Annotated in this window: 62 protein-coding genes (1 of these 62 running past the window's edge); 48 read left to right on the plus strand and 14 right to left on the minus strand. The window is 54.1% G+C overall.

What is annotated here, in order from left to right:
• Positions 1 to 148: 148 nt before the first annotated feature.
• Entirely contained in the window at positions 149 to 2,698 is a 2,550-nt protein-coding gene (mrcA, locus tag F3J37_RS23900) for a peptidoglycan glycosyltransferase/peptidoglycan DD-transpeptidase MrcA (RefSeq protein WP_034819629.1), read from the minus strand.
• A 242-nt stretch (positions 2,699 to 2,940) separates the two neighbouring features.
• On the opposite strand from mrcA, the gene pilM reads away from it, so the two are divergent.
• From pilM to trpS, 12 genes are all read left to right on the plus strand, one after another.
• Entirely contained in the window at positions 2,941 to 3,750 is an 810-nt protein-coding gene (gene pilM, locus F3J37_RS23905) for a pilus assembly protein PilM (protein ID WP_166936242.1), read from the plus strand.
• Complete coding sequence (locus F3J37_RS23910; RefSeq protein ID WP_240154167.1) at positions 3,747 to 4,292, plus strand: PilN domain-containing protein; 546 nt, start codon at positions 3,747 to 3,749, stop codon at positions 4,290 to 4,292. Before pilM ends, F3J37_RS23910 begins: the two co-directional genes overlap by 4 nt.
• Complete coding sequence (locus tag F3J37_RS23915; RefSeq protein WP_166936244.1) at positions 4,285 to 4,779, plus strand: HofO family protein; 495 nt, start codon at positions 4,285 to 4,287, stop codon at positions 4,777 to 4,779. Before F3J37_RS23910 ends, F3J37_RS23915 begins: the two co-directional genes overlap by 8 nt.
• Positions 4,769 to 5,149, plus strand: a complete 381-nt coding sequence (locus F3J37_RS23920) for a HofP DNA utilization family protein (protein ID WP_166936246.1) — start codon at positions 4,769 to 4,771, stop codon at positions 5,147 to 5,149. The genes F3J37_RS23915 and F3J37_RS23920 overlap by 11 nt, the downstream gene beginning before the upstream one ends.
• On the plus strand, positions 5,091 to 6,350 hold the full coding sequence (gene hofQ / locus F3J37_RS23925; RefSeq protein ID WP_166936248.1) for a DNA uptake porin HofQ: 1,260 nt from the start codon (positions 5,091 to 5,093) through the stop codon (positions 6,348 to 6,350). Before F3J37_RS23920 ends, hofQ begins: the two co-directional genes overlap by 59 nt.
• A gap of 482 nt (positions 6,351 to 6,832) precedes the next feature.
• Complete coding sequence (aroK, locus tag F3J37_RS23930; RefSeq protein WP_034820046.1) at positions 6,833 to 7,354, plus strand: shikimate kinase AroK; 522 nt, start codon at positions 6,833 to 6,835, stop codon at positions 7,352 to 7,354.
• A 39-nt stretch (positions 7,355 to 7,393) separates the two neighbouring features.
• Positions 7,394 to 8,482 carry a 3-dehydroquinate synthase gene (aroB, locus tag F3J37_RS23935; RefSeq protein ID WP_166936249.1) on the plus strand — a complete coding sequence of 363 codons (1,089 nt, stop codon included), beginning with the start codon at positions 7,394 to 7,396 and terminating at the stop codon, positions 8,480 to 8,482.
• A 173-nt stretch (positions 8,483 to 8,655) separates the two neighbouring features.
• On the plus strand, positions 8,656 to 9,696 hold the full coding sequence (locus F3J37_RS23940) for an SPOR domain-containing protein (protein WP_166936251.1): 1,041 nt from the start codon (positions 8,656 to 8,658) through the stop codon (positions 9,694 to 9,696).
• A 96-nt stretch (positions 9,697 to 9,792) separates the two neighbouring features.
• Positions 9,793 to 10,605 carry an adenine-specific DNA-methyltransferase gene (gene dam / locus F3J37_RS23945; RefSeq protein WP_034819614.1) on the plus strand — a complete coding sequence of 271 codons (813 nt, stop codon included), beginning with the start codon at positions 9,793 to 9,795 and terminating at the stop codon, positions 10,603 to 10,605.
• Positions 10,606 to 10,670: 65 nt separating this feature from the next.
• A complete protein-coding gene (rpe, locus tag F3J37_RS23950; protein WP_034819612.1) occupies positions 10,671 to 11,354 on the plus strand; it encodes a ribulose-phosphate 3-epimerase in 684 nt (227 codons plus the stop codon).
• Positions 11,338 to 12,015, plus strand: a complete 678-nt coding sequence (locus tag F3J37_RS23955) for a phosphoglycolate phosphatase (RefSeq protein ID WP_166936253.1) — start codon at positions 11,338 to 11,340, stop codon at positions 12,013 to 12,015. The genes rpe and F3J37_RS23955 overlap by 17 nt, the downstream gene beginning before the upstream one ends.
• Before the next feature lie 15 nt (positions 12,016 to 12,030).
• On the plus strand, positions 12,031 to 13,035 hold the full coding sequence (trpS, locus tag F3J37_RS23960; protein ID WP_034819607.1) for a tryptophan--tRNA ligase: 1,005 nt from the start codon (positions 12,031 to 12,033) through the stop codon (positions 13,033 to 13,035).
• Between the two features lie 58 nt (positions 13,036 to 13,093).
• Here trpS and cysG read toward each other — a convergent pair whose 3' ends face one another.
• From cysG to nirB, 4 genes are read right to left on the minus strand one after another with little or no spacing between them, the layout of a single operon-like run.
• Positions 13,094 to 14,458, minus strand: a complete 1,365-nt coding sequence (gene cysG / locus F3J37_RS23965; RefSeq protein ID WP_166936255.1) for a siroheme synthase CysG — start codon at positions 14,456 to 14,458, stop codon at positions 13,094 to 13,096.
• Positions 14,459 to 14,501: 43 nt separating this feature from the next.
• A complete protein-coding gene (nirC, locus tag F3J37_RS23970) occupies positions 14,502 to 15,305 on the minus strand; it encodes a nitrite transporter NirC (protein ID WP_034819600.1) in 804 nt (267 codons plus the stop codon).
• Between the two features lie 30 nt (positions 15,306 to 15,335).
• Entirely contained in the window at positions 15,336 to 15,662 is a 327-nt protein-coding gene (gene nirD / locus F3J37_RS23975; RefSeq protein WP_166936257.1) for a nitrite reductase small subunit NirD, read from the minus strand.
• On the minus strand, positions 15,659 to 18,199 hold the full coding sequence (nirB, locus tag F3J37_RS23980; RefSeq protein WP_166936259.1) for a nitrite reductase large subunit NirB: 2,541 nt from the start codon (positions 18,197 to 18,199) through the stop codon (positions 15,659 to 15,661). The genes nirD and nirB overlap by 4 nt, the downstream gene beginning before the upstream one ends.
• Before the next feature lie 297 nt (positions 18,200 to 18,496).
• On the opposite strand from nirB, the gene F3J37_RS23985 reads away from it, so the two are divergent.
• Positions 18,497 to 19,780: a cytosine deaminase gene (locus tag F3J37_RS23985; RefSeq protein ID WP_166936261.1), complete on the plus strand. Its 1,284-nt coding sequence runs from the start codon at positions 18,497 to 18,499 to the stop codon at positions 19,778 to 19,780.
• A 92-nt stretch (positions 19,781 to 19,872) separates the two neighbouring features.
• Here F3J37_RS23985 and tsgA read toward each other — a convergent pair whose 3' ends face one another.
• Entirely contained in the window at positions 19,873 to 21,051 is a 1,179-nt protein-coding gene (tsgA, locus tag F3J37_RS23990; RefSeq protein WP_166936263.1) for an MFS transporter TsgA, read from the minus strand.
• A gap of 262 nt (positions 21,052 to 21,313) precedes the next feature.
• On the opposite strand from tsgA, the gene ppiA reads away from it, so the two are divergent.
• From ppiA to argD, 5 genes are all read left to right on the plus strand, one after another.
• The gene (gene ppiA / locus F3J37_RS23995) at positions 21,314 to 21,886 is read left to right on the plus strand and encodes a peptidylprolyl isomerase A (protein ID WP_166936265.1); all 573 of its coding nucleotides are present in this window, start codon (positions 21,314 to 21,316) and stop codon (positions 21,884 to 21,886) included.
• A gap of 98 nt (positions 21,887 to 21,984) precedes the next feature.
• The gene (locus F3J37_RS24000; RefSeq protein WP_072016960.1) at positions 21,985 to 22,149 is read left to right on the plus strand and encodes a YhfG family protein; all 165 of its coding nucleotides are present in this window, start codon (positions 21,985 to 21,987) and stop codon (positions 22,147 to 22,149) included.
• Positions 22,139 to 22,732 (plus strand): putative adenosine monophosphate-protein transferase Fic, encoded by a 594-nt coding sequence (locus tag F3J37_RS24005; protein ID WP_166936267.1) that lies wholly within the window; start codon positions 22,139 to 22,141, stop codon positions 22,730 to 22,732. Before F3J37_RS24000 ends, F3J37_RS24005 begins: the two co-directional genes overlap by 11 nt.
• Before the next feature lie 41 nt (positions 22,733 to 22,773).
• Complete coding sequence (locus F3J37_RS24010; RefSeq protein WP_166936269.1) at positions 22,774 to 23,349, plus strand: aminodeoxychorismate synthase component II; 576 nt, start codon at positions 22,774 to 22,776, stop codon at positions 23,347 to 23,349.
• An 87-nt stretch (positions 23,350 to 23,436) separates the two neighbouring features.
• Positions 23,437 to 24,657: a bifunctional acetylornithine/succinyldiaminopimelate transaminase gene (gene argD, locus F3J37_RS24015; RefSeq protein WP_166936271.1), complete on the plus strand. Its 1,221-nt coding sequence runs from the start codon at positions 23,437 to 23,439 to the stop codon at positions 24,655 to 24,657.
• Here the strand turns inward: argD and F3J37_RS24020 are convergent, their stop codons facing one another.
• Both F3J37_RS24020 and crp read right to left on the minus strand, forming a co-directional pair.
• A complete protein-coding gene (locus tag F3J37_RS24020; protein ID WP_166936273.1) occupies positions 24,658 to 26,733 on the minus strand; it encodes a YccS/YhfK family putative transporter in 2,076 nt (691 codons plus the stop codon).
• A gap of 58 nt (positions 26,734 to 26,791) precedes the next feature.
• Complete coding sequence (gene crp, locus F3J37_RS24025) at positions 26,792 to 27,424, minus strand: cAMP-activated global transcriptional regulator CRP (RefSeq protein ID WP_000242758.1); 633 nt, start codon at positions 27,422 to 27,424, stop codon at positions 26,792 to 26,794.
• Positions 27,425 to 27,727: 303 nt separating this feature from the next.
• On the opposite strand from crp, the gene F3J37_RS24030 reads away from it, so the two are divergent.
• On the plus strand, positions 27,728 to 28,132 hold the full coding sequence (locus F3J37_RS24030) for an OsmC family protein (protein WP_034819576.1): 405 nt from the start codon (positions 27,728 to 27,730) through the stop codon (positions 28,130 to 28,132).
• Positions 28,133 to 28,175: 43 nt separating this feature from the next.
• Here F3J37_RS24030 and F3J37_RS24035 read toward each other — a convergent pair whose 3' ends face one another.
• From F3J37_RS24035 to F3J37_RS24045, 3 genes are all read right to left on the minus strand, one after another.
• Positions 28,176 to 29,045, minus strand: coding sequence for a phosphoribulokinase (locus F3J37_RS24035; protein ID WP_034819573.1), 870 nt, complete (start codon positions 29,043 to 29,045; stop codon positions 28,176 to 28,178).
• Positions 29,046 to 29,106: 61 nt separating this feature from the next.
• Positions 29,107 to 29,325, minus strand: coding sequence for a YheU family protein (locus F3J37_RS24040; protein WP_034820041.1), 219 nt, complete (start codon positions 29,323 to 29,325; stop codon positions 29,107 to 29,109).
• A 2-nt stretch (positions 29,326 to 29,327) separates the two neighbouring features.
• A complete protein-coding gene (locus F3J37_RS24045; protein ID WP_034819571.1) occupies positions 29,328 to 30,344 on the minus strand; it encodes a hydrolase in 1,017 nt (338 codons plus the stop codon).
• Between the two features lie 60 nt (positions 30,345 to 30,404).
• On the opposite strand from F3J37_RS24045, the gene F3J37_RS24050 reads away from it, so the two are divergent.
• Entirely contained in the window at positions 30,405 to 31,007 is a 603-nt protein-coding gene (locus F3J37_RS24050; protein WP_034819569.1) for a LysE family translocator, read from the plus strand.
• A gap of 1 nt (position 31,008) precedes the next feature.
• On the opposite strand, the gene F3J37_RS24055 is transcribed toward F3J37_RS24050, so the two are convergent.
• Positions 31,009 to 31,989 (minus strand): LacI family DNA-binding transcriptional regulator, encoded by a 981-nt coding sequence (locus F3J37_RS24055; protein ID WP_058960604.1) that lies wholly within the window; start codon positions 31,987 to 31,989, stop codon positions 31,009 to 31,011.
• A gap of 233 nt (positions 31,990 to 32,222) precedes the next feature.
• On the opposite strand from F3J37_RS24055, the gene tauA reads away from it, so the two are divergent.
• Genes tauA through tauD form a run of 4 tightly spaced genes read left to right on the plus strand, consistent with a single transcriptional unit; the run spans position 32,223 to position 35,641 of the window.
• Positions 32,223 to 33,203, plus strand: coding sequence for a taurine ABC transporter substrate-binding protein (gene tauA / locus F3J37_RS24060; protein ID WP_166936275.1), 981 nt, complete (start codon positions 32,223 to 32,225; stop codon positions 33,201 to 33,203).
• Between the two features lie 10 nt (positions 33,204 to 33,213).
• Entirely contained in the window at positions 33,214 to 33,981 is a 768-nt protein-coding gene (gene tauB, locus F3J37_RS24065; RefSeq protein WP_166936277.1) for a taurine ABC transporter ATP-binding subunit, read from the plus strand.
• Positions 33,978 to 34,805: a taurine ABC transporter permease TauC gene (gene tauC, locus F3J37_RS24070; protein WP_034830793.1), complete on the plus strand. Its 828-nt coding sequence runs from the start codon at positions 33,978 to 33,980 to the stop codon at positions 34,803 to 34,805. Before tauB ends, tauC begins: the two co-directional genes overlap by 4 nt.
• Entirely contained in the window at positions 34,802 to 35,641 is an 840-nt protein-coding gene (gene tauD, locus F3J37_RS24075; protein WP_166936279.1) for a taurine dioxygenase, read from the plus strand. The genes tauC and tauD overlap by 4 nt, the downstream gene beginning before the upstream one ends.
• A gap of 150 nt (positions 35,642 to 35,791) precedes the next feature.
• Here the strand turns inward: tauD and F3J37_RS24080 are convergent, their stop codons facing one another.
• Entirely contained in the window at positions 35,792 to 37,696 is a 1,905-nt protein-coding gene (locus F3J37_RS24080) for an ABC transporter ATP-binding protein (protein WP_166936281.1), read from the minus strand.
• A gap of 115 nt (positions 37,697 to 37,811) precedes the next feature.
• On the opposite strand from F3J37_RS24080, the gene kefG reads away from it, so the two are divergent.
• From kefG to slyD, 4 genes are all read left to right on the plus strand, one after another.
• Positions 37,812 to 38,363 (plus strand): glutathione-regulated potassium-efflux system ancillary protein KefG, encoded by a 552-nt coding sequence (kefG, locus tag F3J37_RS24085; protein WP_166936283.1) that lies wholly within the window; start codon positions 37,812 to 37,814, stop codon positions 38,361 to 38,363.
• Positions 38,363 to 40,165: a glutathione-regulated potassium-efflux system protein KefB gene (kefB, locus tag F3J37_RS24090; RefSeq protein ID WP_166936284.1), complete on the plus strand. Its 1,803-nt coding sequence runs from the start codon at positions 38,363 to 38,365 to the stop codon at positions 40,163 to 40,165. Before kefG ends, kefB begins: the two co-directional genes overlap by 1 nt.
• A gap of 46 nt (positions 40,166 to 40,211) precedes the next feature.
• The gene (locus tag F3J37_RS24095) at positions 40,212 to 40,406 is read left to right on the plus strand and encodes a YheV family putative zinc ribbon protein (RefSeq protein ID WP_034830784.1); all 195 of its coding nucleotides are present in this window, start codon (positions 40,212 to 40,214) and stop codon (positions 40,404 to 40,406) included.
• Positions 40,407 to 40,599: 193 nt separating this feature from the next.
• The gene (gene slyD, locus F3J37_RS24100) at positions 40,600 to 41,154 is read left to right on the plus strand and encodes a peptidylprolyl isomerase (protein WP_034830781.1); all 555 of its coding nucleotides are present in this window, start codon (positions 40,600 to 40,602) and stop codon (positions 41,152 to 41,154) included.
• Between the two features lie 46 nt (positions 41,155 to 41,200).
• On the opposite strand, the gene F3J37_RS24105 is transcribed toward slyD, so the two are convergent.
• A complete protein-coding gene (locus F3J37_RS24105; protein WP_034830802.1) occupies positions 41,201 to 41,419 on the minus strand; it encodes a SlyX family protein in 219 nt (72 codons plus the stop codon).
• A 279-nt stretch (positions 41,420 to 41,698) separates the two neighbouring features.
• Between F3J37_RS24105 and fkpA the strand changes: the two genes are divergently transcribed.
• The 20 genes from fkpA to rplP form a co-directional block, all read left to right on the plus strand.
• Positions 41,699 to 42,529: an FKBP-type peptidyl-prolyl cis-trans isomerase gene (gene fkpA / locus F3J37_RS24110; protein WP_045833796.1), complete on the plus strand. Its 831-nt coding sequence runs from the start codon at positions 41,699 to 41,701 to the stop codon at positions 42,527 to 42,529.
• Between the two features lie 267 nt (positions 42,530 to 42,796).
• A complete protein-coding gene (locus F3J37_RS24115; protein ID WP_034830776.1) occupies positions 42,797 to 43,519 on the plus strand; it encodes a helix-turn-helix transcriptional regulator in 723 nt (240 codons plus the stop codon).
• Positions 43,519 to 43,905 (plus strand): sulfurtransferase complex subunit TusD, encoded by a 387-nt coding sequence (gene tusD / locus F3J37_RS24120; RefSeq protein ID WP_166936286.1) that lies wholly within the window; start codon positions 43,519 to 43,521, stop codon positions 43,903 to 43,905. Before F3J37_RS24115 ends, tusD begins: the two co-directional genes overlap by 1 nt.
• Positions 43,905 to 44,264: a sulfurtransferase complex subunit TusC gene (gene tusC, locus F3J37_RS24125; protein ID WP_034830771.1), complete on the plus strand. Its 360-nt coding sequence runs from the start codon at positions 43,905 to 43,907 to the stop codon at positions 44,262 to 44,264. Before tusD ends, tusC begins: the two co-directional genes overlap by 1 nt.
• Before the next feature lie 9 nt (positions 44,265 to 44,273).
• Positions 44,274 to 44,561: a sulfurtransferase complex subunit TusB gene (gene tusB, locus F3J37_RS24130; protein ID WP_166936288.1), complete on the plus strand. Its 288-nt coding sequence runs from the start codon at positions 44,274 to 44,276 to the stop codon at positions 44,559 to 44,561.
• Positions 44,562 to 44,687: 126 nt separating this feature from the next.
• Positions 44,688 to 45,062 carry a 30S ribosomal protein S12 gene (rpsL, locus tag F3J37_RS24135; protein WP_006120575.1) on the plus strand — a complete coding sequence of 125 codons (375 nt, stop codon included), beginning with the start codon at positions 44,688 to 44,690 and terminating at the stop codon, positions 45,060 to 45,062.
• A 96-nt stretch (positions 45,063 to 45,158) separates the two neighbouring features.
• Positions 45,159 to 45,629: a 30S ribosomal protein S7 gene (gene rpsG / locus F3J37_RS24140; RefSeq protein WP_007886246.1), complete on the plus strand. Its 471-nt coding sequence runs from the start codon at positions 45,159 to 45,161 to the stop codon at positions 45,627 to 45,629.
• Positions 45,630 to 45,722: 93 nt separating this feature from the next.
• Positions 45,723 to 47,837 carry an elongation factor G gene (gene fusA / locus F3J37_RS24145; RefSeq protein WP_097119691.1) on the plus strand — a complete coding sequence of 705 codons (2,115 nt, stop codon included), beginning with the start codon at positions 45,723 to 45,725 and terminating at the stop codon, positions 47,835 to 47,837.
• Between the two features lie 69 nt (positions 47,838 to 47,906).
• Positions 47,907 to 49,091 carry an elongation factor Tu gene (tuf, locus tag F3J37_RS24150; protein ID WP_166936290.1) on the plus strand — a complete coding sequence of 395 codons (1,185 nt, stop codon included), beginning with the start codon at positions 47,907 to 47,909 and terminating at the stop codon, positions 49,089 to 49,091.
• Positions 49,092 to 49,267: 176 nt separating this feature from the next.
• Positions 49,268 to 49,462, plus strand: a complete 195-nt coding sequence (gene bfd / locus F3J37_RS24155) for a bacterioferritin-associated ferredoxin (protein WP_034830760.1) — start codon at positions 49,268 to 49,270, stop codon at positions 49,460 to 49,462.
• Between the two features lie 104 nt (positions 49,463 to 49,566).
• Complete coding sequence (gene bfr, locus F3J37_RS24160) at positions 49,567 to 50,049, plus strand: bacterioferritin (RefSeq protein ID WP_034830757.1); 483 nt, start codon at positions 49,567 to 49,569, stop codon at positions 50,047 to 50,049.
• A 323-nt stretch (positions 50,050 to 50,372) separates the two neighbouring features.
• Positions 50,373 to 50,684, plus strand: a complete 312-nt coding sequence (gene rpsJ / locus F3J37_RS24165; RefSeq protein ID WP_006120582.1) for a 30S ribosomal protein S10 — start codon at positions 50,373 to 50,375, stop codon at positions 50,682 to 50,684.
• A 32-nt stretch (positions 50,685 to 50,716) separates the two neighbouring features.
• A complete protein-coding gene (gene rplC / locus F3J37_RS24170) occupies positions 50,717 to 51,343 on the plus strand; it encodes a 50S ribosomal protein L3 (protein WP_038644330.1) in 627 nt (208 codons plus the stop codon).
• A gap of 10 nt (positions 51,344 to 51,353) precedes the next feature.
• Positions 51,354 to 51,959, plus strand: a complete 606-nt coding sequence (gene rplD, locus F3J37_RS24175; RefSeq protein WP_034830751.1) for a 50S ribosomal protein L4 — start codon at positions 51,354 to 51,356, stop codon at positions 51,957 to 51,959.
• Complete coding sequence (gene rplW, locus F3J37_RS24180; protein WP_034830749.1) at positions 51,956 to 52,258, plus strand: 50S ribosomal protein L23; 303 nt, start codon at positions 51,956 to 51,958, stop codon at positions 52,256 to 52,258. The genes rplD and rplW overlap by 4 nt, the downstream gene beginning before the upstream one ends.
• A gap of 17 nt (positions 52,259 to 52,275) precedes the next feature.
• Positions 52,276 to 53,097, plus strand: a complete 822-nt coding sequence (gene rplB, locus F3J37_RS24185) for a 50S ribosomal protein L2 (RefSeq protein ID WP_034830746.1) — start codon at positions 52,276 to 52,278, stop codon at positions 53,095 to 53,097.
• Positions 53,098 to 53,113: 16 nt separating this feature from the next.
• A complete protein-coding gene (gene rpsS, locus F3J37_RS24190) occupies positions 53,114 to 53,392 on the plus strand; it encodes a 30S ribosomal protein S19 (protein ID WP_001138115.1) in 279 nt (92 codons plus the stop codon).
• Between the two features lie 13 nt (positions 53,393 to 53,405).
• Positions 53,406 to 53,738, plus strand: a complete 333-nt coding sequence (gene rplV / locus F3J37_RS24195) for a 50S ribosomal protein L22 (RefSeq protein ID WP_007891659.1) — start codon at positions 53,406 to 53,408, stop codon at positions 53,736 to 53,738.
• Between the two features lie 17 nt (positions 53,739 to 53,755).
• The gene (rpsC, locus tag F3J37_RS24200) at positions 53,756 to 54,454 is read left to right on the plus strand and encodes a 30S ribosomal protein S3 (RefSeq protein ID WP_034830744.1); all 699 of its coding nucleotides are present in this window, start codon (positions 53,756 to 53,758) and stop codon (positions 54,452 to 54,454) included.
• A 12-nt stretch (positions 54,455 to 54,466) separates the two neighbouring features.
• Positions 54,467 to 54,590: the 5' end (the start) of a 50S ribosomal protein L16 gene (rplP, locus tag F3J37_RS24205; protein WP_002438716.1), read on the plus strand. Its footprint extends 287 nt past the window's final position; the window shows 124 of its 411 coding nt (coding positions 1-124); the start codon lies at positions 54,467 to 54,469; its stop codon lies beyond the right edge, outside the window.

Below are 54,590 nucleotides of genomic sequence, written 5' to 3' on the forward strand. Positions count from 1 at the left end.
AATGGCGATGGCTCCAGGGCTGGTGCTGCCGGAAAGAAGAGTGCGGCATTACCCAAGGGCGGTAAAAAAGAGGCCACAACGTTATCCGTTGCGGCCTCCATTAAGATCTTAACTGACAAGCATTAGGCGAATACGCCGGCTTTTTTTATCAGAACAGTTCGTGGCTTTGGCCGTTGTCCATGAGTGTGGTGCCCACATCATGCACTGAATACTCCGTTGGCTGAGTGCCATTGATGAAGTACTCCTGACGGGTATTGCCGCCACCGTTGGCCAGCTTGCCCGTGCCGCGATCGATCGTCACAGTGACAACGCCATCTGGCGGTGTCAGCGGCTGTACCGGCACGCCATCCAGCGCAGATTTCATGTACTCATCCCAGGCAGGCTGAGCACTCTTCGCGCCGCCTTCATAGCCAGAAATCTGGTCAGGAATCGCGCCTGACATGGTCGAGCGGCCCAGCGCGCGTGAATCATCGAAACCAATCCACACTGAGGTTACGACACCAGGGCCGTAACCAGAGAACCACGCATCTTTCGAGCTGTTGGTGGTACCGGTTTTTCCGCCGATATCGTTACGCTTCAGGTCACGACCTGCACGCCAGCCTGTTCCCATCCAACCTGGCTCACCGAACACGTTGGAGTTCAGTGCGCTTTTGATCAGGAACGACAGCGGTGTATTAATCACATGCGGTGCGTATTGCTGGTCACCTGCGGGTTGCGGCTGAGCAGGCACTTGCTCCAGCTCCGGCTGCGGCACTGCCTGATTCTGCGATTGATCGGAGGTCGCGACGTTTTCCACGCTCTCTTCGCTCAATGCCAGCGATTTTTTGGTATCACCGTAGATCACCGGCAGATTGCACTGTGGGCAGGCAATCTTCGGTTTCTCTTCGAACACCACGCCGCCTTGTTCATTCTCAATTTTGGTAATGAAGTAAGGATCGACAAGGAAGCCGCCGTTAGCCATCACGGCATAACCGCGCACCACCTGCATTGGGGTAAACGAAGCCGCACCCAGTGCCAGCGATTCGGTATGGATGATGTTCTGTGCCGGGAAGCCGAAGCGCTGCAGATACTCTGCGGCGTAATCCACACCCATCGCACGCATCGCACGTACCATCACCACGTTTTTCGACTCACCCAGGCCCTGACGCAAGCGGATAGGCCCCGCATAGGTCGGCGGTGAGTTTTTGGGGCGCCAGTCGGCTCCGGCACCCGCATCCCAACGTGAAATAGGCACATCATTCAGAATGGAAGCCAGCGTCAGTCCACGGTCCATCGCGGCGGTATACAAGAACGGTTTAATGTTTGAACCGACCTGACGCAGTGCCTGTGTCGCCCGGTTGAACATACTCTGGTTGAAGTCGAAACCACCGACCAGCGCGCGTACCGCACCGTCTTCTGGATTGAGCGAGACGAGGGCCGAGTTGACCAGCGGCACCTGACCTAACCACCAATCGTTATCGACTTTACGCACCCAAATCTGCTGGCCTGCCTGCAGTACCTGCGTCACGCTGCGGGGCGTCGGGCCTTGTAGCGTGTCGGATTTGTAAGGACGCGCCCAGCGAACGCCCGCCATACTCAGAGAGACGCTGCTGCCGTCTTTCATCATCGCGGTGGCTTCATCGGCCGTGGCAGTGGTCACCACGGCGGCATTCAGTGGACCGTAGGTGGGCAGATCTTTCAGCGCGTTTTGAATGCGGCTCTTATCCCAGCTTGCTTCGCCCACTTTCCACAGCACGTTAGTCGGGCCGCGATAACCATGACGCATGTCATACGCCATCACGTTATTGCGCACCGCTTGCTGTGCGGCCTCCTGCAGATGGCGCGTGACGGTGGTGTAAACCTTGTAGCCATCATCGTAGGCGGCGTCACCGTAGCGTTTCACCATCTCCTGGCGCACCATTTCGCTCAGATAAGGTGCGGAGAAGGCAATTTCGGGACCATGATAGGTTGCGACCAGCGGCGTGTTGCGCGCGGCATCATATTGCTGCTGCGTGATGTAATTCTGGTCAAGCATACGCGCCAGTACCACATTACGACGCGCCAGCGCGCGCGCATGAGAGTAAAGCGGGTTAAAGGTTGACGGTGCTTTCGGCAGACCGGCAATCATCGCCATCTCACTCAGTGAAAGCTGATCAACCGGCTTACCGAAATAGACCTGTGCAGCCGCTCCGACACCATAGGCGCGGTAACCCAGATAAATTTTGTTGAGGTAGAGCTCGAGGATTTCATCCTTGCTCAGCAGTTGTTCAATGCGAATCGCCAGGAACGCTTCCTTGATCTTACGCATCAGCGTGCGTTCAGGGCTAAGGAAGAAGTTACGCGCCAGTTGTTGCGTAATGGTACTGGCACCCTGCGAAGCATGGCCGGACACCAGCGCGACGCTGGCAGCACGAAAAATGCCCACCGGGTCGACACCATGGTGCTCATAGAAACGGCTGTCTTCGGTTGCAATGAACGCTTTGATCAGCTCAGGCGGCATCTGTTGCAAGGTGAGCGGCACGCGGCGCTTCTCACCGTACTGGGCGATCAGTTCGCCATCCGCGCTGTAAACCTGCATTGGGGTTTGCAAACGCACGTCTTTCAGCGTGTTCACATCAGGCAGCTGCGGCTCTATGTATTTGTACAAACCATAAACCGTGCCTGCTCCCAGCAGAATGCAACACACTGTAAGAATCAATAAATACTTTACGAACTTCACCTGAGAATTCCCATCTGTTGTCGTTTGGGCAGTTTATAAACAATCGCGCGGTAGTATAAAGGCAAGCCTGACGCTTTGATATACCCGTCATACTTCGAGCGGCAGCCACGTCGGCTGCGCGAGCTCACCCTAGACGCTGACTTCGGTAAGCGCCTGAGTAATAGCTCGTTTTCCGCCTTGCCGCCACTCGAAAGATTGAGGGTCTCTCTTTTTTTACCTTAAAAGATAAGGAGATCGCGCATATGGCTTTTCAGCGCTGGCAAATTGGATTGGACATCCAAAACGGGCAACTCTGCGCCCTGGGCATTGAACGCCGACGTCATGGCTGGCAGTTACGCCATTGGTGGCAGCAACCGCTGCCGCACGATACGTTACGCAACGGCGTGTTGCAAACTACCCCACTGTTACAGGAGATGTTGACGCGCTGGCAGCGCCATCTGCCGAAACGCTATTCACTGCGAGTTGGCTTGCCTCCGCAACTGGTGTTGCAGCGAACATTGCCGCTACCAGAAACCTCGCTCAGTGAGCCGGCAATGAGCCGTTATGTGGCATCCTCGGCACCACGCTTGTTTCCGGTTGAACCCGCCACGCTGTCGATTGACTACCGCTCGGCACGCAATGCAACGCAGCTGTGCATTACGGCGGCTCGGCGTGAAGTGATTGCGCAGTGGCTGGCGCCGTTAAAGGAGGCTGGCCTGCGACCCGATGTCTTTGAACTGAGCAGCCTGGCGTTGACCCAAATCGCCATGCGCATGCCGCTGCATCGTGACCAACTTTTAATCCATCCGCTTAGCGATCACTGGCTATGGACGTTAGCCGGTGAGCCGGGCACATCAGGCGCGGCCACAGAGCCTCTAACGCTGGCGAAACTGCGTGAAACCTTCCCTCAGGCATCCTCCATCTTTTGCACCTCGACCTTCAGCTTGACTGAATCCAGCGTGACGCACTGCCGACCGCTTTCATTACTGCACTATCGACAACCGCCACTGCCCGCGCAGGAAGGTGAGTTTGCCATCGCGCTCGGTCTGGCGCTGCGCCCGGAGGATGCATGATGCTGGCCGTCAATTTATTACCCTGGCGCGTCCGGTTGCAGCAGCGCCGCCGCCAGCAAAGCTTTTCCCTGCTGGGATGCGTCCTGCTGACGACTGTAATGATGGTGCTGTCGTTATGGTGGCGCGGAAGCCAGACACAGGGCCAGATGCACAGGACGTTGGCGGATATCAGCCAACAGCATGAAGCGTTGCAACGCCAGTTGACGCGACAGCAACTGCTGCTGCAGCAACGCGATGAGCTATTAGAGGCGCAGCGGATACGGCAGCGTAAAAAGGATGAGCATCAGCGCTGGCAACAGTTCTGGCTGCGCTTGCCAATGTTGATGCAGGGCACGCTTTGGCTCAAACGCGTGGAACGGCGCCAAAGTATCCTGCTATTCGAAGGACAGGCGCAGAGCATGATGGCGATCCAGGATTTTCGTCATCAATTGATGCGGCAGCCGCTGTTTGCCGCGGTTAAACCGGCCAGCGTGCAGCGCCAAACCGCTGGGCACTATCGATTTGTCTTGCGCGCGCGGATGCAGGAGAACATTGGTGAATGATGCATTGCAGCGCTGGCTCGCTTTAGCCCTGATGTGGCGGATTGCCTGTCTGTTAGGCATGTCTCTGCTGCTGATGCTTATGGCGTGGTGGATTTTGCTTCGCCCGCAGCAACAGGTTCATGCTGCCCAATTTCGCCAGCAGGCGGTGATGTCACAACAGGTGATGCAGCGTCAGCAGCTATTGGCTGCACGACCTGCCATCAACGTGCTGGAACAGGAAATCGCACGGTTACAGCAACCCATGAGTGGCGTCACTGAGCAAGTTACGCTCGAAGCTTTGATCACCGCGCGCGGCGATCAACTGGAAAGCTGGCTACCGGATAATCAGCCGCAGCAGTTACAGTTGCGGCTCGGCTGGACGCAATTTGTTCCGCTGTTTTCTGAGCTGTCATTGACTCGCCTGCCTGTACCGCAGCGCTTTGAACTCAAAGAAGAGCAGGGAGCGCTGAACACACAGCTGTGGCTGGAGGATGGAGATGCGCCATAGTGCATGGCTGTTAGTGCTGTGGAGCGGCTTTACGCTGGCACGCGATCCCTTTCAGCCGCTGGCCGAGGTGCAATGTCAGATGCAGGCAGCTGAACCTGATGGCTGGCGGTTGCAGGGCATTATCGGTACTCCCACGCGCTATGTTGCCTGGCTAAGCTCACCAGAAGGAAAAAATCATCGGCTTGGCCCTTCGGCTCGGTTACCGCGCTCAAGCTGGCAGGTGGCAGCATTAACCGCGAATAGCATGACCTTGCATGTCGCGCAAAGCTGCCCGCCGCAGCAAATCACCTGGTCTATAAAAGGAGGATATTATGAAATGGATGGCCCTGCTGTTGTGCCTGAGTTTGAGCCTGCCCCTGCAGGCAAATGAAGAACGCTTAAGCCTGGTGTTTGATGATGCCCCCGTTGAACGTATTTTGCAGGCGCTGGCAGATTATCAACAAACCAACCTGCTGATTGCACCTGGCGTTGAAGGGCGCTTATCACTGCGCCTGGAAAATGTAGGATGGGAACGCGCACTGGCGCTGGTGACCCGGCTGGCAAAACTCACGGTGGTGCAGGAAGAGGGCGTGCTGCTGGTTTATCCCGAAAGCTGGCAACAGATGCAGACACAACAGGCGAAAACAGAACATGAGGAGCGGCAACAGCAACTTCCTCTCGAACAGCAGTCCGTCACGCTGCATTACGCCAATGCCAGCGATGTCTATCGTAGTCTGCAAGCGGAGCGTTCACTCCTCACTTCACGCGGCAGTGTCACGGTCGATAGCCGTACCAACAGCTTGTTGCTGCGTGACACCGCCGCCGCGATCCGTGACGCCACGCGTTGGTTGCGTGCACTGGATATGCCACTCGAACAGGTCGAGTTGTCTGCCCACATCATCACCATCAATGAAGAACATCTGCGTGAGCTGGGGGTGAACTGGCACACCGCGCCTGTTCAAAGTGTGACGACGGCATTGCATCATCCACAACTGGCGATCCCATTGGCGGTGAATAATCCTGCTTTGCGTGCGGGCGTTACGCTGGGGCAGGTCAGTGGCGGATTGCTAAATCTGGAACTCAGCGCGCTTGAGCAGGAGAACCAAATTGAAATCATCGCCAGTCCGCGGCTTTTTACCTCTCATCAGCAAACCGCTTCCATTAAACAGGGAACCGAAATTCCTTACGAGGTGAAGTCGGGCAGCAGTGGTGCAACGGCGATTGAATTTAAAGAGGCAGTGTTAGGGATGGAAGTGACGCCCATGGTGCTGGGGAATGGACGGATTCAGTTAAAACTGCGCTTAAGCCAGAACATGCCGGGGCGCAGCCTGAACGTGGGTGAAAGCAGCGTGCTGAGTATTGATAAGCAGGAAATTGAAACGCAGGTGACGCTGCGTGATGGCGAAACGTTGGCGCTGGGCGGAATTTTTCAACAACAGCGCATGCAGACCGAACAGCGGGTACCTTGGTTGGGTGAGTTGCCCTTATTGGGAACGCTGTTCCGTCAGCAAACCAAAGAACATAAAAAGAAGGAGTTGGTGATCTTCATTACCCCCAGACTGGTCAGGGAAGCAGCGCTTACAGCCGGATAAAGCGGAAAATTCACTCTGATTTGCCATCTGCGTTGACGCAGGGCAGGAATTAGCTTACAAGGTTTAGCGATTTTTAAAACGGTGTAGCGGAACGCGGCAGGATAACCTTCCGATGGGCGTCAGTCACAAGCGATACTGGCGTCAGAATATATTTTCCTTAAATAAATTGAGTTAAAGCGCGGTGGTGAAAACGTTCATTTCTAAGCTTATTTCTGTAAGTTTCAGGGATGAAAAGACACAGCCAACGCGCATGCTGCTTGAAGTGTGAAGGAAAACAGGAGGGGCGTTACCGTCTCGCGAACCACAGACCGGTCCTGTTACAAGGTCGCCGGGGGCAATTTATTCGGTTGCCAAACGGCCATGAGTGTTGAGATAATTTTCCGTCTGACTCTTGTTAATGCTCATGAGGTCTCAGTTCCTGTCCCGCCAGCACTATGCTGAACGCGGGGTATCATCAACGAATTCTTAGTAATACCGATAAAATGGCAGAGAAACGCAATATCTTTCTGGTTGGGCCGATGGGTGCCGGCAAAAGCACTATTGGTCGTCAGTTAGCTCAGCAACTCAATATGGAATTTTTCGATTCCGATCAGGAAATTGAGCGACGTACCGGAGCGGATGTAGGCTGGGTATTTGATGTGGAAGGCGAAGACGGTTTCCGCGATCGCGAAGAGAAGATCATTAATGAACTCACCGAGAAACAAGGCATTGTCCTGGCGACCGGTGGTGGTTCTGTCAAATCCCGTGAAACCCGCAATCGTCTCTCCGCCCGCGGCGTGGTCGTTTATCTTGAAACGACTATCGAGAAGCAACTTGCTCGTACACAGCGTGATAAAAAACGTCCGTTGTTACAGGTTGAAGAGCCACCGCGCGAAGTACTGGAAGCTTTAGCTGGCGAACGTAATCCACTTTATGAAGAGATCGCTGACGTCACTATTCGCACTGACGATCAAAGTGCAAAAGTTGTCGCCAATCAGATCATCAACATGCTGGAAAAAAATTAATCCAGCGCCCTGACGGCTCAGTAATAGGTATCGGTCATCATGGAGAAGATCACTGTCTCACTCGGGGATCGTAGTTACCCCATCACCATCGCTGCCGGACTGTTTAACGATCCGGCTTCTTTTTGGCCGCTAAAAGCAGGCGATAACGCCATGCTGGTGACCAATGAGACGCTTGCCCCGATCTACCTCGACAAGCTGTCAGCACTGCTTTCACAGGCGGGCGTGAAGGTGGATCAGGTGATTTTACCTGATGGTGAAAAGTACAAGACGCTCGCTGTGATGGACGATGTCTTCACCGCGCTGCTGCAGAAACCGCATGGACGTGATACCACGTTAATTGCGCTCGGCGGCGGTGTGATTGGTGATCTCACTGGGTTTGCTGCTGCGAGCTATCAACGCGGTGTGCGCTTTATCCAGGTACCGACAACGCTGCTGTCTCAGGTCGACTCTTCGGTCGGCGGTAAAACAGCCGTCAACCATCCGCTGGGCAAAAACATGATTGGTGCCTTCTACCAGCCAGCCTCAGTGGTGGTCGATACCGATTGCCTGGCTACGCTGCCGGCGCGCGAATTGGCGTCTGGTCTGGCAGAAGTGATCAAATACGGCATTATCCTCGACGGGGAATTCTTCCAGTGGCTCGAGCAGAATCTTGATGCGCTGCTGGCATTGGATCAGCAAGCCCTGGCCTACTGCATCCGTCGCTGCTGTGAACTCAAAGCTGAAGTGGTTGCCGCCGATGAGCGTGAAAACGGTCAACGCGCACTGCTCAATCTGGGCCATACTTTTGGTCATGCGATTGAAGCGCACATGGGCTATGGCAACTGGTTACACGGTGAAGCGATTGCGGCGGGAATGGTCATGGCTGCCCGTACCGCCGAACGTCTGGGTCAGTTCACGTCGACGGATACCGATCGTATTATTGCGCTATTTTTGCGAGCGGGTTTACCGGTGCACGGCCCGGAAAGCATGCAAGCAGAAGCGTATCTTCCGCACATGATGCGCGATAAGAAAGTGCTGGCGGGTGAAATGCGTTTGGTGCTGCCTCTCGCAATTGGCCGCTCTGAAGTGCGCGCAGGTGTGGCTCATGATATGGTGCTGGCTGCGATTAACGATTGTCTAAAATACTGAAGATATCCTAAGTAAGTCGAACTGCAGCAAGGTGAGCATTGCATACATTCCAGGCGCTGATGTGAGTGAGCATCTGGATAATAAAGTGCAACCAACGCCGTTTCAGCTTGAGTATGACGGGTAGAGTGGTGATGCGGTGCGTGGGAAGCGTGCTGTTTTACGGAGGAGGCTAGATGGATGAGTTCAAACCGGAAGACGAGTTAAAACCTGATGCCAGTGACCGCCGTCCTACGCGGCCACGCAAAACGTCTTCTGCGCCGAAAGTGAAGGTACCTGTTTCTCGTCAGCATATGATGATGGGGATCGGCATCCTGGTTCTGCTGTTGGTAGTACTGGGCATCGGTTCGGCATTGACCGGTCCAGATGAAAAGAAACCAGCGACCACTGCTAATAATGGCAATGCGGCGCCGACGGCAACCGGCGGTGAAAAGAACATCGACCTTTCCGGCGCGACGTCCATGAGCGGCCAGCAAAACGCCACGCCTTCAGCGGAAGGAAACGCACCACAGACGTCAGCTGCATCATCCTCGCCAGCAAGCAGCGATTCCAACTCGATTTCTATGCCAGCGGTGTCTTCAACACCGACACAGGCTGCGCCTGTCGATACGCCAGCCAATCAGCAACGTGTGACGCTGCCGGGCGATCTCAACAGTGCGTTGAGCAACCAGCAAGGTCAGGTTGATAACGCCGCACAGGGTGCGCAAGGCAACAGTTCACTGCCCACTGCGCCTGCTACGGTGAGCGGTAACGGTAAAGCGATAACGCCTCCGGCGATGCGCTCTGAAACACCTGCGCGTGCTAATAGCAACGGTTCACGTGAAACGCACAGCAACACCGCGCATAAAGCGCCGGCCACGTCGAAACCAGTCGCCGGAGCAAAAGAGAATAAAACACATACCACCGCCGCACACAATGCACCTGTGAGTGCCAGCAGCGGTGCCAGTAAGTCACTGCCAACCGGTGGCAGCTACACGCTGCAGTTGAGCGGTGCGTCGAAAGAAGAGAGCCTGAATGCCTGGGCGAAGAAACAAAATCTGAGCGGTTATCATGTGTATAAAACCACGCGTAACGGTCAGCCCTGGTATGTGTTGGTCAGCGGTGCTTACGCTACGCCAGCCGATGCCAAGCGCGCAGTGGCATCACTGCCTGCTGAAGTTCGTGCGGCAAATCCGTGGGTAAAACCGTTGAGTCAGGTGAAGAAAGAAAGTCAGTAATTGATGTGGGGCTGCGATCATGCGGCCCCGTTTAAAGCGCAAAGCTGCTGTCGGTTCCACCACAGCCCATAATTAAGATGTAATAACCACGACAGCATGAAGAAAAATCGCGCTTTCCTTAAATGGGCCGGAGGGAAATACCCGCTGCTTGACGATATCCGTCGTCATTTGCCACAAGGTGACTGTTTAGTCGAACCTTTTGTGGGTGCCGGTTCCGTGTTCCTCAACACCGATTATGATCGCTATCACCTGGCGGACATCAACGGTGACCTGATCAATCTCTATAACATCGTAAAAAACCGCACGGTTGAGTTTATTGAAGACGCGCGGCAGCTGTTCACGCCTGAAGGTAATATCGCAGAGACCTATTACGCGCAACGTCTGGCCTTTAACGCCAGCAAAGATGAATATCAGCGTGCATTACTGTTTCTCTATCTCAATCGGCATGGCTATAACGGTTTGTGCCGTTACAATCTACGCGGTGAGTTCAATGTGCCTTTTGGTCGTTATCGCAAACCTTACTTCCCGGAAGCGGAGCTGTTGTGGTTTGCCGAACGGGCGCAAAAAGCGACCTTTGTATGTGAATCGTACGATGTTACTCTGAACAACGCCCCTGCTGGCTCAGTGGTTTATTGCGATCCGCCGTATGCGCCCTTGTCGGCGACGGCGAACTTTACCGCGTACCACACCAATAGCTTTAGCCTGCGCGAGCAGCAGCATCTGGCCGAGCTGGCAAATAAGCTGGCACATGAAAACAGCATACCGGTGCTGATTTCCAACCACGACACGCTGCTCACGCGTGAGTGGTATCAGAATGCGGTTTTACACGTAGTCAAAGCCCGGCGTTCCATCAGCCGAAGCATAAGTGGTCGCACTCAGGTTGACGAACTGCTGGCGCTTTTCCGCTAGCCTGTTTCGTCCGCGACCAACGCATTACGCCAGCTCTGGCTGGCGCACAAAATTGGGAGAATCGGATGAAACAATTTTTGCTGGCCCCTTCAATTCTTGCTGCTGACTTTGCTCGCCTGGGCGAAGATACCGCCAAAGCGCTGGCAGCAGGCGGGGATGTGGTGCATTTCGACGTGATGGATAACCACTATGTGCCTAATCTGACCATGGGGCCAATGGTGCTTAAAGCGCTGCGCGACTATGGCATTACGGCACCGATTGATGTGCATCTGATGGTGAAGCCGGTGGATGCACTGATTCCAGAGTTCGCTAAAGCGGGCGCGACTTACATTACCTTCCATCCTGAAGCCAGTGAGCACGTTGACCGCACACTGCAACTGATCAAAGAGCACGGCTGTAAAGCGGGTCTGGTGTTCAATCCGGCGACGCCGCTCGATTACCTCGACTACGTGATGGATAAACTCGACATCATTCTGCTGATGTCAGTGAACCCTGGCTTCGGCGGTCAATCCTTCATTCCCGGCACGCTGGACAAATTGCGTCAGGCGCGTCGTCTCATTGATCAAAGCGGTTACGATATCCGTCTGGAAGTGGACGGTGGTGTGAAGATCGATAACATCGGTCAGATCGCGGCGGCAGGTGCGGATATGTTTGTGGCCGGTTCAGCCATCTTTGGTCACCCCGATTACAAAAAAGTGATCGACGAAATGCGCGGCGAACTGGAGAAAGTTAATGGCTCATTTCACTGATATCCGCGCGCTGGCGTTTGATCTTGATGGCACGCTGGTCGATAGCGCACCGGGTCTGTCACAGGCCATTGATCATGCTTTAGGCGACTTGCAGTTGCCGCCGCCCGGCCTTGCGCTGGCCTCCACCTGGATTGGCAATGGCGCAGATGTGATGATGACACGCGCGCTGACCTGGGCACTAGGCCGTGAACCGCACGCCGAGGAGCAGCGCGACGCGCGCTCGTTGTTCGATAAGTACTACGCCGAAACGGTGGAAGCGGGCAGCACGCTGTTTCCGCAGGTGAAAGAGACGCTGGCGGCGCTGCACGCCAAAGGCTTGCCGATGGCCATCGTCACCAACAAGCCAACGCCGTTTGTCGCGCCTTTGCTGCAATCGCTGGGCATTGCCGATTTCTTCACGCTGATTATTGGCGGTGATGATGTGGTGGTGAAAAAGCCCCATCCGGCAGCGATCTTCCTTGTTTTGGGTCACTTTGGCGTACTGCAAAAAGAATTACTGTTTGTTGGTGATTCTCGTAATGATATTCACGCAGCTCAGGCTGCGGGTGTGCCGAATGTCGGTATAACGTTTGGCTACAACTATGGCGAGCCGATTGCCGCCAGCCAACCCGATCTCACTCTCGATACTTTTAGCGAACTTTTGCCCGCTCTCGGGCTGTAATTATCAGGATATAACATGAGCAAACCCATCGTTTTCAGCGGCGCCCAGCCTTCCGGTGAACTGACCATTGGCAACTATATGGGTGCGCTGCGTCAGTGGGTGCAGATGCAGGATGATTTCCACTGCATTTACTGCATCGTCGATCTGCACGCCATCACCGTTCGTCAGGATCCCGCTGCGCTGCGCAAAGCCACGCTGGATACTCTGGCGCTGTACCTTGCCTGCGGTATCGATCCGGCAAAAAGCACCATCTTTGTTCAGTCACATGTGCCAGAGCACGCGCAGCTGAGCTGGGTGCTGAACTGCTACGCCTACTTTGGTGAGTTGAGCCGCATGACGCAGTTCAAGGATAAGTCCGCACGTTATTCTGAAAACATCACCGCGGGTTTGTTCGATTACCCGGTGCTGATGGCGGCCGATATTCTGCTGTATCAGACCAACCAGGTACCGGTGGGCGAAGATCAGAAGCAGCATCTGGAACTGAGCCGCGATATCGCCGGCCGTTTCAACGCGCTGTATGGCGATGTGTTCAAAATCCCTGAGCCGTTTATTCCAAAATCAGGCGCACGCGTGATGTCGCTGCTGGAGCCGACCAAGAAGATGTCGAAGTCGGATGACAACCGTAACAACGTGATTGGCCTGCTGGAAGACACCAAAGCGGTAGTGAAAAAGATCAAGCGCGCGGTCACCGATTCCGCCGAGCCGCCAGTGGTGCGTTACGACGTGAAAGAAAAAGCCGGTGTTTCTAACCTGCTGGATATTCTTTCTGGTGTCACCGGTAAGTCGATTCCGCAGCTGGAGCAGGAATTCGAAGGCAAGATGTATGGCCACCTGAAAGGCGAAGTGGCGGAAGCGGTTTCCGGCATGCTGACTGAGCTGCAGGAGCGCTATCATCGTTTCCGTAACGACGAAGCTTTCCTGAATCAGGTGATGCGTGATGGCGCAACCAAGGCCCGTGCGCAGGCGCAGGAAACGCTGAAGAAAGTTTATGAAGCGGTGGGTTTTGTGGCTCAGCCTTAATCAGCTAGCTGCCTGACCTATGAACGGCGAGTTGTGATGACTCGCCGTTTTTTTGTGTTTAAAACCAGCGTAACTGGCGGCGCAGGCTGACCACGCGCCCGACGATAATCAGCGCCGGGCTGGCAAACTGCTGCGCCAGCGTGCTGAGTTCGGCTAACGTCGCGGTTTCCACCTGTTGTTCTGGCGTGGTGCCGTTCTGCACGATGGCGACCGGCATCGCCGCATCCATGCCATGCTGCAACAGCTGGCGCTGGATCTCGGGTGCCTGATTCAGCCCCATATAGAACACCAGTGTTTGCTGCTCTGCCGCCAGCTTACTCCACTCAATTTCGCCCTGTTGTTGCAGATGACCGGTGACAAAGCGCACGCTCTGCGCATGGTCGCGATGCGTTAGCGGAATGCCGCTGTAGGCGGCACAACCGGAGGCGGCGGTAATACCTGGCACCACGCTGAACGGAATGTTGTGCTGAGCCAGTACTTCAAGTTCCTCACCACCGCGACCGAAAATAAAGGGATCGCCACCTTTCAGCCGTACCACGCGCTTGCCGCTCTTAGCCTGCTCTAACAGTAACTGGTTGATTTGCGACTGCGGCACGCAGTGATGCCCGGCCTGTTTACCGACGAAGATGCGTTCAGCATCGCGGCGCACCAGGTTGAGAATGGGTTCGGACACCAGGCGGTCATACACCACCACATCGGCCTGCTGGATGCATTGTAAGCCTTTCAGCGTCAACAAACCGGCATCGCCTGGACCCGCGCCCACCAGCACCACTTCACCCTGATAGGAGAGCGGCGCATCGAACAGCGTATCAACGATATGATCGGCGCGTGGCTGGTCGCGATTAGCCAACGTTTGCGCCAAACGATCGCTGGCAAAGAAGCGCTCCCAAAATGTCCGGCGCTGTCCCATGCTGGCGAAAGTGTTCTTCACCCGACTGCGCAGTGTGCCAGCGAGTGAAGCCAGTTGGCCTAAATGCTGTGGCAGCATCGCTTCCAGCTTCTCACGCAGCAGACGAGCCAGAACCGGAGCGCGGCCACCGGATGACACCGCAATCATCAGCGGGGAGCGATCGACAATCGACGGCATGATAGCGCTGGCTTCCTGCGGCGCATCCACCAGATTGCAGAAGATGCGGCGTGCTTCGGCGGCATCGCCCACTTGCTGATTCACAGCGTCATCGTCGGTGGCGGCAATGACCAGCCAGCAGCCCTCCAGCCACTGCTCTTCAAAGGTGCCGGGCAATAGGTGCAACTTTCCCTGTTCAGCCCACTGCTGAAACGCAGGAGAGAATTGCACTGCGCCAACGTGCAGGTCGGCACCGGCATCCAGCAGCAGGCGCGCTTTGCGCTCGGCTACATCGCCGCCGCCGACCAATAAACAACGCTTGCCTCGCAGACGGCAAAACAGCGGAAAATAGTCCATCGCTCATCCTCAAAAAAGCCCGCAATGTGCGGGCTTAGAAACGTTAAACCGATTTGAGCGCAGTGGCTTGTGGCGCCACTTGCGGCCGCTGAGCCTGTGGCGTGGCGTACCAGTATCCAAGGCCCATCAATACCATGCCAGAGAACATGTTACCCAGCGTCACCCACAGCAGGTTATGACCGATGCCGCTCAAGGTCAGGTCGGCATTATGCTGACCAAACCACGACAGTGCAAAGACCGTCATATTCGCGACAGAGTGTTCATAGCCGGAGGCGATAAAGGCCAGCAGGCACCACCAGATGGCAATGAATTTTGCCGTGCCTTCGGTGCGCACTGCCATCCAGATCGCCAGACACACCAGCCAGTTACACAGGGCACCCTTGAAGAACAGCGCCATGGCGGGCTGCGTGGTTTTCGCCAGCGCGGCACTGTGAATCAGTGCGCCTGCATTGGGCAGCATCGCACCGGCTGCGTAGTAGTAGAGCAGGGCGACAAACACCGAGCCAATCAGATTACCCAGCCAGGTTTGCGGCAGTACGCACCACATCTGGCCCTGGCTGATGGTTCCGGCTTTGACGCCCACGGTGAGGAACATCGTATGGCCGGTAAACAGCTCCGACCCGGCAATGATCACCAGCGTCAGAGCGATACCAAAGGTTGCGCCCATGATCAGCGGCCGCCACGCAGGATCGGCCAGGTTGCCGAGAGTAAAAATCAGGATGATAGCGAGGCCGACGTAAGCGCCTGCCATCGCCGAGCTGATCCAGAAGGCCAGCGGGCTGTGCTGCGCCGTACGCACAATGCGCGCCGCGTTGGCGGCGCAGGTATTCAGGGTGTCAGTAAACATAGTGACGTCTCATAAAGTAAAAGAATTCTGTCAGGCGCACACTTCGACCTGGCCCGCAGTAACGCGCACCGGATAGCTCGCCACGGAACGGGTGGCATCTTCCAGGCAGACGCCGTCGCTTAAACGGAAGCGCTGTTTTTTCAGTGGGCTGGCGACCCACAGCGTGTGCTGATGTTCGGCAATCAGGCCGCGTGACAGCACGCTGGCTGCGGAGAAAGGATCGATGTTACTCAGCGCATAGAGTTGCTCATCATCATGCGGACGGAAGATGGCAATCTGCTGGCCTTTTACCAACGCGCAGACGCCGGTGGCAGGCAGGATTTGTTCGAGTTCACACACGGAATGCCACTGGCTCATGCGTCGATCTCCTCAATCTGGGTGATGGCGATGCGCTCGGCAGGACTTGCCGGACGGTGCTGATCGCGCTGGGCTACGTGCTGCACCAGCGGATCGCGCTGATCGCTGTTGATGAAGGTGCTGAAGTGGATGTGCTGCCGGGGATCGTTCACCGTTGCAGCCCATTCGCACTCGACTTCAGCCCGGAGGCGCGCCAGTTCAGCTTCAAGCTGCGCGTTGAGGCTGAGTTTGTCATCGACAATCACGCTGCGCAGATAGTTGATACCGCCCTCCATACTTTCCAGCCACAGCGAGGTACGCTGCAATCGGTCACCGGTGCGGATATAGAACATCATGAAGCGGTCGAGGTACATGAGCAGAGTGTCGCGATCCAGATCCGCCGCCAGCAGATCGGCGTGACGTGGCTTCATGCCGCCGTTGCCGCATACGTACAGATTCCAGCCTTTTTCCGTCGCGATGATGCCGACATCTTTGCCCTGCGCCTCCGCACATTCGCGCGTGCAGCCCGAGACGCCAAACTTCATTTTGTGCGGTGTACGAATGCCTTTGTAGCGGTTCTCGAGCTCGATACCGAAGCCGAGGCTATCGCCGACGCCATAGCGACACCAGGTGCTGCCCACGCAGGTTTTTGCCATGCGCAACGCTTTGGCATACGCCTGTCCGGTCTCAAATCCGGCATCAATCAGCTGCGACCAGATGGCGGGCAGATCGTCGCGCTGAGCACCGAACAGGCCGATACGCTGCGAGCCAGTGATCTTGGTGTAAAGGTTGTACTGGCGCGCCACTGCACCGATCGCCATCAACCCTTCTGGCGTGATTTCACCGCCGGGCGAGCGTGGGATCACCGAGTAGGTGCCATCTTTCTGAATATTGCCGAGGAACAGATCGTTGCTGTCTTGTAGCGGCGCGAGTTGTGGTTTGAGCACATAATCGTTCCAGCACGAGGCCAGCAGCGAACCCACGGTGGGTTTGCACACTTCACAGCCATAACCCTGACCGTATTTCGCCAGTAAGGCATCGAAGGAAGTGATCTCTTCGACACGAATCAGGTGATACAGCTCCTGGCGTGAATAGGGGAAGTGTTCGCACAGGTGATTGTTGACTTCGATGCCCTGACGGCTTAGTTCCGCGTTGAGCACCTGAGTGAGCAGCGGAATGCAGCCGCCGCAGCCGGTGCCAGCACGGGTTTCGCTTTTCAGCATCGCCACGGTGTGGCAACCGGCTCGCACCGCTTTGACGATATCGCCTTTGCTGACATCAAAGCAGGAGCAGATTTGCGCGCTGTCCGGCAGGGAATCGACTCCCAATACCGGCTTCTCGCCACTGCCTGCTGGCAAAATCAAACCTTCAGGATTATCGGGCAGCGCGATGTTATTCAGCGCCAGCTGTAGCAGATTGCCGTAATCGCTGGTGTCACCGACCAATACCGCGCCGAGCAGCGTGCGATTGTCTTCACTGACGATCAGGCGTTTGTAAATGTGTTTCTGTTCGTCGAGCCACATATAGCTGCGCGCGCCCGGCGTGCGGCCATGCGCATCGCCGATACCACCGACATCCACGCCCAGCAACTTAAGTTTGGCGCTCATATCGGCACCGGAAAAGGCACTGTCGCGTCCCAGCAACGCATCGCTGGCGACCTGTGCCATTTTGTAGCCCGGCGCGACTAAGCCGAACAGCCGGTTCTGCCAGGCTGCGCATTCGCCGACGGCATAAATTGCCGGATCGCGCGTCTGGCAGCGGTCGTTGATGGCGATGCCGCCACGCTGGCCGATTTCCAGCCCACACTGTTTTGCCAGCTTGTCTTGCGGACGAATGCCAGTGGAGAACACGATGAAATCGACATCCAACGCGCTGCCATCGGCGAATTCCAGCGTCTTACCGCCTTTAGCGTGATGCACAATCTGCTGGGTGTTTTTGCCGGTATGCACACGCACACCCATTTGTTCGATCTTACGACGCAGTTGCTCGCCACCTTGCGCATCCAGCTGTTCCGCCATTAATCCGGGCGCGAACTCAATGACATGGGTTTCGATGCCGAGGTTTTTCAGTGCGCCTGCCGCTTCGAGACCTAGCAGACCGCCGCCAATCACGGCACCGCGTTGGCTGCGGCGGGCACAGGCTTCTATGGCGTTGAGATCTTCGATGGTGCGATAGACAAAGCAGTCACTGCCTTCGGCACCTCTTATCGGCGGTATCCACGGATAAGAGCCGGTGGCAAAAATCAGCGTGTCGTAATGCACCGCGCGACCGGTATTGGAGTGAATCAGTTTTTCATCGCGGTTGATGGTAATCGCCCGCTCACCGATCAGCAGGTTGACCTGATGTTTTTCGTAATAGCCGGGGCGAACCAGTGACAGCTCTTCAGCGGTGTGATGGGAGAAGTAGGCGGAAAGGTGGACGCGGTCATAGGCGACGCGCGGTTCTTCACAAAAGACGGTAATGGCAAATTGGCCGGGTTCGGCTTTGTCGATCAGTTCTTCTATAAAGCGGTGGCCGACCATGCCGTTGCCAATAATCACGACACTGTGCTTGCTCATGCTTGCCTCAAAAATTGCGGTATCTGCGCTTACGATAGCGCGCAATATCAGGCGCTTATTGATGCACATCAAGCGCACGGCCATATACCTATTTAGAGGTATGTAATTGATTTTGAACGAAAATGATAAGTGGCTTATTTGATTGGATATTGTGCAGCATCGGTTGCCATCAGTGTCGCTGCTACAAACTGAGCTGAGGGCTTTTTTGCATGGTCATTTTGGCAGACTAAAAACCTATGGCACAGACGGAAAGATTTTCATGCTAGCTTAACCTGTGGCTTAAAACGGGAGGAAGGCATGGCGAATCGCACACTAAAGTGGATCAACAACCTGCGTCTGGCCGGCCAGCAGGGTCTGTGGCAGATGGAAATCAACGGCGGCAAAATAACGGCATTACGCCCCCAGCCACCGCAAATCACGCAGCAGGATGATGCGCTGGATGCCGAAGGAGGGCTGGCAAGTGCCCCATTTATCGAACCGCATATCCATCTCGACACCACGCAAACCGCCGGGCAGCCTGCCTGGAATCAGTCCGGCACGCTGTTTGAAGGTATTGAACGCTGGGCGGAGCGCAAGGCGCTGCTCAGCCATGACGATGTTAAACAGCGCGCACAGCAGACGCTGAAGTGGCAAATTGCCAACGGTATTCAGCATGTGCGTACCCATGTTGATGTTTCCGATCCTACTCTCACCGCGCTGAAAGCGATGCTGGAAGTAAAGACGGAAATGGCGCCATGGATCGATATTCAAATCGTGGCGTTTCCGCAGGAGGGGATTCTCTCCTATCCAAATGGTGAAGCGCTGCTGGAAGAGGCATTGCGTCTCGGCGCCGATGTGGTGGGCGCCATCCCGCACTTCGAGTTCACACGCGAGTATGGCGTTGAATCACTGCATAAAACCTTCGCGCTCGCCAACCGTTATGACCGCATGGTGGATGTGCACTGTGATGAGATCGATGATGAGCAATCGCGCTTTGTCGAAACCGTGGCGGCACTGGCACATCGTGATGGCAATGGCGAACGTGTTACCGCCAGCCACACCACGGCGATGCACTCCTACAACAACGCCTACACCTCGCGCTTATTCCGCTTGCTCAAGCTTTCAAAGATTAATTTTGTCGCTAACCCACTGGTGAACATTCACCTGCAGGGGCGTTTTGACAGCTATCCCAAACGCCGTGGTATCACACGGGTGAAGGAGTTGCTGGAAGCCGATATTAACGTCTGCTATGGCCATGATGATGTGTTTGATCCCTGGTATCCGCTCGGCACGGCCAGCATGCTGCAGGTGCTGCATATGGGATTACATGTCTGTCAGTTGATGGGCTACGAGCAGATCGACAATGGCCTGAGCCTGATCACCACTAACAGCGCGAAGACGATGCAATTGAAGGATTACGGTCTGGCGGTAGGTGACCATGCCAGTCTGATTATTCTGCCGGCTGAAAGTGGCTTTGATGCGGTGCGCAGACAAGTGCCTGTGCGCTATTCGATACGGCAGGGAAGCGTGGTGGCGGCAACGCAGCCCGCGAGCAGTGAAATCTATTTGGGTGAGGCGGAAGCGGTGACATTCCGACGATAGTCGCTGCATAAAAAAAGAGTGCGCATCACTGCGCACTCTATTGCTACTGCACCAGGCAACAGAGGTGAACGTTCACCCCTGCACGTCACCGATTAGTGCGTAATATGGCCGTGCTGGCGATGTTTGGTCACAAAGCCCAGCAGCACGCACATCACAAACACCACGGCATACAAGCCATTAGCGGTAGAGAGTGCTGCATGTGCGCCGCCTTTCGCCACAATTGGGCCGGTAACCACAAAGGTCAGCATGGTGCCGACGGTGCCGCAGGTGAGGATAAAGTTCACCAGCTTCGGCGAAGAGACTTTGGTTTGCAGCGAGCCCAGCGTAATGATGGTGGTGTAGATAGCGCTGGAGCTGAAGCCGAGAATCATGATGATCCAGTGCAGCATGCTGGCGTCGTTGGTGGTGACAAACCAGTACATTAACCCGGTCGCCAGAGCCGCCAATACCATCAGGATGCGCTGCAGATCGAAGAAGCGCAGCAGGAAGCTGAACACCCACATACCGACCATGTACGCGGTCCAGAAGTTACCCACTAATTGGCCGGCTGCCGAAATATCCATACCCATCGATTTGGTCGCATACTCTGGCACCCAGGAGATAAAGCCCAGCTGACCGAGGATATAGCACAGCGCCGCGATCGACAGGAACAACACGCCGATGCCCCATTTCTCTTTCTCGCCGCCTTGCACGGCTGCTTCGCTTTTCAACTCCGGGAATTCCACCATCAGCGTCAGGACGAAGATCGCGATATAAATCACACCGATGCAGGCGTATACCCAGTACCACGGCAGCATGCGAGCCAGTAACACACCAGCGATGATCGGGAAAATGGTACCGGCCATGCTGAAGAACGAGTCGGTAAACAGCAGGCGCGAACCACGCTGGCGACCATCGTACAGATGGGTAATCAGGAAGGTACCGATCGACATGGTGATACCGCTGACCACACCGAGCACAAACATGCACAGCGAGAAGACGGTCAGGTTATGGCTGGTCATCAGGCCTGCCACCGCGAGGATCATCAGCACAAAGCCAAAAATCAGCTGGCGTTTCAACGGCACAATCACCATCAGCCAGGCGTTAAGGAATACCGCGACCAGGATACCGGCATTCAGGAAGGTGAAAGTGTTGCTCATTTCTGAGATGGGCAACTGGAAGTATTGGGCAATATTATCCAGTACCATACCGGTAACGATCACCAGTGCGCCGGTGAGCGCGTAGGAGAAAAAGCTGATCCAGGTAAGGCCAATGCGATTACGGTTTGTCATGTTCTGAACCTGTGATGCGCCGGGATTGGCAAAAAGTGTCATGAATTGTAAATGCAACTGTGATCTTAATAAACAACGAGTGTAACGAGCGCGAAATATTTCATTAATAGTGTGATTTTCGTCACGCAAATGATTGCGCACCTCAAAAAGTATGACAATCGCAACATCAGCGTAAATATCGGTAAAACGCTGGCTCTTGTATAACTTGCTCTTTACAATCGATCTCGTTTTTGAGCTTGCACTCCATGGTAAGGAATCTTTCATGTTTAAACGTACTTTGACAGCGGCAGTCGCCCTGTTAGCCCTCTCTTCTGTATCCGCTTCCGCTCTGGCAGCCAAAGGGGATACCCATGTGCTGCTCACCACCTCTGCGGGCAATATCGAACTCGAACTGAACAACCAGAAAGCCCCGGTTTCGGTGAAAAACTTTGTCGACTACGTCAACAACGGTTTCTACAACAACACTATCTTCCACCGTGTGATCCCGGGTTTTATGATCCAGGGCGGCGGTTTCACCACGGATATGCAGCAGAAGCAGACCGTGGCACCGATCAAGAACGAAGCCGACAACGGTTTGCGTAACCTGCGTGGCACCATCTCTATGGCGCGTACTGCAGATAAAGATAGTGCGACCAGCCAGTTCTTCCTCAACGTCGCGGATAACGCCTTCCTCGATCACGGTCAACGTGACTTTGGTTATGCGGTATTTGGTAAAGTTGTGAAAGGCCAGGATGTGATCGATAAGATTGCTCAGGTGCCAACCAAAGATGTCGGCCCGTACCAAAATGTGCCGTCAAAACCGATTGTTATCCTGTCTGCGAAAGTCCTGCCTTAATGAATTAACGCGCTGGCACTCGTCGGCGCGTTCTGCTGCTCTCCGGCAAAGCTAAAATTAGCTCTTATACTTAGGGCAAATTGCTTGTCGGAGGCGCAATGACCAGCCAACTCACCGAAAAACAGAAAGCCACCCTGTGGCAACAGCGCCGCATGGCCAGTTATCAGGCCAGTTGCCGTCTTGCCGGCTACGTACTCAGCGATATCAGCGCTGAGCAGCATGAAGAGCGACTTGAGTCACTAAGGAGGCAATATGGCGGATAACAGTCTGGCCGTGCGCGACCCTTATGTCTGGCACAACGACACGGTGTTGAAAAATCGTCTCGATATTCATGATGAAGCGCAGTTGCGTAAAGCGGAGTTGGCCTTTAGCGCTGCACGCCTGGCGACACTGGAACTCGGTCCGCGCAGCACCGGTATGCCCTGGTTATGCCACATTCATCGCACGCTGTTTCAGGATCTCTACAGTTGGGCGGGGGAGTTACGCAGCATCGATATCTGGCGTGATGAGACACCCTATTGCCATTGCGAATACATCGAGAAAGAGGGTAATGCGCTGATGAGCGCGCTGGAAGATGAACAACAACTGACAAACCTGACGCAGGATGAGTTTGTCGCGCGGCTGGCACATTATTATTGTGAGATCTTCGTATTGCACCCGTTCCGCGCGGGCAATGGCCGCACGCAGCGCATTTTCTTCGAACAGCTGGCGCTGCATGCCGGCTATCTGTTGACGTGGGATAAGCTGGAACGAGAAACGTGGCGTACCGCGCTGTTTGCTGGCGTGTCGGGCGATCTGGCACAGCTGACGACACAGTTTGCGAAAGTGGTGAGCCCTGCACGCTAAAATGCGTAGAATAGCGGCGGTTTGACTGGCCTGAGGGCACTATGCTGCTGTTAATTGATAACTACGACTCCTTCACCTGGAATCTCTACCAGTACTTCTGTGAGCTGGGCGCAAAAGTGCGCGTGGTGCGTAACGATGCCATCACGCTGGCGCAGATGGATGCGATGCCACTGACGCATCTGGTGATTTCACCTGGTCCCTGCACGCCGGATCAGTCCGGTGTTTCTCTGGATGCCATCCGCCATTTTGCCGGACGCTTGCCGATTCTCGGTGTTTGCCTCGGCCATCAGGCGATTGCGCAAGCCTATGGCGCGCAGGTGGTGCGGGCTCGTCAGGTGATGCACGGCAAAACCTCTGTTATCCAGCACACCCATCAAGGCGTATTTCGCGACCTTAATAATCCGCTCACCGTCACGCGCTATCATTCACTGATTGTGGCGCGCGATACGCTGCCCGCTGAATTCGAAGTCACGGCCTGGAGCCTGCGTGATGGCGAGCCCGATGAGATCATGGGCTTCCGCCACCGCACTTTGCCGCTGGAAGGGGTGCAGTTCCATCCTGAGAGCATCCTCAGCGAGCAGGGCCATCAGCTATTGGCTAATTTCCTCAACGCGTAACTTATGTTTGCCTTCGTATGATTTTTTATGCATATTTTGTGATTATAATTTCACTTCAGCTCAATAAATAACCCAATGAGGTCGGCAATGGCAGCGGAAAAACTAGCGGTAACCCGGGAAACGTTCGATAACGTGATTTTGCCTGTTTATGCACCAGCGCAGTTCGTGCCGGTAAAGGGCAAGGGCAGCCGAGTCTGGGATCAGCAGGGCAAAGAGTATATCGACTTCTCCGGCGGTATCGCGGTGACTGCTTTAGGCCATTGCCACCCGGCGCTGGTGGAAACGCTGAAAACGCAGGGCGAAACCCTGTGGCACACCAGCAACGTGTTCACCAACGAACCGGCGCTGCGTCTGGCGAGCAAACTGATTGCAGCGACCTTTGCCGATCGCGTTTTCTTTGGCAACTCCGGCGCGGAAGCTAACGAAGCTGCTTTTAAGCTGGCGCGTTATTACGCCTGCAAAAAACACAGCCCGTTCAAAAGCAAAATCATCGCGTTCCACAATGCGTTCCATGGTCGTACCTTGTTTACCGTTTCTGTTGGCGGCCAGCCGAAATACTCCGACGGCTTTGGTCCAAAGCCGGCAGATATCGTCCATGTGCCGTTTAACGATCTGGATGCGGTGAAAGCAGTGATGGATGACCACACCTGCGCGATTGTCGTTGAACCGATTCAGGGTGAAGGCGGCGTGGTGGCTGCGACGCAGGAATTTATGCAGGGTCTGCGTGCGCTGTGCGATGAGCATAAAGCGCTGCTGGTGCTGGATGAAGTGCAGAGCGGCATGGGTCGTAGCGGTAAGCTGTTCAGCTACGAACATTACGGCATCAAGCCAGACATCATCACCACCGCGAAAGCGCTGGGCGGCGGATTCCCGGTGAGTGCGATGCTGACCACCAATGAAATCGCCTCAGTGATGGCCCCCGGCGTGCACGGCACCACCTATGGCGGCAACCCGCTGGCCTGTGCGATTGCTGAAACCGCGCTGGATATTATCAACACCCCAGAAGTGCTGGGTGGCGTAGAAGCCCGTCGTCAGCAGTTCGTTGAAGCACTGCAGGCGATCGACAGCAAATATGATCTTTTCAGTGAGATTCGCGGCAAAGGTTTACTGATTGGCGCGGCGCTGAAACCGCAGCACGCCAGCAAGGCGCGCGATATCCTCAATGCCTCGGCAGCAGAAGGGTTGATGGTTCTGACCGCGGGCACTGATGTGATTCGTTTTGTGCCGTCACTGGTTATCGAGCCGACTGACATCGAAGAAGGCATGGCGCGTTTCGCCAAAGCCATTGAGAAGGTGCTGGCGGCGTAATCAGCCTTTCGGGCGTAAAACTTTCAGCCAGCGGCCGTGATGCGGTCGCTGGCTCCAGGCCAGTGAAGAGATGGTGTGCATCACATTCAGGTGTTGCAGGATGCGCTTCACATGCTGCTCGACAATCGTTACCGGCCCTTCATTCATATTCTCCGGCGCTTCCAGAATATTGCTGTCATTGCCTGGCCCGTCATACGCCAGTCGCTGCTGACAGCGCTGCAGCGCAATTTCACAGGATTGCAGATAGCGTTCCGCCAGCTTTGGCGTCAGCATGGTGTGCTCACGCGCCAGGATCGTCATCGCGTTAATATGCTCCACAATGAACTGGCTGTGGGTGACCCACATGCGCATATCTTTCAGGTACTGCGCGTTGAAGCCCGGTTCGCTCGATGCCTGATTCAGTGAGTTGAACAGTGCATTGTGCGCCTGATTGACCCTCATGCGCTGGTAAGCCAGCTTTTCAGGAGATTGCTCCGGCCCCAGCAACATCCGCAAGGCTTCCTGATAAGCCTCCAGCGCATCATGCGCGTTGCTGCGCAGTAATCCGCTCTGCCACTGTGGCCACAGCCAGATCATACCGGCAAAGGCGATCAGGCAGCCCATCAGGGTATCCATCATGCGCGGCAACAGGAACTGCGCCCCATTCAGCGACAACAGCTGGAGCGAATACACCGCCGTCACGGTGAAGCCAATCATCGACCAGCCGTAATACTTGCGCGTGACCAGATAGCTGGCGAGGGTGATGGCCAGCATAAACAGCAGGGTGATCGATTCGGGCACTTCGAGCCGTAGCGATCCTGCGGCGATCAGCAATCCGGCAAAGGTGCCCAGTGCACGGTGCTGGATACGCACTCGTGTGGCGCTGTAGCCATTCTGGCTGACAAACATGATGGTCATCAGAATCCAATAAGGCTTGGGAATATTAAAGAACAGCGCCAGCGCACTGCCGAACATCAGCATCACCGAAATACGAGCTGCGGTGCGCAATGCAGCGGACTTGAGCGACAGATAGCTGCGCAGCGCCGGGAACAACGGCAAACGGCGCTGGCGATCGGCCATCAGGTCACGGGTGTATAACGGTTTCTGGGTGCGCAGCACACGCGCAATTCGGCTGAAATGGTAATAGCAGAAGTTGCCCACCGGATTGTCGGGATGCTGGCGCGCAATTTTTTCCAGCGCGCCGAGCTGCTTTTCCATGTGGAAGCGATCGGGCAATTGATGATAGAGAATGGCATCGGCCAACAGGCGCAGACGCGCAGAGATGGTTTTGGCATTCCAGCGGATCACCGCTTCGGCGTGACTCTGCTCGACCAGCTTTTGCACTTCTTCCGGCTGGTGCAGGCTCACCGAGATGTGCTCCTGCAAATCAAGCGCCACCTGGAAAGCCCGCGTCAGGCGCTTGTGGCTGTTATCGCGGCTGGCAGAGAGCATGTGCATCTGCTGATAGCAGGTGGTGATCAGGTCAACGGCTTTTTGCTGACGCGCCAGCAGCGGCGGCAGCGCTTTCTCGGGATCGGTAAGCTGCGTCAACAGTGTGTATTTTGCATCGCAATAATCCGCCAGTTCCCGATACAGCAGACTGAGCGTTTCGCGCATCGGCTGCTCTTTCCACAGCCAAAACCAGAACCAGTTAAACAGGCCATACCATAGCGTGCCGCCGATATACAGCAGCGGCGGCACCCACATGGGCATGCGTCCTACTAGGCTGAGGCTAAAGATGGCGGCAATCAGTGTGGCGGGCAACAAGCGACCGTGCAGCGGGCTGATTTCGCCGGTCACGCCTATCAGCAGCGGCAGCACAAACAGGATCAGCGGTAACGGAATGGCGTCACTGGTGAGAAATTGGATCAGAAAACTGGCGGTAGCAAACAGTGAGCCGCCAACAATCAGGCGTTTAAAGAAGCGCTTATGCGGTGTATCAAGACCCGCCATGTTGCAGCAGGCAGGGACTAATGAGAACAGCAGGCCTTTTTGCAGATCGCCAAACAGCCAGCCTAGTGCCACAGGCAGGCACAGCACCAGCGTTTGCCGCAGTGCGTAGTTGACCTCAGGATGATAGATGATTCGGCGCCACATCAGCTCATCGCAAACAAAAACGGCGCGATGTTGCCATCACGCCGTGGGTGATAAGAAATTAGCGGGTGCCGTAGACGACGATGGTTTTACCGTGTGCGGAGATCAGGTTCTGATCTTCCAGCATTTTCAGGATACGACCCACGGTTTCGCGTGAGCAACCCACGATCTGACCAATCTCCTGACGGGTGATTTTGATTTGCATCCCGTCGGGGTGCGTCATCGCATCGGGTTGTTTCGCCAGATTAAGCAGTGTTTGCGCGATACGGCCCGTCACATCGAGGAAGGCAAGGTTGCCCACTTTCTCGGAAGTGACTTGCAGACGACGCGCCATTTGCGACGAAAGTCGCATTAAAATATCCGGGTTTACCTGAATCAGCTGACGGAATTTTTTGTAGGAAATTTCAGCCACTTCGCAGGCAGTCTTAGCACGTACCCAGGCACTACGTTCCTGGCCTTCTTCAAACAGGCCGAGTTCGCCGATGAAGTCTCCCTGATTGAGGTAGGAGAGAATCATCTCTTTGCCTTCTTCATCTTTGATCAGAACCGCAACGGAACCTTTCACGATGTAGTACAGCGTTTCCGCTTTCTCACCCTGATGGATGAGCGTGCTTTTGGACGGATATTTGTGAATATGGCAATGGGACAGGAACCATTCGAGTGTAGGGTCTGTTTGCGGTTTGCCGAGAACCATTCGCTATTATCCTCTGTTGTAATCGTGCCCAAAACACAGGGGGCAGTTTTCCCTGTCAGGCGGTGTAATCGTCGAGCGTTTCCAGTAAAGGAAAATTATTTCCGGGTGATTCTTAAGCTACGCTTTTGATTCTTCCCGCCTTCGTCTGTGATGACGAAAATATTTTCAGCACTGTTTGTAGCACAGCTTTTGCAAGCTGTCTTCTGTTGTCTCGCTTCAGCAACAGGCGGAAGAGTCTGGATTGCTGTTTATCAAGTGAAAGCGTACTCTGGCGGCAAAACCGCCACTTCAGGAGAAAGAATAATGCAGGCACGAGTGAAATGGGTGGAAGGGCTGACCTTTCTCGGAGAATCCTCATCAGGCCATCAGGTATTAATGGACGGTAACTCGGGTGATAAAGCGCCAAGCCCGATGGAGATGGTTTTGATGGCAGCAGGCGGCTGTAGCGCGATTGACGTGGTATCGATCCTGCAAAAAGGCCGAAATGATGTGGCTGACTGCGAGGTGAAACTTACGTCCGAGCGCCGTGAAGAAGCGCCACGTATTTTTACGCAAATCAACCTGCATTTTATCGTTAGCGGCACAGCGCTAAGCGATAAAGCGGTGGCGCGGGCCGTCGATCTGTCGGCGGAGAAGTATTGCTCGGTGGCGATCATGCTCGGCAATAGTGTGAAAATGACGCACAGTTACGAAGTGATTGAGCGATAACATAAGTGGGCGGCCAAACGGCCGCCGCTACAGAATTTCTGGATTATTCAATCCGTTTACCTTCAATCAGCCGCTGCACCAGTGGCGTCATGATTAACTCCATTGCCAGCCCCATTTTGCCGCCCGGCACCACCAGTGTGTTCATATGCGAAATGAACGAGCCCTGGATCATCGCCAGCAGGTAAGGGTAAGCAATGCCTTCCAGTCCACGGAAGTGAATCACCACAAAGCTTTCATCGAGTGACGGAATTTCACGTGCGGCAAATGGGTTGGACGTATCCACCGTAGGTACACGCTGGAAGTTGATGTGGGTGCGCGAGAACTGCGGCGTGATGAAGTTGATATAATCCTCCATTGAACGCACCACTGAATCCATCACCGCTTCACGGGAATGGCCGCGCTCGCTGGTGTCGCGCACCAGCTTTTGAATCCACTCCAGATTGACAATCGGCACCACGCCGACCAGCAAATCGACATGCTCGGCGACGTTGTGCTGCTGTGTAACCACGCCACCGTGTAATCCTTCATAGAACAGCACGTCAGTGTTTTCCGGCAGCGGCTGCCAGGGCGTAAAGGTGCCCGGCACCTGATTCCACGGCACCGCTTCGTCGTAGGTGTGCAGATATTTGCGCGATTCACCTAGCCCGGTTTTTCCGTAATGCTTAAACGTCTGTTCCAGCAGCCCGAAGTCATTGGCTTCCGGACCGAAGTAGCTAATATGACGGCCCAGATCGCGTGCCTTACGGATCGCCATATCCATTTCTGGACGGGTATAACGGTGAAAACTGTCACCTTCCACTTCCGCAGCATGCAGATTCAGCTGCTGGAAAATCTTACGGAAGGCGAGGCTGGTGGTCGTGGTACCGGCACCGCTGGAACCGGTCACGGCAATGATTGGATGCCTGGCTGACATAACAGAACTCCCTGTGAAGTCGGGCGATGAGCATTGTTACCACGAATTACTGCGCGGTGCATTAACCGCGAAATTCGCCTTTCGGCATAATGTTGACGGATTCATGCAGTTCCGACCACACCAGCACAACGTCTCCGCGCTCCAGCTGGCGGCGCACGTCGGCGACTTTCTGTTCCAGGCTGCGCTCCTGCTCACCATAGTCGGTGCCTTCGCGCAGCACGAAAGTTTCAATCAGGTTTTCCAGTGTTGCGACTTCAAGTTCTTGCCAGGGAATAATCACGATCACACATCCAGATAGGTTGAAAGCCAGTCAGGCACACGCTGTTCCAGCCACATTTTCGGCTTCATTAACGTACCGCCAACAAAGCCGACGTGCCCGCCTTGTTGTGTCAGCTGATATTCAATGGAAGGCGACAGTTGCGCCGGCTGCGGGATTACCGCATCGGTCATAAAGGGATCGTCTTTGGCATGGATGATCAGCAGCGGCTTGCGCACGCCCGTGAGCAGCGGCATAGCGCTGGCACGTTGATAATAGTCGTTGGCATCCAGAAAACCGTGCGCCCGTGCGGTAATCGCATCATCAAACTCACGAATGCGGCGAAATGCGCGCAGCTGGCTCAGTTCCACCGGTAGTGTGCCGGGCCAGGCCAGCAGTTTACGCGTAGCGTTCTGTTTCAGCTTGGTCAGTAAATAGTGCTGATAGAAACGAGAAAAGCCAGCATCGAGCTTTTCACTGCAGGGTTCGAGCGCAAAGGGTGCCGAGATGGCGACGGCGGCATCCACAGGCACATCATTTCCCTGCATGCCCAATAAGTAGGCCAGCATATTGCCACCGAGTGAAACGCCCACTGCTGCAGTCGGCACCGTGCCCCATTCGCGCTGCAACCAGTGCAGGAAAAAGGTCGCATCTTCGGTTTCACCGGAATGATAGATGCGCTCCAGACGATTCGGCTCGCCGCTGCATCCACGAAAGTGCATCACCACCGCCAGCCAGCCACGCGCCTGACACGCCTGCATCAGGCCATGCGCATACGGGCTACGGAAACTGCCTTCCAGACCATGGAACATCACCATGCGCGGTTTGTGACGCGCCTGTGCTGGATCTTCGCTCCACGCGAGATCGACAAAATCACCGTCCGGCAGGTCAAGTCGCTGCCAGTGCGGACGCAGGGTTACGCGCCGACGCAGTATGCGCGGCAGCAGGGTTTGCAGATGCGCGTTACTGAATCCGCGCAGCGGTGTAAATCGCTCGCCGTTCAGGCGATCAAAATAGCTTGGGTAAAGGCTTGTCTGATGCATAACTCGCTGATAGCTTCGATGGGTTGTCCGCTTTACTGGGTGAGGAGCACCCGAATATACATGGAACTGAGTCTTTTTTTATCAATGTTGGGTTTTCTTTGGGTCGCTGCCATCACGCCAGGGCCCAATAATATGTTACTTACCGCCTCAGGTGCTAATTTTGGCTTCCTGCGCACCATCCCGCTGCTCATTGGTATCATGATTGGTATGCAAGTCATGTTGCTGATGGTGGCATTTGGCATCGGTGGTTTGATCCTGCTTTATCCCTCTCTGCATCTGGTGCTGAAGATTGCCGGTAGCCTCTACCTGCTGTGGCTGGCGTGGAAAATTGCCACCGCGGAGTACGAGAAGCTGGAAACTGAAGATGCCAACGTCAAGCAGATGCCGTTCTGGCAGGGTGGCCTGCTACAGTTGATCAACCCAAAAGCCTGGCTGATGGCGTTGGGCGCGGTAGCCAGCTTTAGCCTGGCGGGCGATGCATATCTGCATTCGGTGATCGCCATCAGTATCGGTATGGCGCTGGTCAATGTGGTATCCGGTGTTATCTGGATGGGATTTGGTTCGCTGATTGGCCGTCTGTTGCGCAGCCCGCGCGCGTGGAAAATCTTCAACCTGGCGATGGGTGCGCTCACTGCCGCCTGTGTACTGCTGATCTGGCGTTGAGTTAGCTGGAGGCGCGTTCAACGCGCTTCCAGGGTAACACCTCACGCACCACGTCACTGTGCGGCTGGCGGATGCGGTTCAGTAGCAGCTGAACACTGCGTGCACCCAGCCGATTCATCGGTTGTTCGATGGTGGTCAGCGGTGGATTGAGGCTGCTGGTGAAGGGAATACCATCAAACCCCACGACAGCGAGATCTTCCGGAATGCGCAATCCGGCCTCCAGCGCGGCATGAATCACGCCAACCGCCAGCACATCTGAGACCGCAAACACGGCGTCTGGTCGCTCCGGTCGTGCCAGCAGTTCACGCAGTGCGGCACTGCCCGCTTCACACGAAATGTTTTCCGCGTAAGCCACGCCACCCCAATTCAGTTCCAGCTGTTCCAGCGCTTCGCGATAGCCACTTTCACGCTGATGCGAGTAAAGGTAGCGCATATCACAGTTAACCAATGCAATACGGCGGCGGCCTTTGTTGGCCAGATAACGCACGGTTTCGTAAGCCGCTTCTTTATTGTTTATCGTGACACTGGAAGCAGCGATAGCCGGATCGTATTCGGCGCATTGCACCCAAGGCGCGTCACCTATCAACCCCTTCAGCTGTTGCAGGCAGGCCGCGGCATCCATGGTGATCACGCCATCGACCACTTTACCGCTTAATAACGCCAGATAAGCGGCTTCACGCGGCAGCTGTGAGGCCGAATTGCACAACAGGATGTGATAACCCTGCGCTTCGGCTTCAGCTTCAATGCCTTGCACCACACGTGAGCAGAAGGGATTGGTGATGTCTGAAATTAACACCAGCAACATATGGCTCTGGGCAGTACGCAGCTGGCGGGCCAGCAGGTTGGGCTGATAGTCACAGTGTTCGATGGCCGCCAATACCTTTGCTCGTGTATCAGAACGCACGCCCGGATGCTGGTTCAACACCCGAGAAACCGTGGCTTTAGACACGCCAGCAAGACGGGCAACTTTCTCAATCGACATGGATTTCAGTCCCGCCAGTAGAGGTGAAAAATCAGAAGCCTATCAATAACACAGTCGCTATGTGAGCGTGTGACATATTTCCGTCTTTACGCCTTCTTTGCATTTGCGCATTTCGCATAGCGTTGCCCGATGTTGAACTAAGAACAGATTTTCATTAGGGATAATTTTTAATTCCTTTATGAAATTACAGCCGCTGGAGAAACTGCCATCACGACATAACATTGGGGTGAATGATGATGGCAGTAAAAAAAACGATAACGGCAGTGGCGGCAGCATTGGCCCTGATGGCATTCCAGGCACAGGCGATCAACGTCACAGTGGCATATCAAACCTCGGCGGAACCGGCCAAAGTGGCGCAGGCCGATAACACCTTTGCCAAAGAGAGTGGCGCGACGGTCGACTGGCGCAAGTTTGATAGCGGTGCCAGCGTGCTGCGGGCATTGGCTTCCGGTGATGTGCAAATCGGTAATATCGGGTCCAGCCCGCTGGCAGTGGCGGCAACACAGCAGTTGCCCATCGAAGCTTTCTTACTGGCGTCACAGCTTGGTAATTCCGAAGCGCTGGTGGTCAAAAAATCCATCAGCAACCCGAAAGATCTGATCGGCAAACGTATCGCCGTGCCCTTCATCTCCACCACACATTACAGCCTGCTCTCTGCGCTCAAGCATTGGGGCATTAAACCCTCGCAGGTGCAGTTAGTGAACCTGCAGCCGCCTGCGATTATTGCGGCGTGGAAACGCGGTGATATCGACGGCGCGTACGTCTGGTCACCGGCGGTAAACGAGCTGGAAAAGGATGGCACGGTGTTAACCGACTCTTCTCAGGTGGGCAAATGGGGATCGCCAACGCTGGATGTGTGGGTGGTACGCAAAGATTTCGCTCAGCAGCATCCTGAAGTGGTCACCGCTTTCGCGCGCAGTGCGATTGAGGCACAGCAAGCCTACATTGCGAATCCAGAACAGTGGCTCAAGCAGCCCGACAATCTCAGCAAACTGGCGCGCCTGAGTGGCGTACCGGAAAGCGATGTGCCGGTTCTGGTGCAAGGCAATACCTACCTGACCGCACAGCAGCAGGTGGAACAGCTGGGCAAGCCAGTGAACAAAGCCATTGTTGATACCGCGCACTTCCTGAAAGAGCAGGGCAAAGTGCCGGATGCCGCTAACGATTACAGCAGCTTTGTCACCACGCGCTTTGTCGCGCCTTTGGCGAAATAACGGAGGCCGTATGCTCAGCATCACCAATCTGAATGCACGTTACGCCGGACAACCCGCGCTGCAGGATATCAACCTGCAGCTGGATCAACGCGACCTGCTGGTGGTGCTGGGACCGTCAGGCTGTGGCAAAACCACCTTACTGAACTTGATCGCCGGATTCCTGCCGCTGGAGTCAGGCAGTATCACGCTGGATGGCAAAGCGGTAAATGGACCGGGCGCAGAACGCGGCGTGGTGTTTCAGAACGAAGGGCTACTGCCGTGGCGTAACGTGATCGATAACGTGGCGTTTGGCTTGCAGCTGGCGGGAATGGACAAGGCTGAACGCCACACCATTGCTCGCCGTTTAATCCGCAAAGTCGGACTGGAAGGGGCAGAAAAGCGTTTTGTCTGGCAGCTCTCTGGGGGGCAACGTCAGCGCGTGGGGATTGCGCGTGCGCTGGCGGCTGATCCTCAGTTGCTGCTGTTAGATGAGCCGTTTGGTGCGCTGGATGCCTTTACACGCGAACAGATGCAAACCCTGCTGCTGACGCTGTGGCGTGATACCGGCAAACAGATTCTGCTGATTACCCACGATATTGAAGAAGCGGTGTTTCTTGCCAGCGAACTGGTAATGCTGTCGCCGGGGCCAGGCCGTGTGGTGGAGCGTATCAAACTCGACTTCGGTCAGCGCTTCGCTGCGGGTGAACCGTGCCGCAGTATCAAATCCGACCCGGCCTTTATCGAGCGTCGTGAATATGTGCTGAATCAGGTCTTTTCCCAGCGGGAGGCGTTTGTATGAGCGCGGTGATTGATGAGAAAACCCAGACTCGCCGACGCACATTGCGCTGGCCTTTTTCACCGCAGTTTTCCCTGAGCTTGCTGAGTGTAGCCGTGCTGCTGCTGGTGTGGTGGAGCGTGACGGCGCTCAATTTGGTGGCACCGCTGTTTCTGCCGCCGCCCCAGCAGGTGCTGCAAAAGCTGCTGCTGATCGCCAGCCCGCAAGGCTTTATGGATGCGACCCTATGGCAGCACCTGGGCGCCAGCCTGACGCGCATGCTGGTGGCGCTGTTCTTCGCTGCGTTGATTGGCATCCCGGTGGGGATTGCAATGGGCCTAAGTCCAGCGATTAGGGGGCTGCTCGATCCACTGATTGAACTCTATCGTCCGGTGCCGCCGCTCGCCTATTTGCCGCTGATGGTGATTTGGTTCGGTATCGGTGAGACCTCAAAAATTTTACTGATTTATCTGGCGATCTTCGCACCGGTGACGCTCTCGACGTTGGCGGGTGTGAAAAATGCTCAGCAGGTGCGGATTCGCGCTGCGCAGGCACTAGGTGCTACGCGCTGGCAACTGCTGCGCTTTGTCATCCTGCCGGGCGCATTGCCTGAAATCCTTACCGGTTTACGCATTGGCCTCGGCGTGGGTTGGTCGACGCTGGTGGCCGCCGAACTGATTGCTGCCACGCGAGGACTCGGCTTTATGGTGCAGTCTGCGGGCGAGTTCCTTGCCACCGATGTGGTGCTGGCCGGAATCGCCGTAATTGCCTTGATCGCTTTTAGCTTAGAACTGGGTCTGCGCGCTTTGCAGCGCCGATTAACGCCCTGGAATGGAGAACAGCAATGAACGAACGTATCACTTTTACCGCGCTGGGCCCGCATATCGGTGCGCAGATTAGCGATCTCGATCTCAGCCGCTCGTTAAGCGATGCGCAGTTTGAGCAGCTTTATCATGGTCTGCTGCGCCATCAGGTGTTGTTCCTGCGCAATCAGGTGATCACGCCGGAACAGCAGCGCGCTTTGGCGATCCGCTTCGGTGATCTGCACATCCATCCGGTGTATCCGCATGCAGAGGGGGTGGAAGAAATTATCGTGCTGGATACCCATCAGGATAATCCACCGGATAACGATAACTGGCACACCGATGTGACCTTTATTGAAACGCCGCCAGCGATTGCGATTTTAGCGTCGAAGCTGCTGCCGGAAAGCGGTGGCGATACGTTGTGGTCAACGGGAATTGCGGCTTATGAAGCGCTGTCAGAGCCTTTTAAGCAGCTGCTGAGTGGCTTGCAGGCAGAACACGATTTCAAGAAGTCATTCCAGGAATATAAATACCGTAAGACCGAAGAGGAACATCAACGCTGGCAACAGGCCGTGGCGAAGCATCCGCCGGTACACCATCCCGTCATTCGCACGCACCCGGTGAGTGGGCGTAAGGCGCTGTTTGTGAATGAAGGCTTCACGACGCGTTTACTGGGATTGAGTGAGAAGGAGAGCGAAGCACTGCTGAATTTCCTGTTCTGGCACACGGCAAAACCGGAGTTTCAGGTGCGCTGGCGCTGGCAAGAGAATGATGTGGCTATTTGGGATAACCGCGTCACGCAGCATTATGCCAATGCGGATTATTATCCGGCGCGTAGAGTGATGCATCGCGCAACCGTGCTGGGTGATGTGCCTTTTTGAATGACGACGGTGGTTAGCCAGGTCGGCATCAATGCCGACCTAAACATGCCTGCTGGCTTTACAGCAGGCATAATCGGGTCACAGCGCAATTTATCGCGAGGGGGTTAGAGGACGCGCAATGAATGGCGCCGCTCTGGTTACATACACTGCTTAACTCGCCAGCATTTGCTCCAGTTGTTCCTGAGCATCCAGCCAGGCCATTTCAACGTCTTCCAGCGCCGATTTGCTTTCAGCCTGACGTTGCAGCGCCGAGGTTAAATCGGCCTTACGGCTCTGATCGTAAATTGCACTGTCTGACAGCATCGCTTCCGCTTCGCTGAGCTGGCTCTGCCACTTCGCCATCTGCTTCTCTAACTTCTCGATCTCTTTACGCAACGGCTGAGTTTGCGCGCGCAGTTCAGCATCGCGGCGTTTCTGATCTTTACGAGACTGGGCGCTGTTGGCGTTATCCTGCTTCGGTGCAGCATCCTGCTGGGCTTGCTGCTTTTGCAGATCGCTCAACCACTGCTGGTAATCATCGAGATCGCCTTCAAACACATCGACTTTGCGGTCATGCACCAGATAGAGATCGTCGGTGGTGGATCGCAATAAATGACGGTCATGCGAAACCACCACCAGCGCGCCTTCGAAATCAATCAGCGCTTCGGTCAATGCCTGACGCATGTCGAGATCAAGGTGGTTGGTCGGTTCATCGAGTAGCAGCAGATTTGGACGTTGCCAGACGATCAGTGCCAGCACCAGTCGCGCTTTTTCACCGCCTGAGAAACGTTCAGTGATTTCACTGACTTTATCACCCTGGAAACCGAAGCCGCCCAGATAATCACGCAGCTGTTGTTCCAGCGTTTGTGGCGCAATGCGGGCCAGATGCTGCAATGGCGATTCATCGGCGCGCAGGTATTCAAGTTGATGCTGAGCGAAGTAGCCAAGCTTGATGCCTTTTGCCAGGCCAACTTTGCCATCCAGCGCTTCAATTTCACCGGCCAGCAGTTTGATCAGCGTTGATTTACCCGCACCGTTACGGCCGAGTAGACCGATGCGTGAACCCGGTACCAGATTCAGTTTGATGGCATCAAGAATGATGCGTTCGCCATAACCCGCCGTGACTTTCTCCATTTTCAGTAATGGATTGGGCAGGCTCTCTGGTGCGCGGAAGCTGAAGCTGAACGGGTTATCGACGTGAGCCGGGGCAATTAACTCCATGCGCTCCAGCATCTTGATACGGCTCTGCGCCTGTTTGGCTTTAGTGGCCTGGGCGCGGAAGCGATCGATGTACTTTTGCAGGTGCTGTACTTTTTCCTGCTGGCTCTGGAACAACGCCTGCTGCTGCGCCAGTTTGGCGACGCGCTGGCGCTCGAACGAGCTGTAGTTGCCGGTGTATTCGAACATCGTTTGCTGTTCGATATGAATGATTTTATCCACCACCGGATCAAGGAAGTCACGGTCATGCGAGATGAGGATCAGCGTGCCTTCATAGCTTTTCAACCAGCGCTCTAGCCAGATAACAGCGTCAAGATCAAGGTGGTTAGTCGGTTCATCAAGTAGCAGCAGATCGGATCGGCACACCAGCGCTTGCGCAAGGTTAAGGCGCATGCGCCAGCCACCGGAGAAATCACTCACCGGCCGCATTAATTGTTCCTGGCTAAAGCCCAATCCGTGCAGCAGGCTGGAGGCGCGAGCATGTATGCTCCACGCCTGAATTGCATCCAGCTTGCCATGCAGCAGAGCGATGGCGTTGCCGTCATCCCTGGCGTTGGCATCAGCTAATTCGGATTCAAGCTGACGATATTCGCGGTCGCCGTCGATAACATATTCCAGCGCGGCTTTAGTGAGGGCCGGGGTTTCCTGGTTCACCCATGCCAGCGCCCAGTTACCTGGAAAAGTGAAATTGCCTGCATCACTGCTAATTTCGCCCTTCAGTAGCGACAGCAGCGTGGATTTTCCACAGCCGTTCTTACCCACCAAACCGACTTTTTGGCCGGGATTAATGGTGGCTGTTGCGTTGTCCAGCAGCACGTTAGTGCCGCGGCGTATTTGTAATGCGGAAAAGACAATCATAAGCGCCGTATCGTCAGAATATGTTAATTTATCGGCAACATAATTCAATAATGGTTAGTTGCGTCGAGCATGGTAGCGGAATTCCGTTGCGGTGACGACGCTTTGGAGGGGAACGATGTCGCAGCCACCCAAAATTTTGCTGCTTTACGCCCATCCGGAAACACAGGATTCGATTGCTAATCGGGTTTTGCTGCAGTCGGCTATGGAACTGGACCACGTCACGGTGCACGATTTATACGCCCACTATCCGGATTTTTTCATTGATATTCATTACGAGCAGCAGCTGTTGCGCGAACACCAAATCATCGTTTTCCAGCATCCGTTGTATACCTATAGCTGCCCGGCTTTGCTGAAAGAGTGGCTGGATCGCGTGTTGTCGCGTGGGTTTGCCAGCGGCCAGGACGGGAATGCGCTGGAGGGCAAGTACTGGCGCAGCGTGGTGACCACCGGAGAACCGGAAACCGCGTATCACCATAACGGCCTGAATCGTTATCCGATGAGCGACATCATGCGTCCGTTTGAGCTGACGGCGCAGATGTGTCGTATGCACTGGATGACGCCGATGGTGATCTATTGGGCTCGCCGCCAGACACCGGAAGTGATGCGCAATTATGCGCGCGCCTACCGCGATTGGCTCTCTTCACCCTTGCCGCAGGGAGTGGTGTGATGGAAGGACAAACGTTACTCACTGCCGGAGTGATTTATCTGGTGGCCGCTGTGGTTGTGGTGCCGATTGCGGCCCGACTTGGCATTGGTGCCGTGCTGGGTTATCTGGTGGCAGGCATTGCCATCGGGCCGTGGGGGCTAGGCTTTATCAGCGACGTTGATGAGATTCTGCACTTCTCCGAACTCGGCGTGGTGTTCCTGATGTTCATCATCGGGCTGGAGTTAAATCCCGCCAAGCTCTGGGCGTTAAGACGTTCAATCTTTGGCGTGGGCGCTGCGCAAGTATTGGTTTCTGCGGCAATTCTTGGTGTGCTGTTGTGGCTAACCAACTTTAGCTGGCAGGCCGCGGTGATCGGCGGGATTGGCCTGGCAATGTCTTCGACGGCTATGGCACTGCAATTGATGCGCGATAAAGGCATGAATCGCAGTGAAGCGGGTCAGCTCGGCTTCTCGGTGCTGCTGTTCCAGGATCTGGCCGTCATTCCCGCATTAGCACTTGTGCCGTTGCTGGCCGGAGGGGACAGCGGTCATGTTGACTGGCTGAAAGTCGGCATGAAGGTGCTGGCGTTTGCCGGCATGCTGGTGGGTGGCCGTTATCTGCTGCGTCCGATTTTCCGCTTTATCGCCGCTTCCGGTGTGCGTGAAGTGTTCACGGCGGCTTCATTATTACTGGTGCTGGGCTCGGCGCTGTTTATGGATATGCTAGGGCTGTCGATGGCCCTCGGCACCTTTATCGCCGGGATCCTGCTGGCCGAGAGTGAATATCGGCACGAGCTGGAAGTGGCGATCGAACCCTTCAAAGGGTTGCTGCTCGGGCTGTTCTTTATTTCCGTCGGCATGGCGCTGAATTTGGGCGTGCTCTATACCCATATCGCGGAGATTATCCTTGGCGTAGTGATTCTCGTGGCGGTCAAGACGCTAGTGCTCTATGTGCTGGGCCGTATTTATGGTTTGCGCAGTTCCGAGCGCCTGCAGTTTGCCGGGGTGCTTAGCCAGGGCGGTGAATTTGCTTTTGTGCTGTTTTCAGCGGCCTCGTCGGCCAAACTGTTTAGCGGCGATCAATTACCACTGTTGCTGGTGACGGTGACGCTGTCGATGATGACCACACCGCTGTTGATGCAGGGGGTGGATAAAATTCTCGCACGTCGGTTCAATGAGCCCGATGATGACAATGAGAAGCCGTTTGTCGAAGATGATCAGCCGCAGGTCATTGTGGTTGGCTTTGGTCGTTTTGGTCAGGTGGTGGGCCGCTTGCTGATGGCTAACAATAAGCGTATTACGGTGCTGGAGCGTGACATCTCGGCTGTCAGCCTGATGCGTAAATATGGCTATAAGGTTTACTACGGCGATGCCACTGAGCTTGAGTTACTGCGTGCTGCCGGTGCGGAGAATGCACAATCCATTGTGATTACCTGCAATGATCCGGAAGATTCGATGTCCATCGTTCACCTTTGCCAGCAGCACTTCCCGCAGCTGGAAATTCTGGCGCGTGCGCGTGGCCGTGTGGAAGCCCATGAATTACTGCAAGCGGGCGTGACGTTGTTCTCGCGTGAAACCTTCTCAAGTGCGCTGGAGTTGGGGCGCAAGACGCTGATTTCACTCGGCATGCATCCGCATCAGGCGCAACGCGCGCAACAGCATTTCCGCCGACTCGATATGCGCATGCTACGTGAACTGGTGCCAAGTCACGATGATAATGCGCAGGCCTCACGTGTGCGTGAAGCTCGTCGTGAGTTAGAAGACATCTTCCAGCGCGAAATGCAGCATGAAAAACGTCAGATCGACGGTTGGGATGACGAGTAGGACTACACTTAACATATCCGTTGCTTAATAGCGGGCAGGAAAGAGTATGCGTAAACGTTTTATTGCTGGTGCGGTATGTCCGCAATGTCAGGAAAAAGACACGCTGGCGTTATGGCGTGAAAACAATGTCGAAGTGGTGGAGTGCGTGCAGTGCGGCCATCAAATGCGTGAAGCGGATAAACAAGTTCGCGATAAGGTGCGCAGCAATGAGCAAGTGATCGGCATTTTTCATCCTGAGTAGCAGAATGGCGCAGCTTTTTTTAAGCTTAAACTTACAGCGGGATTGAATTCCGCTACAATCGGCGCCATTAACGCTGAGCAGTATGCAGCAACACATTTGTTGGCATCCTCAGTCTTGAACCTTTCTGGTTGGTTATTGCACGCAAAATAGACCAATGAGACGGGATCTCAGTTCTCAACGGTTAGGAGATATCATGAAAGTAGCAAAAGACCTGGTGGTGAGCCTGGCGTATCAGGTTCGTACCGAAGACGGTGTGTTGGTTGACGAGTCACCGGTGAGTGCACCGTTGGACTATCTGCACGGTCATGGTTCCCTGATTTCTGGTCTGGAAAAAGCGCTGGAAAATCACGCGGTTGGCGATAAGTTTGATGTGCATATTCCGGCAAACGACGCTTACGGTCAGTACGATGACAACCTGGTGCAGCGTGTACCAAAAGACGTGTTCATGGGCGTCGACGAACTGCAGGTTGGCATGCGCTTCCTGGCAGAAACCGATCAGGGTCCAGTGCCGGTTGAAATCACTGAAGTGGAAGACGAGCACGTTGTGGTTGATGGTAACCACATGCTGGCGGGTCAGAACCTGAACTTCAACGTGGAAGTGGTAGCGATCCGTGAAGCAACGGAAGAAGAAATCGCACACGGCCATGTACATGGTGCAGATGGTCATCATCATGACCACGATCACGACCATGGTCACGATCACGGCCAGGGCGGTTGTGGTACTGGCGGTTGCGGTTGCAGCCACTAAGTTCTGCATTGAACAACAAAAGGCCACCTTCAGGTGGCCTTTTGCTTTAATAGTGCGGTGGTGGCGTCTCTTCGGACTGCGAAGCAATCGGTGAAGGTGTCGCTGCTTTCACTTTATCCACTAATAAACGTACCTGTTCGCGCATACGACTCATCTCCAGTTCATGTTGAGTCACCGTCAGATTGAGCTGATCGATGGTGTGCTCCTGAAATGCCAGTTTGCTCTCCAGCGCCTCAAGGCGTTGTTCCCACTCTTCATGCTGCATCATTTCTTCTCCTGTCACGGTGCTGCGCCTGGCGCGTATCGGGCGTGATTCTACGGTCTTTAGCGGCAGAATCACCCGATTTTTAACCTTTATGGGGCTTTGCGGTTGAAATCAGCGCTAATGCCTTCATCTCTGGTGAAACTTCCTGATGCAAAAAAGGTCGGATGTTAAGCGGGTAATTACGTTGTGGGAGTGTTCGCCGCTGCCACGTAAAGTTATAGTGTGGGCCACTGTCCGCAATGATTCCCGAGGTTTAGATGCTTCGGTTTTGGAGAAAGGATGAAATCACTGTTTAAAGTCACATTGTTAGCTACCACCATGGCCATTGCGCTGAATGCACCGCTGGCAATGGCAGCTGAAACCGCTGCGGCTCCGGCTGACGCTGCTCAGGCAGCACCGCAGGCACCGAAAAATGCTGCCTTCAAAAACGAAGACCAGCAGTCAGCTTATGCGCTGGGTGCTTCTTTGGGTCGCTACATGGACAACTCTCTGAAGGAACAAGAGAAACTGGGCATCAAACTGGACAAAGATCAGTTGATCGCAGGTGTTCAGGATGCATTCGGTGGCAAGAGCAAACTGTCTGATCAAGAGATCGAGCAGACACTGCAAGCCTTCGAAGGCCGCGTGAAAGGCGCTGCACAGGCGAAGATGGAAAAAGACGCGAAAGAGAACTCTGACAAGGGTGCCGCTTACGCTGATAAATTCGCCAAAGAAAAAGGCGTGAAGAAAACTGAATCTGGCTTGCTGTATCAGGTTGAGAAAGAAGGCACCGGTGACGCACCTAAAGACAGCGACACCGTCGTCGTGAACTATAAAGGTACGCTGATCGACGGTACCGAGTTCGATAACTCTTACACCCGTGGCGAGCCACTGTCATTCCGTCTCGACGGCGTGATCCCAGGCTGGACCGAAGGTCTGAAGCACGTGAAGAAAGGCGGCAAGATCAAGCTGGTGATCCCACCGAACCTGGCTTACGGCAAAAATGGCGTTCCGGGCATTCCGGCCAACTCAACGCTGGTATTTGATGTTGAGCTGCTGGATATCAAGCCAGCGCCAAAAGCGGATGAGAAAGCACAGGCTCCGGCCGCTGCTGATAAGAAAGCGCAGTAATCTGCTTGCGCTTCTGACGCCGCCTCCGGGCGGCGTTTTTATTTGTCCGCCAGACTTGAGCTGCGCTGGCTATGCTCGCCATCCTCACTCATGCTCAGGGCTGAACCAATATGCCGTCTTGCAGCAACCCAAATTGTTTAGGGGAATGAGTAAAGCTCTGGCTAAACACCCCGACATTTGCCAGACTAGCGCCTGCACAACTATCACAATATGAGTCTGCCCCAAAGCTGTCGAGACAGGCTCCAGCCATTTAGGGTAATGTCTTCGATGTCTAATCCATTCAATCCCGGTGAACTGACTGACTTCGATTTACTGGAGCAACGTCCGTTCGAGCAAGCCGATTACGATATTCTCAAATCTTACGAAGCCGTCGTTGATGGCCTCGCGATGCTGATCGGCTCGCACTGCGAAATCGTGCTGCACTCGCTGGAAGATTTGAAATGCTCCGCCGTGCGCATCGCCAACGGTGAACATACCGGCCGCAAAGTGGGCTCACCGATTACCGATTTGGCATTGCGCATGCTGCACGATATGCATGGCGCCGACAGCAATGTGTCCCGCGCATACTTCACGCGCGCTAAGAGCGGCGTGTTGATGAAATCGGTCACCATCGCGATTCGCAATCGCCAGCAGCGCGTGATTGGCCTGCTGTGTATCAACATGAACCTCGATGTACCGTTCTCGCAGATTATGTCGACCTTTATGCCGCCGGAAATGCAGCAGGTAGATTCCAACGTCAACTTTGCCAGCTCAGTCGAAGACCTGGTGATGCAAACGCTGGAATTTACCATTGAGGAAGTGAGCAACGACCGCAATGTGTCGAACAACGCCAAGAATCGCCAGATTGTGCTCAACCTGTACGAGAAGGGAATTTTTGATATCAAGGATGCGATTAACCAGGTGGCCGATCGTCTCAATATTTCCAAACACACGGTTTACCTCTACATCCGCCAGTTCAAAAGTGGAGACTTCCAGGGGCAGGATCGCTAATGCGTTATACCTTGCTGGTAACGGGGCCAGCATACGGTACGCAGCATGCCAGTAGTGCATTGCTGTTCGCTCGTGCGTTGCTCAAAGCAGGGCATCAGCTGGAAAGTGTTTTCTTTTATAGAGAAGGCGTGCTGAATGCCAATCAGCTCACATCACCTGCCAGCGATGAAGTCGATGTGGTGCGTGCATGGCAGCAACTGCGCGAAGAGAGTGGTGCCGCGCTAAATATTTGCGTGGCTGCCGCATTGCGCCGTGGCGTGACGGATGAGCAGGAAGCGACGCGCTTGCAACTGGCGGGCAGTAATTTGCAGCCTGGTTTTGAACTGAGCGGCTTAGGTGCGCTGGCAGAAGCCGCGTTGAGCTGTGATCGTTTGGTGCAATTCTGATGAATCGTGTGGCATTTCTATTCACTCAGGCACCCCACGGCAGCAGCGCTGGCAGAGAAGGGCTGGATGCGGTGCTGGCCACTGGCGCGCTCAGCGAAGACATTGGACTGTTCTTTATTGGCGATGGCGTGCTGCAACTGCAACGCGCACAGCAGCCTGAGCAGATTTTGGCTCGCAACTATATCGCGACGTTTGGCGTGCTCGATCTCTACGACATCGACCAGTGTTTCGCCTGCCGAGAGTCACTTGATGCGCGCGGGCAAAGCCTGACGGCTGAACGCGTGATGACGGCTGAAGTGCTGGATGCCGCGACACTGCGCCAGAAACTCGCCACTTATCATCGAATCCTTCGTTTCTGAGAATCCAACATGCTCTACACGCTGCTGCAATCACCCTGGCAATGCGATATCGATAGCCTGTTACTGCTGATGCAGGAGGGCGACGACTTGCTGCTAATGCAGGATGGCGTCACGGCCGCGCTTGAGGGCAGCCAGATGCTCATCAAGCTGCAAGCCTCTCCGGCCGCGCTTTGGGTTCTTGAGGAAGATGTGGTCGCTCGTGGGTTGGTTGAGCAAATTTCGACCAAAGTAGCACGTTTGGACTATACTGGTTTCGTTGCGATGACGGTGAAGCACCAACAACAAGTGGCCTGGTAGCAAGGAAAACCTGGTTATTTCTTGACACCCTTTTGACACAGCCCTAAAATTCTGCCTCCTCGTAGTAATACGAGGCGATTTATTACGTGTTTACGAAGCAAAAAGCTAAATCCCAGGAGCTATTTAATGGCAACAGTTAACCAGCTGGTTCGCAAACCACGCGTACGCAAAGTTGCAAAGAGCAACGTGCCTGCGCTGGAAGCTTGCCCGCAGAAACGTGGTGTTTGTACTCGTGTGTACACCACTACCCCTAAAAAACCAAACTCAGCACTGCGTAAAGTTTGCCGTGTGCGTTTGACTAACGGTTTTGAAGTTACCTCCTACATCGGCGGTGAAGGTCATAACCTCCAGGAACACTCAGTGATCCTGATCCGTGGCGGTCGTGTTAAAGACTTGCCAGGTGTGCGTTACCACACCGTTCGCGGCGCGCTTGACTGCTCAGGTGTTAAAGACCGTAAGCAGTCACGCTCCAAGTACGGCGTGAAGAAGCCAAAGGCTTAATGGTTCTCCGTTAAGTAAGGCCAAACATTTTCACTTTAATGTCAAAATAAACTCGTAGAGTTTTGGACAATCCTGAATTAACAACGGAGTATTTCCATGCCACGTCGTCGCGTTATTGGTCAGCGTAAAATCCTGCCAGATCCTAAGTTCGGATCAGAATTGCTGGCTAAATTTGTAAACATTCTGATGGTTGATGGTAAAAAATCTACCGCAGAATCTATCGTCTACACCGCACTTGATACCCTGGCTCAACGTGCTGGTAAAGACGGTCTGGAAGCTTTTGAAGTTGCACTCGAAAACGTACGTCCGACTGTAGAAGTTAAGTCACGTCGCGTTGGTGGTTCAACCTACCAGGTTCCAGTTGAAGTCCGTCCGGTTCGTCGTAATGCTCTGGCAATGCGTTGGATCGTTGAAGCTGCTCGTAAACGCGGTGATAAATCAATGGCTCTTCGCCTGGCGAACGAACTTTCTGACGCTGCAGAGAACAAAGGTACTGCAGTTAAGAAACGTGAAGACGTTCACCGTATGGCTGAAGCCAACAAGGCGTTCGCACACTACCGCTGGTAACAGCAACGTAGTTGTTATTAACCCAGCGGGCGTCCCAGTGGCTTACCTGCTGGGCTTTTTTAACTTAGAACGTCTCAGAATCAGAGGAATCAAATGGCTCGTAAAACACCCATTGAGCGCTATCGTAACATCGGTATCAGTGCTCACATCGACGCCGGTAAAACTACCACTACCGAACGTGTTCTGTTCTACACCGGTGTAAACCACAAGATCGGTGAAGTGCATGACGGCGCCGCAACCATGGACTGGATGGAGCAGGAACAGGAACGTGGTATTACCATCACTTCCGCTGCAACCACCTGTTACTGGTCAGGCATGGCTAAGCAGTTCGAGCCACACCACGTCAACATCATTGACACCCCGGGACACGTTGACTTCACCATCGAAGTTGAGCGTTCTATGCGTGTGCTTGATGGCGCAGTAATGGTTTACTGTGCGGTTGGTGGTGTTCAGCCACAGTCTGAAACCGTATGGCGCCAGGCTAACAAATATAAAGTTCCACGCATCGCGTTCGTTAACAAAATGGACCGCATGGGTGCTAACTTCCTGAAAGTTGTTGATCAGATGAAAACGCGCCTGGGTGCAAACCCGGTTCCGCTTCAGCTGGCAATCGGCGCAGAAGAGAAATTCACCGGTGTTGTTGACCTGGTGAAAATGAAAGCCATCAACTGGAACGATGAAGATCAGGGCGTTACCTTCGTTTACGAAGATATCCCAGCTGATATGCAGGAACTGGCTGATGAATGGCGTGCGAATCTGGTTGAAGCCGCTGCAGAAGGTTCTGATGAGCTGATGGAGAAATTCTTCGGCGGTGAAGAGCTGACTGAAGAAGAGATCAAAACTTCTCTGCGTAAGCGCGTGCTGAAAAACGAAATCATCCTGGTTACCTGTGGTTCTGCATTTAAGAACAAAGGTGTTCAGGCGATGCTGGATGCGGTAGTTGAATACCTGCCAGCACCGACTGACGTTACCGCGATCAACGGTATGCTGGACGACGGTAAAGACACGCCGGCTGAGCGTCATTCTGACGACAACGAGCCGTTTGCTGCTCTGGCGTTCAAAATCGCAACCGACCCGTTTGTGGGTAACCTGACCTTCTTCCGCGTTTACTCTGGTGTTGTTAACACCGGTGACACCGTGTTCAACCCGGTTAAGTCAAACCGTGAGCGTCTGGGCCGTATCGTTCAGATGCACGCAAACAAACGTGAAGAGATCAAAGAAGTTCGTGCGGGCGACATCGCAGCTGCGATCGGCCTGAAAGATGTGACCACTGGTGACACCCTGTGTGATCCAGAAAATGTCATCATTCTTGAGCGCATGGAATTCCCAGAGCCAGTAATCTCTATCGCCGTTGAGCCGAAAACCAAAGCTGACCAGGAAAAAATGGGTCTGGCTCTGGGTCGTCTGGCAAAAGAGGATCCATCTTTCCGCGTATGGACTGATGAAGAATCTAACCAGACCATCATCGCGGGTATGGGTGAGCTGCACCTCGACATCATCGTTGACCGTATGAAGCGTGAGTTCAACGTTGAAGCGAACGTCGGTAAACCACAGGTTGCTTATCGCGAAGCGATTCGTTCTAAAGTTACCGATGTTGAAGGTAAACACGCTAAGCAGTCTGGTGGTCGTGGTCAGTACGGTCATGTTGTTATCGACATGTACCCACTGGAGCCGGGTTCTAACCCTAAAGGTTACGAATTCGTCAACGACATCAAGGGTGGTGTGATTCCAACTGAATACATCCCTGCGGTTGATAAAGGTATCCAGGAGCAGCTGAAGTCTGGTCCACTGGCCGGTTACCCGGTAGTAGATCTGGGTGTTCGTCTGCACTTCGGTTCTTACCATGACGTTGACTCCTCTGAGCTGGCGTTTAAACTGGCCGCTTCTTTAGCCTTCAAAGATGGCTTTAAGAAAGCACAGCCCGTTCTGCTTGAGCCGATCATGAAGGTTGAAGTAGAGACTCCGGAAGAGAACACCGGTGACGTTATCGGTGACCTTAGCCGTCGTCGTGGTATGCTCAAAGGACAGGAATCTAACGCTACTGGCGTTCAGATCCATGCTGAAGTTCCACTGTCTGAAATGTTCGGATATGCAACCCAGCTGCGTTCTCTGACCAAAGGCCGTGCTTCTTACTCCATGGAGTTCCTGAAGTACGATGATGCGCCGAACAACGTCGCTCAGGCCGTTATTGAAGCTCGTAGCAAATAAGCTACGGTTTAAAAATTGTGAACTGATGCCTTCATGACTCATGAAGGCACAACGTAAGGAATTATCGCCATGGCGAAAGAGCAATTTCAGCGTAACAAACTGCACGTAAACGTTGGCACCATCGGTCACGTTGACCATGGTAAAACCACTCTGACTGCAGCTATCACCACCGTTCTGGCTAAAACCTACGGCGGCTCTGCTAAAGCGTTCGATCAGATCGATAACGCACCAGAAGAGAAAGCTCGTGGTATCACCATCAACACTTCACACGTTGAATATGAAACCCCAACTCGCCACTACGCGCACGTTGACTGCCCAGGCCACGCCGACTATGTGAAAAACATGATCACCGGTGCTGCGCAGATGGACGGCGCGATCCTGGTTGTTGCTGCGACTGATGGCCCAATGCCACAGACCCGTGAGCACATCCTGCTGGGTCGTCAGGTTGGCGTTCCTTACATCATCGTGTTCCTGAACAAGTGCGACATGGTTGATGATGAAGAGCTGCTGGAACTGGTAGAGATGGAAGTTCGCGATCTGCTGTCAGCTTACGACTTCCCAGGCGACGATACTCCAATCGTACGCGGTTCTGCTCTGCAGGCACTGAACGGTGTTGCTGAGTGGGAAGAGAAGATCATTGAGCTGGCTGGTCACCTGGATAACTACATCCCAGAGCCAGTACGTGCAATCGACCTGCCGTTCCTGCTGCCAATCGAAGACGTATTCTCAATCTCAGGCCGTGGTACTGTTGTAACCGGTCGTGTTGAGCGCGGTATCGTTAAAGTGGGCGACGAAGTTGAAATCGTTGGTATCAAAGCGACTGCTAAGTCTACCTGTACTGGCGTTGAAATGTTCCGTAAGCTGCTGGACCAGGGTCAGGCGGGTGAAAACTGTGGTGTTCTGCTGCGCGGTATCAAGCGTGAAGACATCCAGCGTGGTCAGGTACTGGCTAAGCCAGGCACCATCAAGCCACACACCAAGTTCGTATCAGAAGTATACGTACTGTCTAAAGACGAAGGCGGCCGTCATACTCCGTTCTTCAAAGGCTACCGTCCACAGTTCTACTTCCGTACTACTGACGTGACTGGTAACATTGAGCTGCCAGAAGGCGTTGAGATGGTAATGCCAGGCGACAACGTGAAAATGACCGTTGAGCTGATCCACCCAATCGCGATGGACCAGGGTCTGCGTTTCGCAATCCGTGAAGGCGGCCGTACTGTTGGTGCGGGCGTTGTTGCTGAAGTTCTCGCTTAATTGCGTTAATGTCGGTGGTTGCTTAGTTAGCCACCGCAGCACGAAAGAGAGCACTTCGGTGCTCTTTTTTTTGCCTGAAATTCACCGCTCAAGCCAATCCCACACAAAAGCTACGTTTGAAATAAAAACCATTCTCATTTACACTTTGATCAGAATTTGTACTGGAGTCGCAGTAAATGTACGTCTGTCTGTGTAATGCCGTGAGTGACAAAACCCTCCGTGAAGTAGTGCGTCGCTATCAGCCCAAATCGATCCAACATCTTCGTCAACTGGTTCCTATCGGAAAACAGTGTGGTAAGTGCATCCGTTTTGCGCGCGAGATTATGGATGATGAGCTGCAGAAGGTACCGCTGTACAAAGAAATCGCTTAGGTCGACTCGACAGCCTCTGGCAATAACCACAAAAACAGTCCTGTTTTTTTGACTTCTTTTTATCCGCATCTACGATCTATTTACCTGGAAGCGGAGGAAGCAAAATGAAGGGCGACAGTAAAATCATAACTCATCTCAATAAACTGCTGGGGAATGAACTGGTTGCGATTAATCAGTACTTTCTTCATGCACGTATGTTCAAAAACTGGGGGCTTATTCGCCTCAACGATGTCGAGTATCACGAATCCATCGATGAAATGAAGCATGCGGACAAATACATCGAGCGCATTCTTTTCCTTGAAGGGATTCCAAATTTGCAGGATCTCGGCCGGTTGCGTATTGGTGAAGATGTCCCGGAAATGTTGCAATCCGATCTGACGTTGGAGTTAGAAGGGGCGAAGGATTTACGTGAAGCGATTGCCTATGCCGACAAGGTGCATGATTACGTCAGCCGCGACATGATGATTGAGATTCTGGGTGAGGAAGAGCATCACATTGACTGGCTGGAAACAGAACTCGACCTGATTCAAAAACTCGGTTTGCAGAATTACCTGCAGGCGCAATTAAAAGAAGAAAGCACAGACTAAAACCCTTTCGTTGTAGCAATGTCACAGAGCCTGTAGGGGGAAATATCGAGCCCCATACAGGCTTTTTCGTATTTAGTCCGCAATTGATGTGGTTAAAAACGCATCACGGGTTGCTTCCTGAACTGATTTGCGTATAATGCGCGGGCCTGCCGATATTGGTATGGCGCGATTCGAGCAGAATCGCAGGTGATAGCAAGCTATGTATCACCTGACAATACTCCCGATTGGGGAGTTATATGCTGAACGATTACACTCCTCCATCAATCGTAATGGGTGTGGGTAGTAATTCTTTTCGTTTATAAAATGTTTGGAGCCTTGGTCTCATGTCGAACCAAAGAATCCGTATCCGTCTTAAAGCGTTTGATCATCGCCTGATCGATCAATCAACCGCGGAAATCGTTGAGACTGCCAAGCGCACTGGTGCGCAGGTACGTGGTCCGATCCCGCTGCCAACTCGCAAAGAGCGTTTCACCGTTCTGATCTCTCCGCACGTTAACAAAGACGCGCGCGATCAGTACGAGATCCGTACTCACAAGCGTCTGGTAGACATCGTTGAGCCAACTGAAAAAACCGTTGATGCACTGATGCGTCTGGATCTGGCTGCCGGTGTTGACGTGCAGATCAGCCTGGGTTAATCAGGTCATCGAGCGATTGAGAGGTTGATACAATGATTGGTTTAGTCGGTAAAAAAGTGGGCATGACTCGCATCTTCACTGAAGATGGCGTTTCAATCCCAGTAACCGTAATCGAAGTTGAAGCAAACCGCGTTACTCAGGTCAAAGGCCTGGAAAACGACGGTTACCAGGCTATCCAGGTGACCACCGGTGCTAAAAAAGCAAACCGTGTGAGCAAGCCGGAAGCAGGTCATTTTGCTAAAGCTGGCGTTGAAGCTGGCCGTGGTCTGTGGGAATTCCGCACCGAAGGTGAAGAGTACTCAGTAGGCCAGAGCATCAGTGTTGAAATTTTCGCTGACGTTAAAAAAGTAGACGTTACCGGTACCTCTAAAGGTAAAGGTTTCGCAGGTACCGTTAAGCGCTGGAACTTCCGTACCCAGGACGCTACACACGGTAACTCCTTGTCTCACCGCGTTCCGGGTTCTATCGGTCAGAACCAGACTCCGGGCAAAGTGTTCAAAGGCAAGAAAATGGCTGGTCAACTGGGTAACGAACGCGTAACCGTTCAGAGCCTGGAAGTGGTACGTGTTGACGCTGAGCGCAACCTGCTGCTGGTCAAAGGTGCTGTCCCGGGTGCAACCGGCAGCGACCTGATTGTTAAACCAGCTGTGAAGGCGTAAGGGGATAGCAATGGAATTAGTACTGAAAGACGCGCAGAGCGCGCTGACTGTTTCCGAAACTACCTTCGGTCGTGATTTCAACGAAGCGCTGGTTCACCAGGTTGTTGTTGCTTATGCCGCTGGTGCTCGTCAGGGTACTCGTGCGCAGAAAACTCGTGCTGAAGTAACTGGTTCAGGCAAAAAGCCTTGGCGCCAGAAAGGTACCGGCCGTGCGCGTTCAGGTTCTGTAAAGAGCCCGATCTGGCGTTCAGGTGGCGTGACCTTCGCTGCGCGTCCACAGGACCACAGTCAAAAAGTTAACAAGAAGATGTACCGCGGCGCGCTGAAAAGCATCCTGTCCGAACTGGTACGTCAGGACCGTCTGATCGTTGTCGAGACGTTCTCTGTAGAAGCGCCTAAAACTAAGCTGCTGGCACAGAAACTGAAAGACATGGCGCTGGAAGACGTGCTGATCATCACCGGTGAACTGGATGAGAATCTGTTCCTGGCTGCGCGTAACCTGTACAAGGTTGACGTGCGTGATGCAGCAGGTATCGACCCAGTTAGCCTGATCGCCTTCGACAAAGTCGTTATGACTGCGGAAGCAGTTAAGCAAGTTGAGGAGATGCTGGCATGATCCGTGAAGAACGTCTGCTGAAAGTCGTACGTGCACCGCACGTATCTGAAAAAGCATCTACTGCGATGGAAAAAAGCAATACCATCGTTCTCAAAGTTGCTAAAGACGCGACCAAAGCAGAGATCGTTGCTGCTGTTGAGAAGCTGTTCGAAGTTGAAGTTAAAGACGTAAACACCCTGGTTGTTAAGGGTAAAGTTAAGCGTCACGGACAGCGTATCGGTCGTCGTAGCGACTGGAAAAAAGCTTACGTCACCCTGAAGGAAGGCCAGAATCTGGACTTCGTCGGCGGCGCTGAGTAAGTCGGAGGAGAAAGACAATGGCAGTTGTTAAATGTAAACCGACATCTCCGGGTCGTCGTCACGTAGTTAAAGTGGTGAACCCAGAGCTGCACAAGGGCAAACCTTTTGCTCCGCTGTTAGAAAAAAACAGCAAATCCGGTGGTCGTAACAACAATGGTCGTATCACTACCCGTCATATCGGTGGTGGTCACAAGCAGGCTTACCGTATTGTTGACTTCAAACGCAACAAAGATGGTATCCCAGCAGTTGTTGAGCGTCTTGAGTACGATCCGAACCGTTCTGCGAACATCGCACTGGTTCTGTACAAAGATGGCGAGCGCCGTTACATCCTGGCCCCTAAAGGCCTGAAAGCTGGTGATCAGGTTCAATCTGGCGTTGATGCTGCGATTAAAGCAGGTAACACCCTGCCAATGCGTAACATCCCGGTGGGTTCTACCGTTCACAACGTAGAAATGAAACCAGGCAAAGGCGGTCAGATTGCTCGCTCAGCTGGTACTTACGTGCAGATCGTTGCGCGTGATGGTTCCTACGTAACCCTGCGTCTGCGTTCAGGCGAAATGCGTAAAGTCGAAATCGACTGCCGCGCAACCCTGGGCGAAGTCGGTAACGCTGAGCACATGCTGCGCGTTCTGGGTAAAGCTGGTGCAACCCGTTGGCGTGGTGTTCGTCCTACCGTTCGCGGTACTGCGATGAACCCAGTTGATCACCCGCACGGTGGTGGTGAAGGTCGTAACTTTGGTAAGCACCCGGTAACTCCGTGGGGCGTTCAGACCAAAGGTAAGAAGACCCGTAGCAACAAGCGTACTGATAAATTTATCGTACGTCGCCGTAGCAAATAATTTTAGAGGATAAGCCATGCCACGTTCTCTCAAGAAAGGTCCTTTTATTGACCTGCACTTGCTGAAGAAGGTAGAGAAAGCGGTGGAAAGCGGTGACAAGAAGCCCCTGCGCACTTGGTCCCGTCGTTCAACGATCTTCCCTAACATGATCGGTTTGACCATCGCTGTCCATAATGGTCGTCAGCACGTTCCTGTCTTTGTATCCGACGAAATGGTCGGCCACAAACTGGGTGAATTTGCACCGACACGTACTTATCGCGGCCATGCTGCAGATAAGAAAGCCAAGAAGAAATAAGTAGGAGGAAGAGATGGAAACTATTGCTCAACATCGCCATGCTCGTTCTTCTGCTCAGAAGGTCCGCCTTGTTGCTGACCTGATTCGCGGTAAGAAAGTGTCGCAGGCTCTGGATATTCTGACCTACACCAACAAGAAAGCTGCTGTGTTGGTTAAGAAAGTCCTGGAATCTGCCATTGCGAACGCCGAACACAACGATGGCGCTGATATCGACGATCTGAAAGTCGCGAAAATCTTCGTAGACGAAGGCCCAAGCATGAAGCGCATTATGCCGCGTGCGAAAGGTCGTGCAGATCGCATCCTGAAGCGCACCAGCCACATTACTGTGGTTGTGTCCGATCGCTGAGACTCTGGAGACTAGCAATGGGTCAGAAAGTACATCCTAATGGTATTCGCCTGGGTATTGTAAAACCATGGAACTCTACCTGGTTTGCGAACACCAAAGAATTCGCTGACAACCTGGACAGCGATTTTAAAGTACGTCAGTTCCTGACTAAGGAACTGGCTAAAGCGTCTGTATCTCGTATCGTTATCGAGCGTCCGGCTAAGAGCATCCGTGTGACCATTCACACCGCTCGCCCGGGTATCGTTATCGGTAAGAAAGGTGAAGACGTAGAAAAACTGCGCACGGTCGTAGCGAAAATCGCTGGCGTTCCTGCACAGATCAATATCGCCGAAGTCCGTAAACCGGAACTGGACGCTAAATTGGTTGCTGATAGCATCACTTCACAGCTGGAGCGTCGTGTGATGTTCCGTCGTGCGATGAAGCGTGCTGTTCAGAACGCAATGCGTCTGGGCGCGAAGGGTATTAAAGTCGAAGTTAGCGGCCGTTTGGGCGGAGCCGAGATCGCACGTACCGAATGGTACCGTGAAGGTCGCGTGCCACTGCACACTCTGCGTGCAGACATTGACTACAACACCTCTGAAGCGCACACCACTTATGGTGTAATCGGCGTTAAGGTATGGATCTTCAAAGGTGAGATCCTGGGTGGTATGGCTGCTGTTGAACAACCGGAACCGGCTGCTCAACCTAAAAAGCAGCAGCGTAAAGGCCGTAAGTAAGGAGAGTCGCTGATGTTACAACCAAAGCGTACGAAATTCCGTAAAGTGCACAAAGGCCGCAACCGTGGTCTGGCGCAGGGTACGGATGTCAGCTTCGGTACTTTCGGTCTGAAAGCTGTTGGCCGTGGTCGTCTGA

Source organism: Candidatus Pantoea communis (assembly GCF_011752685.1).
Lineage (GTDB): Bacteria > Pseudomonadota > Gammaproteobacteria > Enterobacterales > Enterobacteriaceae > Pantoea > Pantoea communis.

Excerpts from the sequence above, each read along its gene's own strand:
- pilM (WP_166936242.1), top strand. The coding sequence starts at position 2,941 with ATGGCTTTTCAGCGCTGGCAAATTGGATTGGACATCCAAAACGGGCAA.
- F3J37_RS23910 (WP_240154167.1), top strand. The coding sequence starts at position 3,747 with ATGATGCTGGCCGTCAATTTATTACCCTGGCGCGTCCGGTTGCAGCAG.
- F3J37_RS23920 (WP_166936246.1), top strand. The coding sequence starts at position 4,769 with ATGCGCCATAGTGCATGGCTGTTAGTGCTGTGGAGCGGCTTTACGCTG.
- hofQ (WP_166936248.1), top strand. The coding sequence starts at position 5,091 with ATGAAATGGATGGCCCTGCTGTTGTGCCTGAGTTTGAGCCTGCCCCTG.
- aroK (WP_034820046.1), top strand. The coding sequence starts at position 6,833 with ATGGCAGAGAAACGCAATATCTTTCTGGTTGGGCCGATGGGTGCCGGC.
- aroB (WP_166936249.1), top strand. The coding sequence starts at position 7,394 with ATGGAGAAGATCACTGTCTCACTCGGGGATCGTAGTTACCCCATCACC.
- F3J37_RS23940 (WP_166936251.1), top strand. The coding sequence starts at position 8,656 with ATGGATGAGTTCAAACCGGAAGACGAGTTAAAACCTGATGCCAGTGAC.
- dam (WP_034819614.1), top strand. The coding sequence starts at position 9,793 with ATGAAGAAAAATCGCGCTTTCCTTAAATGGGCCGGAGGGAAATACCCG.
- rpe (WP_034819612.1), top strand. The coding sequence starts at position 10,671 with ATGAAACAATTTTTGCTGGCCCCTTCAATTCTTGCTGCTGACTTTGCT.
- F3J37_RS23955 (WP_166936253.1), top strand. The coding sequence starts at position 11,338 with ATGGCTCATTTCACTGATATCCGCGCGCTGGCGTTTGATCTTGATGGC.
- trpS (WP_034819607.1), top strand. The coding sequence starts at position 12,031 with ATGAGCAAACCCATCGTTTTCAGCGGCGCCCAGCCTTCCGGTGAACTG.
- cysG (WP_166936255.1), bottom strand. The coding sequence starts at position 14,458 with ATGGACTATTTTCCGCTGTTTTGCCGTCTGCGAGGCAAGCGTTGTTTA.
- nirC (WP_034819600.1), bottom strand. The coding sequence starts at position 15,305 with ATGTTTACTGACACCCTGAATACCTGCGCCGCCAACGCGGCGCGCATT.
- nirD (WP_166936257.1), bottom strand. The coding sequence starts at position 15,662 with ATGAGCCAGTGGCATTCCGTGTGTGAACTCGAACAAATCCTGCCTGCC.
- nirB (WP_166936259.1), bottom strand. The coding sequence starts at position 18,199 with ATGAGCAAGCACAGTGTCGTGATTATTGGCAACGGCATGGTCGGCCAC.
- F3J37_RS23985 (WP_166936261.1), top strand. The coding sequence starts at position 18,497 with ATGGCGAATCGCACACTAAAGTGGATCAACAACCTGCGTCTGGCCGGC.
- tsgA (WP_166936263.1), bottom strand. The coding sequence starts at position 21,051 with ATGACAAACCGTAATCGCATTGGCCTTACCTGGATCAGCTTTTTCTCC.
- ppiA (WP_166936265.1), top strand. The coding sequence starts at position 21,314 with ATGTTTAAACGTACTTTGACAGCGGCAGTCGCCCTGTTAGCCCTCTCT.
- F3J37_RS24000 (WP_072016960.1), top strand. The coding sequence starts at position 21,985 with ATGACCAGCCAACTCACCGAAAAACAGAAAGCCACCCTGTGGCAACAG.
- F3J37_RS24005 (WP_166936267.1), top strand. The coding sequence starts at position 22,139 with ATGGCGGATAACAGTCTGGCCGTGCGCGACCCTTATGTCTGGCACAAC.
- F3J37_RS24010 (WP_166936269.1), top strand. The coding sequence starts at position 22,774 with ATGCTGCTGTTAATTGATAACTACGACTCCTTCACCTGGAATCTCTAC.
- argD (WP_166936271.1), top strand. The coding sequence starts at position 23,437 with ATGGCAGCGGAAAAACTAGCGGTAACCCGGGAAACGTTCGATAACGTG.
- F3J37_RS24020 (WP_166936273.1), bottom strand. The coding sequence starts at position 26,733 with ATGTGGCGCCGAATCATCTATCATCCTGAGGTCAACTACGCACTGCGG.
- crp (WP_000242758.1), bottom strand. The coding sequence starts at position 27,424 with ATGGTTCTCGGCAAACCGCAAACAGACCCTACACTCGAATGGTTCCTG.
- F3J37_RS24030 (WP_034819576.1), top strand. The coding sequence starts at position 27,728 with ATGCAGGCACGAGTGAAATGGGTGGAAGGGCTGACCTTTCTCGGAGAA.
- F3J37_RS24035 (WP_034819573.1), bottom strand. The coding sequence starts at position 29,045 with ATGTCAGCCAGGCATCCAATCATTGCCGTGACCGGTTCCAGCGGTGCC.
- F3J37_RS24045 (WP_034819571.1), bottom strand. The coding sequence starts at position 30,344 with ATGCATCAGACAAGCCTTTACCCAAGCTATTTTGATCGCCTGAACGGC.
- F3J37_RS24050 (WP_034819569.1), top strand. The coding sequence starts at position 30,405 with ATGGAACTGAGTCTTTTTTTATCAATGTTGGGTTTTCTTTGGGTCGCT.
- F3J37_RS24055 (WP_058960604.1), bottom strand. The coding sequence starts at position 31,989 with ATGTCGATTGAGAAAGTTGCCCGTCTTGCTGGCGTGTCTAAAGCCACG.
- tauA (WP_166936275.1), top strand. The coding sequence starts at position 32,223 with ATGATGGCAGTAAAAAAAACGATAACGGCAGTGGCGGCAGCATTGGCC.
- tauB (WP_166936277.1), top strand. The coding sequence starts at position 33,214 with ATGCTCAGCATCACCAATCTGAATGCACGTTACGCCGGACAACCCGCG.
- tauC (WP_034830793.1), top strand. The coding sequence starts at position 33,978 with ATGAGCGCGGTGATTGATGAGAAAACCCAGACTCGCCGACGCACATTG.
- tauD (WP_166936279.1), top strand. The coding sequence starts at position 34,802 with ATGAACGAACGTATCACTTTTACCGCGCTGGGCCCGCATATCGGTGCG.
- F3J37_RS24080 (WP_166936281.1), bottom strand. The coding sequence starts at position 37,696 with ATGATTGTCTTTTCCGCATTACAAATACGCCGCGGCACTAACGTGCTG.
- kefG (WP_166936283.1), top strand. The coding sequence starts at position 37,812 with ATGTCGCAGCCACCCAAAATTTTGCTGCTTTACGCCCATCCGGAAACA.
- kefB (WP_166936284.1), top strand. The coding sequence starts at position 38,363 with ATGGAAGGACAAACGTTACTCACTGCCGGAGTGATTTATCTGGTGGCC.
- F3J37_RS24095 (WP_034830784.1), top strand. The coding sequence starts at position 40,212 with ATGCGTAAACGTTTTATTGCTGGTGCGGTATGTCCGCAATGTCAGGAA.
- slyD (WP_034830781.1), top strand. The coding sequence starts at position 40,600 with ATGAAAGTAGCAAAAGACCTGGTGGTGAGCCTGGCGTATCAGGTTCGT.
- F3J37_RS24105 (WP_034830802.1), bottom strand. The coding sequence starts at position 41,419 with ATGCAGCATGAAGAGTGGGAACAACGCCTTGAGGCGCTGGAGAGCAAA.
- fkpA (WP_045833796.1), top strand. The coding sequence starts at position 41,699 with ATGAAATCACTGTTTAAAGTCACATTGTTAGCTACCACCATGGCCATT.
- F3J37_RS24115 (WP_034830776.1), top strand. The coding sequence starts at position 42,797 with ATGTCTAATCCATTCAATCCCGGTGAACTGACTGACTTCGATTTACTG.
- tusD (WP_166936286.1), top strand. The coding sequence starts at position 43,519 with ATGCGTTATACCTTGCTGGTAACGGGGCCAGCATACGGTACGCAGCAT.
- tusC (WP_034830771.1), top strand. The coding sequence starts at position 43,905 with ATGAATCGTGTGGCATTTCTATTCACTCAGGCACCCCACGGCAGCAGC.
- tusB (WP_166936288.1), top strand. The coding sequence starts at position 44,274 with ATGCTCTACACGCTGCTGCAATCACCCTGGCAATGCGATATCGATAGC.
- rpsL (WP_006120575.1), top strand. The coding sequence starts at position 44,688 with ATGGCAACAGTTAACCAGCTGGTTCGCAAACCACGCGTACGCAAAGTT.
- rpsG (WP_007886246.1), top strand. The coding sequence starts at position 45,159 with ATGCCACGTCGTCGCGTTATTGGTCAGCGTAAAATCCTGCCAGATCCT.
- fusA (WP_097119691.1), top strand. The coding sequence starts at position 45,723 with ATGGCTCGTAAAACACCCATTGAGCGCTATCGTAACATCGGTATCAGT.
- tuf (WP_166936290.1), top strand. The coding sequence starts at position 47,907 with ATGGCGAAAGAGCAATTTCAGCGTAACAAACTGCACGTAAACGTTGGC.
- bfd (WP_034830760.1), top strand. The coding sequence starts at position 49,268 with ATGTACGTCTGTCTGTGTAATGCCGTGAGTGACAAAACCCTCCGTGAA.
- bfr (WP_034830757.1), top strand. The coding sequence starts at position 49,567 with ATGAAGGGCGACAGTAAAATCATAACTCATCTCAATAAACTGCTGGGG.
- rpsJ (WP_006120582.1), top strand. The coding sequence starts at position 50,373 with ATGTCGAACCAAAGAATCCGTATCCGTCTTAAAGCGTTTGATCATCGC.
- rplC (WP_038644330.1), top strand. The coding sequence starts at position 50,717 with ATGATTGGTTTAGTCGGTAAAAAAGTGGGCATGACTCGCATCTTCACT.
- rplD (WP_034830751.1), top strand. The coding sequence starts at position 51,354 with ATGGAATTAGTACTGAAAGACGCGCAGAGCGCGCTGACTGTTTCCGAA.
- rplW (WP_034830749.1), top strand. The coding sequence starts at position 51,956 with ATGATCCGTGAAGAACGTCTGCTGAAAGTCGTACGTGCACCGCACGTA.
- rplB (WP_034830746.1), top strand. The coding sequence starts at position 52,276 with ATGGCAGTTGTTAAATGTAAACCGACATCTCCGGGTCGTCGTCACGTA.
- rpsS (WP_001138115.1), top strand. The coding sequence starts at position 53,114 with ATGCCACGTTCTCTCAAGAAAGGTCCTTTTATTGACCTGCACTTGCTG.
- rplV (WP_007891659.1), top strand. The coding sequence starts at position 53,406 with ATGGAAACTATTGCTCAACATCGCCATGCTCGTTCTTCTGCTCAGAAG.
- rpsC (WP_034830744.1), top strand. The coding sequence starts at position 53,756 with ATGGGTCAGAAAGTACATCCTAATGGTATTCGCCTGGGTATTGTAAAA.